Here is a 57219-nt window from a genome sequence, read left to right on the forward strand (position 1 = left end):
ATCACAATCAAACGCCGCGGGCCCCCATCCCTGCCTTCCCCCAGCGGGGKAAGGAGCAAATCCACCAGCGCCACGCTCTTGCACTCCCCCTCGCGGAGGAAGGACCATGGAAACCTAAATCGTGACCGTATGCGCCCAGGCCAGCGCCGCGAAATGCGCCTGGTTCACCCGGGTCGACGTCACAAACAGCGCATCAGCCAGTGCCGGGACACGGCCGTCCCTTTGCTCGCAGGCCTCCACCAGCGACAGGAAAGGCCCATACACCCCCTCGCGGCTCAGCAGCGCCTGCACCACGGGCTCGGGCAACAGCAGCTGGCTCACCACTTTTTCAAGCGGAATGCCCAGCAACTGGTCCAGCAGGGAGAACATGCCCACAAAGAACAAATGCTCAGCCTCGCCGCGCGGCAATAAATCCTTGCCCAGCAGCTCCGCAAAACGCCCGCGCACAATCGCCGCTTGCAGCAGCGCATGCGAATACCCGGCCGTGTTGGTGGTGGCCAGCAGCACCGACAGCCAGCGGAACAGCGGCGTGTAGCCCAGCATGGTGACCGCATGGCGCAGCGACTCGATCTCGACCTCGATGCCGAAGCCCGGCGAATTGATATAGCGGAACAGCTTGTACGACAGCGCCGCATCGCGCTTGAGCACGCCCTCGACCAGGCGCACATCCACGTTCTCCTGCACCATCTGCATCAGCTGCAGGATGAAGATGGCCTGCGGGCTCAGGTCACCCGAATTGTTGAACGGCCGCGGCGTGGTGCACAGCGCCCCGAAAAATCCGCTCACGCCATGCGCGGCAGAGACGTCAAACTCACGCCAGCCCGGAAAATCCTGCACCACCACCGACAGCGGCGGCTCGGCATATTTGGCAAGGCTGCTGAGCGCCGCGTAGTCCGGATGGCCCAGCGGCAATTCAATGTGCGTAGCCAGCGGCACCAATGTCTCGGCATGCGCCTGCATGAACGCCAGGCTGGCGCCGCGCAAGGCCAGCTGAAAACCCTGCTCACGCATCGAAGCCATACCCGCCGCGCTGTCCTCAGCCAGGTCCGCACAGTCCAGCATCAACACCGTGCTGGGCGGCACAACGCCGGCAAAAAGACTGCCCGGCGGCACGCCACGTTCCGCATCGAGGAAGAGCAAGCCCAGCTCAGACTCCTCGCCCTGCGCGTGGCCCCGCTCACCCACAAACTCCAGCAGCTCCCGAACATCCTGCAACGCATCGGAGGAGGAAGCATCACCAGCACTCTGCCAGGCCAGCCTGTAGCCGACCACCTGTTGTTTGGGGTCCAGCAGCGGCGCGCGCACAAGGTATTTGTTGTCTGGCATAGGTTGATTTGTTTTTTGGCCTGGCGGCCGGCCGGCGGAGATGGGCTTTTAGCGGACTGTAAGGAAAAAGGTCGCAATTGATTGCGGTAAATAAGAAGGGGTTTATGAGTCTGTTTTCGGAATAGGGGTTTTGGGCCGGGTCTTGCTCCGGCTTAGCGCGCCTCCCCTTCTCTACCCTCTCCTCCCTCTGTCTTTCTGCTCTCTCTGCTGGGGCTTGCTGGCCGGGGGTTGCCCGGCGGCAACTCACTTTTCTTTTGCTTCGCCAAAAGAAAAGTAAGCAAAAGAAAAGGCGACCCTGGTGTCTGCGTCCCCTACGCTTCGCTACGGGGCAGCCTGTGGTGCTCGGTCCAGACGGGGTCAAAAACAACTCGCTTCGCTCAAACACGTTTTTGCCCTGATCCGTCTGGACCTGCGCTCCTCGGCGCATACACAAGGGGCCCGAGATACCAAACAGCCAAAGACAAGAAGCCGAATACCTGAAACCACAAGGACACGCCATGGCGTGTCCTTGTTTGTCTTGGTTTGTTCTTTAGTATTTATCTTCTGTCCCCGATCCCGATTGCCCCGTCCTGGCTGGGCCGAGGAGCGCAGAGACAAGCGGATCAGGGCAAAAACGTGTTTGAGCGTAGCGAGTTGTTTTTGACCCCGCTTGGCTTGAGCACCACAGGTTGCCCGAAGCGAAGCGTAGGGACCCAGACTGCGGGTCGCCTTTTCTTTGCTTACTTTCTTTTGGCGAAGCAAAAGAAAGTAAGTCGCCCGCCGGGGCGAGACCCGGCCAACTGAACTAAGAAGAGGGCGCTGCGCCGGAGCAAGAACCGGCAGCGCTACAACCCGTCCGGCAACACCGCTACCAAAGCCTCCCTCATCCACCGAACAATCAACTGCTGCCTCGCCCGAGGCATCCGCTCCATCGTCGAAGCCACACTGATAGCAGCAGCAGGCAACCCATCCCGCCCCGCCACGGCCATGCCAACGGCCAACACCCCCTCGGTGGCGTGGTTGCCAATCACAGCCCACCCCCGCTCCCGCGTGGCACGCACCAGAATCCCCATCCGCTCCGGCGTCATGCCGCCATAACGCGCGAGGCTGGGCGCGTTGGCGGCAATGACTGCCGCCGCGTCTTCCTCGGGCAGCGCGGCCAGCAAAGCCAGGCCCGCTGCCCCTACCCCCAGGGGCTGGCGCGTGCCGACCTGGATCACCAGCATCTGCACCGGGTGCGTCCCCACCTGGCGTGCGATGCAGTGGGAGGCGGCGCCTTCGCGCACGATGGCAAAGGCCGCGTCGCCGCAGGCCTTGCTCACGCGGGCCAGCACCGGTTGCAAGCGGGCCGCGAAGTCCGAGGGTGAGGGCGGCGGGGTCTGCAGCTGGGCCAGGCGCGGCCCGGCCACATAACGGAAGCGGCCGCGCGGCGCGACATAACCCGCCTCCAGCAGCGTGGCCAGCAGGCGGTACACCGTGGCACGCTCCAGACCGGCGGTGCGGCACAGGTCGACCACACGCAAACCTTCGCGGCCGCTTTGCAGCACGGCGTCCAGCAGCTGCAGGCCGCGCCGCAGGGTACGGCTGCCGCCGTCGTCGGCGGGTTCCGTCGGTTCGGCAACAGGCATGGAAGGTTTTGAAGAAGAGGAACGCGGGGCCATGGCATCGGACTATAAAACGTCCGCTGGCCGGACGTTTGAATTTGTGGACTGGCAAGCCCTGGTCAAGAATTTCCCCCTGTCGCCGCTACCGCTACCCAGCCCGGCACACGCACCGCATACCGACAACAGAGACAACAGGAGACACTTCCCCATGAGTTTGTTCAAGACCCCATCGCGCCGGGCGGCCCTGGCCGCGCTGTTCACAGTCCTCGCCGGCACCACCACCCTGCCCGCTCACGCCCAGCCCGCCGCGTGGCCGACCAAGCCCATCAAGCTGGTGGTCGGTTATGCGGCCGGCGGTGCCACCGATGTGATCGCGCGCATTGTCGCGGTCGAGCTTGGCAAGCAGCTGGGCCAGCCGGTGCTGGTGGACAACCGCGCGGGCGCTAACAGCAATGTGGGCGCCGAGATCGTCGCGCGCGCGCCGGCCGACGGCTACACGCTGTATGTCTATACCATCGCCAACACCATCAATGCCTCGCTCTATGACAAGCTGGGCTACGACCCGCTCAAAGACTTCGAGCCCATGGGCCTGATCGCCAAGGTGCCCAACATCCTGGTGGTGAACCCGCAGCTGCCCGTCAAGACCCTGGCCGAGTACGTGAACTTCGCCAAGACATCGCCCAACGGCATCACCTTTGCCTCGTCGGGCAGCGGCTCGTCGATCCACCTTTCGGGCGAGATCTTCAAGATGGCGGCCAAGGCGCCCATGCTGCATGTGCCCTACCGTGGCAGCGCGCCGGCCGTGACCGACCTGCTGGGCGGCCAGGTGCAGTCCATGTTTGACAACGCGCCCTCGGTCCTGCCGCATGTGCGTGGCGGCAAGCTGCATGCGGTCGCCATCACGAGTGCCCAGCGCTCGCCGCTGCTGCCCGATGTGCCCACGGTGGCCGAGTCGGGTTTTCCGGGTTTTGACGTGCAGTCCTGGTTCGGCATCGCCGGGCCGGCCGGCACGCCGCAGGCCGTGGTGCAGCGCGTGAACACTGAGCTCGTCAAGCTGCTGGCCCTGCCCGAGGTGCGCCAGCGCCTGCTCAACCTCGCGGCCACGCCCGAGCCCGGCACGCCCGCGCAGATGCGCAGCTGGACGCTGTCCGAAGCCAAACGCTGGCGCGAGGTGGTCAAGCAGTCCGGCGCGCGCGCTGAATAAAAACCGAGGAAAAGAGAGAACCACCGCATGAACCCGATTGATTTTTTCTGGCGCGCCGCCCAGCGCTGGCCCGAGCGCATCGCGATTGACGCGCCCGAAGGCACGCTGCGCTACGACGCGCTGGCCACCTGGGTATCCGCCTTTGCCGCCGCGCTGATGGAGATAGACCCGGAACCGCAAAGCCGCGTCGCCATCTGCGCCGGCAACAGCAGCGAACACATTGCCGCGCTGCTGGCCGTGCTGGCCTGCGGCAAGACCTGGGTGCCGCTCAACCCCAAAAGCACCGCCCCTGAAATCCGCCGCATCATTGACGCGACCGAACCCACCATCCTGATCCTGGACGCCGACTGCGCGAACCTGCTGGCAGGCGCGCCCGGCCGGCGCATCTATTGCGGTGTGGCCGGCAATGACGGCGCGCCCAGCATGGCGGCCCTGAGCGCGCGGCACGCGGGCGCGGCGCGCCCCAACTTCACGCTGCCGCCCGAGGCGACGCAGGCCATCAAGTTCACCGGCGGCACCACGGGCCTGCCCAAAGGCGTGATGCAGACCTACCGCGCCTGGATGGCCAATATCAGCAACCAGATCCATGCCTGGGGTTTTGACGAGCAGGAGCGTTATGTGGTGGCCGCGCCCATCACCCACGGCACATCGACTTATTTGCTGCCCATACTGGCCCAGGGCGGCTGCCATGTGCTGCTGGCCGGCGCGGGCGCCGAGGCCGTGCGCGCGGCCTTCCAGCACAAGGGCGGCACCGTGAGTTTTATGCCGCCCACGCTGGTCTACATGCTGATGGCTTTGCCCGGCGCCTCGCGCGCGGACTTCCCCAACTTGCGCCGCCTGATCTACGGCGGCGCCCCCATGCCGCCCGAAAAAATCCGCGAGGTGCGCAGCTTCTTCGGCCCGGTGCTGGGCACCACCTACGGCCAGACCGAAGCGCCGCAAATCCTGACGGTGATGCGGCCCGAGGATTTTGAGGACGAACGCAACTGGGCCGCCGTGGGCCGCGCCACCTGGTTCAGCGACGTGGCCATCATGGCGGGCGGCCAGCTGCTGCCGCCGGGCGAGGTCGGCGAAGTCGTGGCGCGCGGCGACTTGCTGATGTCGGGCTACTGGCGCCTGCCCGGCATGACGGCCGAAACCATTGTCGAAGGCTGGCTGCACACCGGCGACCGCGGCCTGATCGACGAACGCGGTTACCTCTACCTCAAGGACAGGCTCAAGGACCTGGTCATCACCGGCGGCTTTAATGTCTACCCCGTCGACGTCGAGAACGCTTTGGGCCAGCACCCGGCCGTGCATGAATGCGCGGTCTTCGGCATCCCAGACGACAAATGGGGCGAAGCCGTGCAGGCCGCGGTGCAATTACGCCCCGGTTGGCAGGCCACCCAGGCCGAGCTGATCGCCTTTGTGCGCGAACGCCTGGGCCCGGTGCAGACGCCAAAAATCATCCACTTCCACGACAGCCTGCCGCGCTCGCCGGTCGGCAAGGTGCTGAAAAGCGCCGTGCGCGCGCAAGCCCTGGCCGCTGCTGATGCCGCAACCGCTTCATGATGAAAGGCTTACTCCCATGAGCAGCACCAAACCAACCGCCAAGCCCGTCACCAGCCTGTGCACCCACACCCTCACCAGCCTGCATTACCGCAATGCCGACCTGGTGCAAGACCTGATGGGTAAAAAGACCTTTACCGAAGTGATGCTCATGCAAATCCTGAACCGCGCACCCCGCGGCGTGGACCTGCGCATCACCGACGCGGTACTGATCGTGTTGATGGAACACGGCCTCACGCCCAGCGCCATCTCCACCCGCCTGGTCTATATGAGCGCCCCCGAAAACCTGCAAGGCGCAGTCGCCGCCGGCCTGCTGGCCGTGGGCAGCTCGTTTGTAGGCACCATGGAAAACTGCTCAGGCCTGCTGGACCGTATCGCGGCAGCGGCAGACCCCGAAGCCGAAGCCCTGCTCATCGCCCAACACTACAAAACCCTCAAAAGCCCCATCCCCGGCTTCGGCCACCATTTACACAAACCGGTAGACCCGCGCGCCTACAAGCTTCTGGACCTGGCCCGCGCCGAACCCGAACTGGCCGGCAACAAGATTCGCGCACTCGAACAACTCGCAGCCGCCGTCGATGAAACGGCAGGCCGGCCCATCACCATCAACGCCACCGGCGCCGTCGCGGCACTGCTCGGAGAAATCGGCGTGCCCACCGCCGTGATGCGCGGCTTCGCCGTGATCTCACGCGCGGCCGGGCTGGTGGCGCACATCGTCGAGGAACAGAACAGCCCCTCGGGGCGGTTTATTTGGGAGACGGTGGAGGGGGCTGTGCCGTTTGTGGGGGTGGCGGGCTAATCAGGGGCTTGACGGCGTTCCACTATCAGCACGTTGGAGAGTACGGAAAATTTTCCGGCAAGCGCCCTCCAGCGCATGTTATTGTTCCGAAAAGGGAGGCGTCGCTATGGCGGTTTGGCTCGTTCGTGCCGGGAAATATGGACAGTTCGAAGAAAAGTTCATTGAGGGCAGCAACATATATGTCACATGGGACGCGTTGAACTGCAATCTCTCAAAGTTGCCCGATAGAGCTGCTTTAGTGGATGAGATGATCGAGCGGTACGCAGATGCAAAGCCCAAAACGATTTTGAACTGGGCGTCTCAAGTCTGGCCTTTTGCACACGCGATGCAAAAGGGTGACCTGATCATCATGCCCCTTAAATCCCAGCCGGCAATTCAAATTGGCGAGATAACTGGCGATTACGTCTTCGAGAAAAAAGGCCCAGATCCTTTTTTTCACTCGAGAAAAGTTCGGTGGATCGGAGAGGCCATCCCACGCACCAATTTTGGCCAGGACCTGCTGTATACCTTTGGCGCGTTCCTGACAATATGCCGCGTCAGGCGAAACAATGCAGAGCAGCGAATCAACGCCATGCGAGAAAACGGATGGCGTCCTGAAAAAATAGTCGATGCAATCAAAGCGATACCGGCCGAAGCAGATGACTCCGCCGGTGATACCGATATCGGCGCATTGGCGCAGGATCAAATTGGCCGACTCATCGCCGCTCGCTTCAAGGGGCACGATCTGACCCGCCTCATCGATGCCATTTTGAAGGCTCAGGGGTATACAACTTACTTGAGCCCCGAGGGTCCGGATGGAGGAGTCGATATTCTTGCGGGCGCTGGCCCACTGGGATTTGATCGACCGAGATTGTGTGTCGAAGTCAAGTCGCTGAGCGGTCCCGTAGATCGCCCTACCGTAGACAAGCTTTTAGGGGCTGTCTCAAAGTTCCAAGCAGACCAAGGCCTATTCGTTTCTTGGAGCGGCTTTAAGAGCAATGTGCAGAAAGAGCTGGCTTCGAGTTTTTTCAAAGTTCGTCTGTGGGGCCAGAAGGAAATACTTGATTACCTTTTTGCACACTACGATCACCTTGACGATGACATCAAAGCAGAGCTACCTTTGAAGCGAATATGGACTGTCGCTGCGCAAGATACTGAGTCCGCGCAATAGTGCCTCGCCTTGGTAGGCGGTATTCAGATTTCGACGAAACTCAACACAGAGTCGATTGCTGGCCCGCAGGCCCACGTGCATTTCCTTAGTCCCTCGCAACCACGGTGTCATACAACCGTAGTGAGTAAGACCATCGTGGCTTTCGATACCGGTGTAACGCAGTGAAGCATCTTCATAACGGTGAAATGCACTGGCAGCCCGAATCTCATCAGCCGTCGCCAGCAAAGCCTCAGACAGCGCCTCCATGCGCGCCTTGGTCAAGCGCACCAGCGGCCCCGCAATCGTGACCGCGTCAATCGCGGCTGAAGCAGGCGCCGTTAAATACCCAAAGGAAGTTGCCGCGCATCAAAACCCATGGATTGCATTTCCCGCCGGAAATGGGTCATGGCCAAGGGGAAGGCTTGTGCAACGAGAACGTATTGGTAGGGCTCAGGCTCCATCAAGGCAACGGCTTCGGCCTCTGTGACGGCGGATGGGTAGTCGAACTTGGCCTCGTACTCCGCATTGAAGCTCGCTTTTTTATCCTGCTTTCCATCGTTGGCAGCCTCGGCGCTCAAGGCCATTTTTACAACCGCCTGGAGCGTGCCGCCCGCCACGGTGGGAACGGCCAAACCCACCTCGATGTTTTGGGTCAGCTGTATCGTCCAGCTTTCCGCACCGCTGGCGTGGCCTTTGTTCTCGCCATGGAAAGCCAGCGCCCTGAACGAAACGAGTCTGGGGCGTTTTTCTACGAGTTCCATTTTCTTGTCTCGCTTGGATATGGCCGGAGCGTCGTCTTGTCGGGCCCGCGTTGTGGGGTGCCGCGATAATCCGCCATCAGAAGAATCTTTGCAGTCTTTGTGCTGGAGGCCACAGGCTTTTCCTGCGTAAAGTCGGCCCGCATACCCTTCTCGTCAACCAGCTCCCAGAACGCGGCTTCGCTACGGCGAACCAGGCGCAACAGCGAATCCATGGACTCGGATTGCGATACGTCATCGTTTTCGTACTTGCTGAAGGCCACGGGACCGCCACCAAACAATCTGGCGGCTTGGTCTTGCGTCAGGCTGTAGTGCTTGCGAAGGGCAGTCACCTCAGCTCCCGTGAGCAAGCCGTCGACTGATTTGCGAAACGCCATGACGGCGCGCTTGTTCAGCTTGGCCTGCGCTGCACCCGCAAAGTCGGAATGGCAGGTATCGCACACCTGCATGTGCAAAGGCAGTATCGCCTTTTGCCCCTTGTATTCGCTCTCAACGTGCTCCACGTGAGACCTCACGTGACCTTCGCCGCAAATCGGGCAGAGTTCAGTGGTATTCATCTTTTTCTCCATAGTCAGGTGTGACAGGAAATCGTCAACACCATCGTGCCAAGCTTGTTGATTGCAAGCTTCACGAAGTACTCAATCAGCATGTTTTTATTGGCGGCTTCAATCCACTCCGACATCCTGGCGGTGTAGGCGTCGCAGGCGGCGTAAGCACCTTTGCCGTTCTCACACCACTCGGAATCAATGTAGTCATCCTTGCGCAAGTGCTGGATCAAGTCGATCACGTCGGAATAATCCCAGCCGAGTTCGGCGACATCTTTCACGCAGTCCTTGGTCCATAGCTGCAACCCCTTGCCGTCCTTGAGCAGCCCCTTGACCCTGTCCAGGTCATACAGCGGCCCGCCCGGAATCTTTTCGCCTCCGCCTTTGGCTGGCGAAGTCAAACTGTACTCTGAAATGATGACGAAAGTTACCACGATGGTAATTTTACTACGCTTAGCCGGGTTATCACTGTATGTTTAATCATGGTTTTACTTGTGGGCGCCGGCTCAATGACGGCCCTCTAAGCCCTTTCTTGGCCGGCCGCGCTACAAGACAGACAAGCGCACCGATAGGCCCGTTTCGGGTCCCAGAGCAGAGCGCAACAGGAATTTCCCGTGGGAATTGCCTCTTGTCCAATATTGGCACTTGTCCAGTATGAATGGACAGATTGCAGTTGTGGACAAATCAGGAAGCGTGTCGACCATACCGACACATTTTGGCCACCCAAATATGCAAAGGAAATGGCGATTTCCTATCTGGTGAATCCGAACATGTATAGAAATCAGCAATTTCTATACATGTCCCCTCAAACCACAGCCGGCAAGCGATCCAGCAACTTGTCAAGCGTGATGGGATAGTCCCTCACCCGAACCCCGGTGGCGTTGTAGACCGCGTTGGCAATCGCGGCAGCAATCCCACAAATCCCAAGCTCCCCCACCCCCTTGGCCTTCATGGGCGAAGACATGGGATCGGTTTCGTCCAGGAAGATCACATCCTGATGCGGAATGTCGGCATGCACAGGCACCTCGTAACCTGCGAGGTCGTGGTTGACGAAGAAGCCGTGGCGCTTGTCGACCGCGAGTGCCTCCATCAGCGCGGCGCCCACGCCCATGGTCATGGCGCCTATGACCTGGCTGCGCGCGGCCTTGGGATTCAGGATGCGGCCTGCGGCGCAGACGGCGAGCATGCGGCGCACGCGGATCTCGCCGGTGGCGGCGTCGACGCCGACTTCGACGAAATGCGCGCCGAAGGTGGATTGCTGGTATTTATTGCCCAGGTCGCCGTATTCCATAAAGTCTTCGGCGACCAGGCCCTTGTCGCCGGCCGCTTGGGCGACTTGCGCGAGCGGCACGGCGCGGTCGGCCACTCGGACCATGCCGTCTTCGAAAATGGCCTCGAGCGGCGTGAAGCCTGCGCGGGTGGCAATGGTTTCGCGCAGCTTCATGCAGGCCGCGTAAACACCGGAGGTGGAGCTGTTGCCACCCCACTGCCCGCCTGAGCCGCAGGAGACGGGGAAGTCCGAATCGCCCAGGCGCACCAGCACTTTGTTGAGCGGCAGGCCCATGACCTCGGCGACGGTCTGCGCGATGATGGTGTAAGTGCCCGTGCCTATGTCGGTCATGTCGGTTTCCACCGTGACCACGCCTTTGTTGTCGAGCCGCACCCGCGCGGCTGACTTCATGAGCAGGTTGTTGCGAAAGGCTGCGGCCACGCCCAAGCCGACCAGCCAGCGGCCGTCGCGCACCTGCGCGGGCTGGGCCTGGCGGCGACTCCAGCCGAATTGTTCGGCGCCCAGGCGCATGCATTCAATGAGCCGGCGCTGCGAAAAAGGCCGCCCGGCCTGTTCTGGGTCGACCTGGGTGTCGTTGCGCACGCGGAACTCGATCGGGTCCAGGCCGAGCTTTTCGGCCATCTCGTCCATCGCGATTTCAAGGGCCATCAAGCCGGGGGCCTCGCCGGGCGCGCGCATGGCGTTGCCTTCGGGCAGGTCCAGCACGGCCAGGCGTGTGGCGGTGAAGCGGTTCGCGCCGGCATACAGCAAACGGGTCTGGTTGGCCGAGGTTTCGGGCTGGCCTTCGGGCAGGTCGCCGGACCAGCATTCATGGCCTACGGCGGTGATCTTGCCGTCGCGGCCCGCGCCCAGGCGTATGCGCTGCAGGGTGGCCGGCCGGTGTGTGGTGTTGTTGATCATCAGCGGGCGCTGCAGCGCGACCTTGACGGGCCGCCCCGCCGCGCGCGCGCCCAAGGCGGCCAGCAGCGCATCGGCGCGCACCCAGAGCTTGCCGCCGAAACCGCCGCCGATAAAGGGCGAGACCAGGCGCACATTGGCTTTGGGGATGCCCAGCGTGGCGGCCATGTCGCCCACGCTCCAGTCGATCATCTGGTTGGCCGTCCAGAGCGTGAGCTTGTCGCCCTGCCAGGCGGCGGTGGTGGCGTGCGGCTCCATCATGGCGTGCGACTGGTCGGGTGTGCTGTAGCTGGCGTCCAGCTGCACGGGCGCGGCGGCAAAGGCGCCCGGGAAGTCGCCGACCTTGGTCTCGGACGGGCCGGCGAAGTCGGAAGGCTTGGCCAGCGGCGCGCTGTCTTTTTGCGCGGCGAGGTCGAACTTGCCCGGTGTGCGTTCGTATTCGATGCGCACCAGCTGCGCGGCGGCGCGCGCCTGTTCAAAAGTGGTGGCCACCACCAGCGCGAGCGCCTGGTGGTAGTGGTCTATCTCGGGCCCGCCCAGCAGTTTGGCGGTGTTGAACTTGCCCTTGCCGAGCTTGCCGGCGTTGCGCGCGGTGACGACGGCCAGCACGCCGGGCGCGGCGCGCGCGGCGTCCAGGTCCATGGAGGCGATGCGGCCCTTGGCGATGCCGGCGCCGACGATGTAGCCGTAGGCCGGGTCCTTCACCGCGTCATGGCGCTCATAGGCATAGGGCGCGGCGCCGCTGGTCTTGAGCGGGCCGTCGATTCGGTCGGTGGCTTTGCCTATGACCTTGAGTTGGTCGATCGGGTTGCTGGTGGCGGGGGTGTCGAATTTCATGCGGCGCTCCTGGCCTGGGCCAGCACGGCGGCGAGGGTACGCTCCACCAGTGGCAGTTTGAAGGCGTTGTCTTCGGTGGTGCGGGCGCCGGCGAGCAGGCGTGCGGCCGCGGCTTTTGCGCCCTGCGGCAAGGCGGCGTCAGCGGCCTCGTCGCGCCAGGGTTTGTGCGCCACGCCGCCCAGGGCGACACGGCCGGTGCCGTCACGCTGCACGACGGCCGCGACCGAGACCAGCGCGAAGGCGTAAGACGCGCGGTCGCGCACCTTGCGGTAGATGTGGGTGCCGCCAGTCGGCCTGGGCAGGCTGACCGAGGTGATGAGCTCGCCGGGCTGCAGCGCGGTCTCCACCTGCGGCGTGTCGCCGGGCAGGCGGTGGAAGTCGGCGATCGGGATGACGCGCCTGGCGCCGTCGGGCTTGACGGTTTCCACCGTGGCGTCGAGCACGCGCATGGCCACGGCCATGTCGCTGGGGTGGGTGGCGATGCAGGCCTGGCTGGCGCCTATGACGGCGTTCTGGCGCGTGTGGCCGCCGATGGCGCTGCAGCCGCTGCCGGGCTGGCGCTTGTTGCAGGCCTGGTCGGTGTCGTAAAAATAAGGGCAGCGCGTGCGCTGCAGCAGGTTGCCGGCCGTGGTGGCCTTGTTGCGCAACTGGGCCGAAGCGCCGGCCAGCAGGGCGCGCGCGAGCACGCCGTAGTCGCGCCGCACGCGTTCGTCGGCGGCAAGCGCAGTGTTGCGCACCAGCGCGCCTATGCGCAGGCCGCCCTCGGGCGTGGCTTCCACCTTGTCGAGCGCCAGGCCGTTGACGTCGACCAGGTGGGTGGGCGCCTCGATCTGCAGCTTCATCAAGTCCAGCAGGTTGGTGCCGCCCGCGATGAATTTGGCGCCGGGGTGGCGCATGACGGCGGCCGCGGCCTCGGCCGGGCTGCGGGCGCGCTCATAGGTGAAGGGTTTCATGCCGCCCTCCCTGCAACTTCGGTGATGGCCTCGACGATGTTGGAATAGGCGCCGCAGCGGCAGAGGTTGCCGCTCATGCGTTCGCGCAGTTCATCGGGCGACAGCAGCGGGCGGGTGTTGAGGTCGGCGCTGACGTGGCTGGGGATGCCGCGGCGCATTTCATCGAGCATGCCGACCGCCGAGCAGATTTGCCCCGGTGTGCAGTAGCCGCACTGGTAGCCGTCGTGTTTGACAAACGCGGCCTGCAGGGGGTGCAGGCTGCGCGGCGTGCCCAGGCCTTCAATGGTCGTGACTTTCGCGCCCTCGTGCATCACGGCCAGCGTGAGGCAGGAGTTGATGCGCTGGCCGTCCAGCAGCACGGTGCAGGCGCCGCACTGGCCGTGGTCGCAGCCTTTTTTGGTGCCGGTGAGGTGCAGGTGTTCACGCAGGGTGTCGAGCAGCGTGGTGCGGGTGTCCAGGTTCAGCGTGTGCGCCTGGCCGTTCACCTCGAGGGTGACGCGGGCCGTGGGCACGGCGCCTGCGGCAGGTTGGGGGGATACAGGTGCGGCCATGGTTTCAGTGTGTAGTGAGCCGGTAGCCGCCGAGGCGGCGCCAGCGATCAGCACACCTCGCCGGGATACGGTGAGGCGGTCGGGGTTGTTCATGGGAGGTCACCTTTGTGATTAAACCAGCAAAGCGAAGATCGAGCATCCGCGTGTGGCACAAGGCACCATGTAGGACGTCACCTGGCCAGCCCGTCGGCCCAGGCTTAGGGTCGGCTGACGCAATTTATGCACCCAGGGTCGCAGACTTTTTGTTTTCAATCTGCGTAAATCTGCGAAATCTGTGGATAGAAATTTATCCGCAGATTACGCAGATTTCCGCAGATAAGACCTTCGATGACATGCACACAACACGCCCTAAAGCTGCGAGTTCAACAGCGACGCCAGCTTTTCATTGAACTTCTCGCTGAGCGGACGGTTCGCCCATTCTTCGATCGTCACGCGCCGGGACTTTTTGATGTCCTGCTCGAACACCTCGGTCTGGCGCGCGGCAAAGGCGGCGTCGTAGATATTGAGGTTGGCCTCGTCGTTGAGGCGGAAAGAGCGGCTGTCGAAATTGGTGGAGCCTACCGACACCATCAAGCCGTCGACGATCATGACCTTGCAGTGGTACATGCTGGGCTGGAACTCATAAATCTCGGCGCCGGCCGCCAGCAGTGCGCCCCAGGTGGCGCGCGAGGCGGCGCGCACGGTTTCGGTGTCGGTGATCTCGCCGGGCGTGATCAGGCGTAGCTTCACGCCGCGCCGCATGGCGTCGAGCAGGATGCCCATGCTGATCTCATCGGGCACAAAGTAGGCCATGGAAAGGTCTATGGTTTTGCTGGCCGCCGTGAGGGCCAGGTGGTACATCAGCTCCACGTTTTCGCTGCCGCTGGTGGGCGAGCTGGAGAACATCTGGGCCGGCATGTCGCCCACGGGCTTGAGCTCGGGAAAGTAGGCCTGCCCGTGCAGCACCTGGCCGCTGGCCTTGAGCCAGTTGTCGAGGAAGGTGGACTGCATCTGCGCGACCACCGGCCCCTCCACGCGGTAGTGCGAGTCGCGCCAATGCTCAGGGTCCTGGCCGGCGCCCGTCCATTTCGGGGCGATGCCCACGCCGCCGGTGAAGCCCACCCGGCCGTCCACCACCAGCAGCTTGCGATGCGTGCGGTTGTTGAGTTTGGCGAAGTTGTACCAGGCGGGTTTGTGGAACTTGCGCACGTCGACGCCTGATTCCTTCATTTCGTTGAGCAGGGCTTCGTCCATCTTGGCGCTGCCCACCCAGTCGAGCAGGATGTGAACCTTGACGCCGGCCTTGGCGCGCTCGGACAAGGCGTCGGCAAACTGCTTGCCGATGGCGCCCGACCAATAGATATAGGTCTCGAAGTTGATGGTGGTTTTGGCGGCCTTGATGTCGCCCAGCATGGCGGGGAAGATCTGGTCGCCGTTGAGCAGCTCCACCGCCTGGTTGCCGCCCACAATGCCGGGGCCCAGCAGGCTGCCCATGGCGCGGTGGAACTGCGGGTCCGCCACGCTGTACTCGCGCACCAACTGCTGCCGGACTTTCTTCTCACCGGCGGAAAAATTAAGGGCCAGCAGGACGGCGGCCAGCGCCGCTACAAAGGCCACGAGGCCCGTGAGCCAGGGGGAAAAACGTGTTCGCATGGCCTGGCATTCTGGAGGGGTCCATCCGCCGGCCGGGTAGGAGCGGACGCCAAAAGCGTGAGGCCGGGAAGCTTTTTTGCGCCGTCGCAAGTCAATTCATATCCGCAGATTTCGCAGATTTACGCAGATAAAGACAAAGCGTGATGCGGGAATCGGGAGAAATCTCTTCTCTTCAATCTGCGTAAATCTGCGAAATCTGCGGATAGCTCTTTATTGCGGCCCTCTTCATAGCTCCAGCACTAGTCGATCAACACCGAGCCTTCATGAAAAGGGAAAGGGCCTTCGTACTGGCCGCTCGCAACGGTATGGCTGACCAGGCGCCCGCCCTCGGACAGCACATGCAAACCAAAGCCGGGCGGCTCCAGCATCCAGGCCGAGGCGGCGTCGGGCGCGAGGTCCAGCCGCACCTGGTGGGCCGGTGAAGGCACGGTGGCCGCGATAGTGCCGCCAAAGCGCACCTGGATGGCGCGGTGCAAATGGCCGCAGAGGATGCGCTCCACATTCGGGTAGCGGCTGACCAGCGCTTCAAGCTCGGCCGCGCCGCTGAGCAGGCCTATGTCGTCCATATGGCCGATGAGGGTCTGAAAGGGCGGGTGGTGCATGGCAATCACCACGGGCCGGCCGCGATGCTTTTCGAGCTCGCGGGCCAGCCAGGCCAGCCTGTGTTCGCAGAGGCTGCCCTCGCTGGCGCCGGGCACCACGGTGTCCAAGGCGATCAGCTGCAGGCCGCCAATCGGGACGCTGTATTGCACAAAGCCATCACGGCCGAGGTAGGCGTGATCGGGAAAACTCAAGCGCAGCTGCGCGCGCTCGTCATGGTTGCCGGGCATCAGGTAAACCGGCATGGCCAGGGGCGCGAGCAGTTCGCGCAGGTGGGCGTATTCGGCCGCGCGGCCGAAGTCGGTGAGGTCGCCGGTGATGACGACGGCATCGGGCTGTTGTGGCAGCGCAAGGATGGAGGCGACGGCCTGCGCGAGGTAGGGCGCGGTGTTGATGCGGCCGTAGGCCAGGCGGCCTGGTTCGCGGATATGCAGGTCTGAGAGTTGCAGCAGTGAGGTGGTCATGGGGATGTAGGTGAGAGTTCGCTGCCGGGCATGAGGTGCTGCGGCTGTATGCGTATGCCGACGGCGTCGCCCATGCAGGCGGGGTGGTCGCGCCCGACTTCGGCATTGACGCAGGTCTGGTCGGCCAGCAAGAGCTTGAGCTGGATGCGATCGCCCAGGAAGACGCGCTGCGACACCACGGCATCGCCCCAGCCGGCCGCGATTTCGCCGACCTCGATGTCCTCGGGCCGCACCAGCACGCTGTCTTGTGCCTGCCAGGCGGGCGGGCAGGCGATGTCCATGTCGCCCAACCTGACGACGTGGGCGGCGCGCGCGGCCTCATCGCGCGCCAGCCGATTCACGCGGCCCAGGAAGCTCGCGACAAAAGGATGTTCGGGCGTGCGGTACAGCGTCTCGCCACGGCCGACCTGCACGATGCGGCCAGCCTGCATCACGGCCAACCTGTCGGCAATCGCGAGCGCTTCCTGCTGGTCGTGGGTGACATGGATGGCGGTGATGTGCAGGCGCCGCAGCAGCTCGGCGAGTTCGTCGCGCACCGATTCCTTGAGCTTGGCGTCGAGCGCGGTCAGCGGTTCGTCGAGCAGCAGCACGCGCGGGCGCACGGCCACGGCGCGGGCCAGGGCGACGCGCTGGCGCTGGCCGCCCGAGAGTTCGGCCGGGCGTTTTTTCTCAAGGCCGTTCAGGCGCACCAGGTCTATGAGTTCGCCGACCACGCGGCGCTTTTCGGCCTCGTCCACACCGCGCACGCGCAGGCCGTAGGCGATGTTGGCCTCCACCGTCATCTGCGGGAACAGCGCGTAGTGCTGGAACACCATGCCTATGCCGCGCCGCTCCACCGGCAGGTGGGTGACTTCGGTGTCGCCAAACAGGATGCGGCTGCCGGCGTCGGGCACCTCCAACCCGGCGACCAGACGCAACAGCGTGGTCTTGCCGCAGCCCGAGGGGCCCAGCAGGGCCAGCACCTCGCCGGGCTCCACCGAGAGCGAGGTGGGCTGCAGGCCGCGCGTGCCGTCAGCATAGGTTTTGGCGCAGTGGGTGATGTCCACGCGTGTGCGTTCAACGTCCATGGTGTTTTTCAATCAGGGTACCGGCGGCCTGCAGGCCCCACAGCACGGGGAGGATGACAAGGAGAAAGACGAGGGTGTAGGCGGAGCCGATTTCCAGCCGCATGGAGGCATAGCTGTCGGCCAGGCCCACGGGCAGGGTGCGCGTGAGCGGCGTGTGCAGCATCCAGGTGAGGTTGAACTCGCCGACCGAGAGCGTGAACACCATCAGGCAGCCGGCCACGATGGCGGGCAGCACGGCGGGCAACAGCACACCCATAAAGCGCTGCGCGAAACCGGCGCCCAGCGTGCGCGCGGCCTCTTCGAGCGCATACAGCTCAGGCCGCTGGAAGGCCGAGGACACGGTGCGCACCATAAAGGGCAAGGTGAACACCATGTGGCCCACCAGGACGAAACCATAACTTTGCCGGAAGCCGCTGATCTGCCCATAGGCCAGGATCAGCGCCAGCGCGGTGGCCAGGCCGGGCACGGCCACCGGAAGCGTGAGCAACTCTTCAAACACCCTGGCCACGCGCGAACGGCTGCGCGCCAGCGCATAGGCGCAGGGAATGCCGATCAGCAAATTGCCCAGCACGCACAGCAAGGCCAGCAGCAGCGAAGCGGCGACGGTGCCGCCGTAAAGCTCCCACACTTCAGCGAGCCAGCGCAGCGTGAGCCCGCTTTTGAGGCCGGCGCTGTAGTTGTTGACCAGCCCGGCGAGCACGGAGAGCACGATGGGCGCGACCATGAACACGGCGACCAGCGCCGTCAGCAGCACAAGCGGCAGGGAAACCTGGCGAGGGGTTTTCATGGCATCAGGCCCCCGCCGCGGCCGGGCCTGCGGCACGGCGCGAAAGAAACAGCACCAGCCAGGTGATCAGGCCCAGCGTGATGGACAGGCTGGCGGCCAGCGCGAAGTTGGCGTAGTTGGTGAACTCGTTGTAGATCGTGATGGGCAGCACCTCGAACTTGCTGGCCAGCGTGAAGGCCGTGCCGAAGGCGCCCATGGCGGTGGCGAACACAATCGCGCCGCAGGCCAGGGTGGTGGGCGCAAGCTCGGGCAGCCAGACGTCGCGCACCACGCGCCAGCGCGAGGCGCCCAGCGAGCGCGCGGCCTCTTCGAGCGGGAAGTCCATGGCGGCGGCCGCGGCCGTGTAACTGACGATGGCGCGCGGCAGCGAGAAATACAGGTAGCCCAGGAACAGCCCGGCCAGGCCGTAGGCAAACGTGACGCGGCCCAGGCCCAGCGCATCAGCAAGGTCGGCCACCAGGCCCTGGCGCCCGCCCAGCAGGATGATGAAGAAACCGATGATGACGCCCGGGAAGGACAGCGGCAAGGCCAGCAGCGAAAGCAGCAGCTTGCGCCCCGCAAAACGCGCCCTTGCCAGCGTGATGCCCACCAGCCCACCCAGCACCAGGGTGGCCGCCGTCACTGCCAGCGACAGGCCCAGGGTTTGCAACAGGCTTTGCAGGTAGCGGGTGTTTGTCAGCACCACAAAATACGTTCCCCACCCCAGCTTGCCGGGCAAGGCCAGCAGTTGCACCGCCGGCAGCAGCCAGAAGGCCGCGAAGAAAGCAACTGCCGGCGCCGCGCAGGCCAGCAGCAGGCGCGGGGGCGTGAAGGTGGAAGAACTCATGGGTGCTCTCACTACCAGGCTGGTTTACTGAGCTTCTTTTACTGGGCTTCTTTCAGGTAACGGTCGGAAAAGCCTTTTTGCACGGCGGCCATGCGCGCGTAGTCCACGCTCTTGGCGCGCGCGTATTCGCTGGCCGGCAGGAAGCGCGACTGGGCTTCCTTGGAGATGGCGCTGGCGCGCACCGGGCGCAGGTAGGCGTTGGCCCAGATGGCCTGGCCTTCATCGGACAGCACAAAGTCCAGCACCTTCTTGCCGTTGTCGGCATTGGGCGCCTTGGCCACCAGGCTCATGACGTAGGGGACGACGATGGTGCCTTCGGCCGGGATCACGAACTCGACGTTGGCCTTGTCCTTGTACTTGGCACGGTAGGCGTTGAAGTCGTAGTCGAGCAGGATGGCAATTTCACCGGACAGCATGCGCGCATACGAGGTCTGCTTGGGAACGATAGGCTCATTTTTCTGCAGCGCCTTGAAGTACTCGATGCCGGGCGTGAAGTTGTCCAGCGTGCCGCCGCGCGCCTGGTTGACGGCGACCGCGCCCACATAACCGACAAAGGCCGAAGCCGGGTCGAGGTAGCCGACCAGGCCTTTGTACTCGGGCTTGAGCAGGTCGGCCCAGGAACGCGGCACGGGCTTGCCCTTGAGCGCGTCGACGTTGACCATAAAGCCCAGGGTACCGGAGTGGATGGTGAACCAGTGGCCTTGCGGGTCCTTGAGGCCGTCGGGAATCTCGTTCCAGGCGGCGGGTTTGTAAGTGCCGACCACGCCGTCCTTCTGCGCCTGGATGGCGAAGGTCACGCCGAGGTAGGTCACGTCGGCCACGGGGTTGGCTTTTTCGGCAATCATCTGCGCGAGCGACTGGCCGGAGTTCTTGTTGTCGGGCGGCACGGTGACGCCCGTCTTGGCCTTGATGGCCTTGAGCTGCGTGCCCCAGTCGGCCCATTCGGGCGGGCAGTTGTAGCAGATGGCGGTCTGGGCCAGGGCATTGGCGCCGGCGGCCAGGCCAAGGGCCAGCACGGCGGCGTGGGCGAGTCGTTGCAAAGATGTTTTCATAAGAGCTCCGTTGTGGATGAAATGAAGGTGAGGGGACTAGGGGTTGATTGAGGGCGCGGCGCAGGATTCGCCTTCGCGAAAACCATGGGGCAGCGAGAGGCTGCTGTTGGAAGTCAGCACAGCCCCGCTGGCCAGTGCCTGCACCAGCAGCTCGACACTGCAGCGGCCTATGTCGGCATTGGGCTGGGTGATGGTGCTCAGCATGGGCCGCAGGTCTTCGCCGAGCGCGATGCCGTCAAAGCCCACCACGCTCAGGTCGCGCGGCACCGAAAGCCCGGCCAGGTGCGCCGCGCGCAGGCTGCGTATGGCCAGCAAATCGTTGGAGCAGACCAGCGCGCTGGGCCGCGGCTCGCGCAGCAGCAGGGCCGTGATGTCGCTGATGGCGGTTTCCACAAAAGGCACTTCCAGCACCCGCGGATTCGCCAGACCGGCCGCCGCCATGCCTTGCAGAAAACCGCGGCGGCGTTGCTGGGCGCGGTCCGATGCGCTGAGCTGGCCGCTGACCATGGCGATGCGGCTGTGGCCCATGGCCGCGAGCCGCGCCACCAGCGCCGCGACCGCCTGCTCGCTGTCCACCGACACGCAGGGATGGCCGGGGTGACGGTTGTAGGCCAACACATAAGGCAGTTGCGCGGCGCCAAGCCGCTGCAGGGCCACGGAAGTTTCCGGGCTGGAGACCACCAGAATCATGGCATCGACGCTGCCGGCCAGCAGCAGGTTGACGGCTTGTTCTTCCTCTTCAAGCCGGTAGTTGGTGGTCAGCGGCAGGATGGCATAGCCGGCGCGCGTGGCCGAGCGCGCGATGCCTTCCAGGCATTCGGCGAACACCGGATTGAGCAAGGTGGGCAGCACCACACCGAGCACGCGGCTGCGCTGGGTGCGCAAGGAGCGCGCGCTGGCATTGGGCAGGTAGCCACGTTCACGCGCGGCCTTCTCGACCAGTGCACGGGTTTCGGGGCTGACTTTGCCGGGCGAATTGAAGACCCGCGACACCGTTGCCACCGATACACCCGCCTGTTCCGCCACTGCCTGAATGCTCACTCGCGCTCCTCATGTAATCGTTTACATTGGAGCCGCCAAAAATGACCGCCTTATGACATGAAGCCGGATGGCCCCGGACTCGCGCCCTGGCTTGGTGTGGCTGTCACTGAACCGTCATGAAGGGGCTACACACTGTGGGACCTCTTTCTGAACCTGAGCCCCGAGCTCCCCTGCCCTACTGCCGGCTTCACGCCCCTCCCTGAATGGACATCACTTACGGCGCCGACAAGACCGGCCTGCTCTGCGGTTACCGCTTTGAAAACGGCGCGCCCGGCGTGCCTGTGGACCTGATGGAGGCGGCGGCCTGGCTCAACAATGGCGAGCCCAAGGGCAAGTCGGATTTTGTCTGGCTGCACTTCAACCTCAGCGATGCCGCGGCCGAGGCCAGCATACGCAAGCACCTGAACCCGGTGCCGGAGTTTTTCGAGGCACTGCACGAGGGTTCGCGCTCCACGCGCATCGAGGACGCCCACGACACCTTGATCGCCGTGGTCAACGACGTGGCTTACGAATTCGCCTTCGACCCGGCCGAGATGGCCAGCCTGTGGCTCAACGTGGGGCCGCACATGGCGCTGAGCGCGCGCTCGCACCCGCTGCGCTCCATAGACCGGCTGCGCGACGCGGTGAAGAACGGCAAGAAGCCGCTGGCGTCTTCGGTGTCCTTCCTCAACCACTTGCTGCGCGAGCAGGGCGACGTGCTGGTGCGCATCGTGCGCGATGCGACGGTGCAGGTCGACGTGGTGGAAGACAAATTCCTGGTGGGCCGGCTGCACAACCGCCGCGCCGACCTGGGTAAGCTGCGCCGCGTGCTGGTGCGGCTGCAGCGCCTGCTGGCACCGGAGCCCGGTGCCCTCTTCCGTTTGCTGCGCCTGCCGCCGCCCTGGATGAGCGAGGGCGACCTGGAGGAGCTGCGCCAGGCCACCGAAGAGTTCTCGCTCACCATACGCGACCTGTCGGAGCTCAAGGAACGCATCAAGCTGCTGCAGGAAGAGATCGCCGCGCAGGTGAGCGAGGAAACCAACCGCAGTGTCTTTACCCTGACCATGGTGACGGTGCTGGCGCTGCCGATCAACATCGTGGCCGGCCTGCTGGGCATGAATGTGGGCGGCATTCCGCTGGCCCAGCACCCGCATGGCTTCATGGTGATCGTGGCGATCATCGGCGTGTTCACCGCCTTTGCGGCCTGGTACGTTTACCGGCAGAAGCAGTAGGCGGACCCACAAAACGCCTGGGGGACGAAGCGCTTATGAGAGCAGTGCGGCCTCAAAGCGCGCCAGTTCTTCCTCGACAGTGCCGCGGCTCGCGAAATTTTGCCTGGCCCGGCCGTACCAGTAAGCGGCGTTGTCCAGGTCGCCTTCCTGGATGTGCAGGATGCCGTGCAGCCAGGCGGCGGTTTGCGATTCATCGCTTTGCACCAGGGTGTGCGCCTCATCCCTGCGCCCCGCGCGCGCGCAAAGCAGGGCCTCGCGAAGTATGTCCATGTAGAGCTCCTTGAATAATATTGAATGCGGTAGCGCTATGTGCGCTTTCCCTTGGGACGCGTGCGCAAGTCTGGCGCCGCCCGTTTGCCGCCGCCGCGCGGACCAGCGACTGGCGCGTGCTGCGCCATCAGCCCGGCGACCCACTCGATGAACACCCGCAGCTTGGCGCTGACATGGCGCTTGGGCGCATAGGCCAGGTAAAGCGGCATGGGGTCAAGGCGCCAATCCTCAAACAGCGGCACCAGCTCGCCGCGGCTCACGTGCGCCTTGGCCATGTAGTCCGGTAGCCAGATGACGCCCAGGCCCGCCAGGCCGGCGGCGAGGTAGGCATTGCCGTCGTCGAAGGCGAACATGTGGCGGCCTTGCACTTTGAGGCTCTCATCGCCGCGCTGCATGGCATAGGAAAAGGCCTTGCCGGTGCGCGCCCACAGAAACCCCACAACCTGGTGCTCAGCGCCTTCCAGCTCCTGCGGATGCGAGGGCGTGCCGGCTCGCGCAAGATAAGCCGGTGCGGCATACACCCCCAACTGCAGGTCCGCCACGCGGCGGGCCGCCAGCGACTGGTCGGTCAGCTCGCCGCCGCGCACCACACAGTCCACGTTGTCGCCGATCACGTCGACCATGCGGTCGCTCACGCCCATGTCGATCTGGATCTCGGGGTAGCGCGCATGAAAGTCCGGCAAGGCCGGCACCAGGATCATGCGGGCCAGCGGGCTGGGCACATCGACCCGCAGCCGGCCCCGGGGTGAGGCCGACGCGCTGGACAGGCTGGTCTCGGCATCGTCCACGTCGGCCAGCACGCGCAGCACGCGCTCGTAATACGCCGCACCGTCGGCCGTGACCTTGACCTGGCGCGTGGTCCGGTTGAGCAGCTTCACGCGCAGCCGCGCCTCCAGCTGCTGCACCAGCTGCGTCACGCTGGTCTTGCTCATGTGAAGCGTGCCGGCGGCTTTGGTGAAGCTGCCCGCCTCCACCACGCGCGCGAACGCCTGCATTGCGTCGAAACGGTCCATCTGCTGCTCCAACATCACCAGCCAGGGTGCTGATTGTTTGGATTTTACGAACAGTGATGGGTGGGCTTGCCTGTTTATCCGGAAGGCACTGTCTTCTACAGTGTCTTCATAACCCACCACGGGCAGGCGCCGCTTGAGGCCCGGCCCAATTCAACCAAGGACATGTATGACACAGCGTGAAGTCGTTTTCCCGCCCGGGCGCCGGGCTCTCTATGACCGCAACCGCTATTCGCCGGCGGTGAAAGCCAACGGTTTGCTGTTTGTCTCGGGGCAGGTCGGCAGCCGCGAGGACGGCTCCCCCGAACCCGACCTGAAGGCGCAGGTGCGCGCCGCGTTCGAGAACCTGAATGCCATCCTGAAGGCGGCGGGCTGCAGCTTCGACGACGTGGTGGACGTGACCGTCTTCATGGTCAACCCGGAATCGATCTTCGAGACCGTCTGGGAAGTCGTGCCGGAGTACTGGGGCGAGGCGCCCCACCCCTCGCTGACGGCCGTCGGCGTGACCTGGCTCTATGGGTTTCAGTTTGAGATCAAGGTGGTTGCGAAACTGCCGGAAGGCCGGTGACGCAGCCGGTCTTGCGCCGCTAGCCTGGAACCCTGCCGCTTCCCAACGCGCGCTGCGCATCATTCTCCAGTGCGATGGCCTCGTCGAAGTGGCGAAGGCCGATCTCGTTGAGGACGCGCTTGAAGCTGGCGGCGACGTCCGGCGAAAGCGCTGCCAGCCTGGCGCCTGCCTGCCGCGAAGCCGATTCGAGTTCAGCATCGGCGACGACTTTCCAGACCAGCCCCCAGGCCTGCGCCTCTGCCGGAGAGAACTCCTCGCCCAGCAGCATCAGTGCCTTGGCGCGCGCAAGACCCGCGTAGGCGGGCAGCGTTGCCGTTAATCCACCGGTGACAAACACGCCCAGGGACGCCTCTGGGAGCTTGAAGCGGGCGCTTTCGGCCGCCAGGACGATGTCCGCATTGAGCATCCATTCGAAGCCGGCGCCTACGGTCCAGCCATGCACCGAGGCAAGCACGGGCTTGGGCAAACGCACCAGCGCCTGGGATACGGCCTGCACCAGCACCAGGTCTTCTTCCGTGGGCTGGGCGCTGACGTCCCTGCCCGCGCAAAATGCCCGGCCGTTGCCGCGCAGCAGCAGAACCCGGACGGCATCGTCGCGCGCGGCCTGCTCAACCGCGGCAAGCAGCGCGCGCGCCAGCTCGTTGTCGATGGCATTGAGTTTGTCGGTACGGTTCAAGGAGACGGCCATGATGCCGTCCGCGAACTCAATGAGTAGTTTGGGCGTTGTCATGGCTGTGATTTTGAACCATGACGTCACCTGCGTGGTGCTCGGTGCCCCACCTGGCACTGAGCAGGCGCCAAGCGCAAAAGCATCACGCCAGCCGGTGAAAGTAACCGCATCGTGGAAATGGTCATCCATACCCGGCGTGGTCTCTTGAACCGCTTTTATTCGATCGCAAACACCGCTTATTCAACCAGGTGTTGATCCAGGACAAGCCCGCGCGGCGCGCCGCCCGCACAGTCAGAACTGCCGAATCGGCACAAAAGACCAAGGAAAAGCCATATGAAACGGACCCTCTCTCCCGGTGCCATCGCCGCCGCCATCTGCATCCTCGGCGCGGCTTTGTCGGTGCAGGCGCAGCCCGCTGCGCACCCGGCGCATACCGCTGCAGCTCCCGCCGGCACTTCCAGCGCAGCCACACCCGCCGGAACCAGGCGCTACGAACTGCACACCAACATCGTCAACGGCAAAATGGTGTTCATCGATGCCAAGGGGCAGGTGAACCCGACCCTCACCGCCAACGCGGACGACACGGTAGAGATCGTGCTGGAAAGCGGGGAAGGCGCGGAGCACGACCTGGTGATCCCCGAGCTGAACGTCGCATCGTCCAAATTCAGCCCCGGCACCGGCAAGACCACGCTGCGCTTCAAGGTCCCGCGCTCCGGCACCTTCACCTACTACTGCTCCATCCCCGGCCACCGGCAGATCGGCATGGAAGGCCGGCTGCAGGTCAGCGGCTCCGCCAGCGCCAAAGCCGCCGCGCCGGCCGTCAGCGACTCCGGCCAGGCCGCGCTGGCGCTTTACACCCCGGCCCCGGTGCCGCAGCGCGCGGCCGACCCGAACGCTGTCAGCGTGGCCGCCAACCCGGCCGCAGTGCCGGCCGCGGTGGGGACCCGGGCGCCCACGACCCTGAAGTACCGCATGGAAACGGTCGAGTTGCCCGGCAAGCTCGACGACGGCACGAGCTTTACCTACTGGACTTTCAACCGCCAGGTGCCCGGCCCCATGCTGCGCGCCCGCGTCGGCGACACCATAGAGCTGACGCTGGCCAACGCCCGCGACAGCAAGATGATCCATTCGATAGACCTGCATGCGGTGACGGGCGGCCATGGCGGCGGCGAACACACGCAGGTCGCTCCGGGCCAGGAGAAAACCATCACCTTCAAGGCGCTCAACCCGGGCCTGTACGTGTACCACTGCGCCACGCCTTTGGTGCCGCAGCACATCGCGGCCGGCATGTACGGAATGATCCTGGTCGAGCCCGAGGGTGGCTTGCCCAAGGTGGACCGCGAGTACTACGTGATGCAGGGCGAGATGTACACCGGCCGCCCGCACGGCGCCAAGGGGCACCAGGAGGCCGATCTCGAGAAAATGGCCAATGAGCTGCCCGACTACTACGTTTTCAACGGCGAAGTCGGTGCGCTGAACAAGACCCACAAGCTGCAGGCCAAGGTGGGGGAAACCGTGCGCATCTACTTCGGCGTCGGCGGCCCCAACAAGATCTCGTCTTTCCACGTCATCGGCGAGATCTTCGACAACGTGTACAGCGAAGGCTCCTTCACCGGCCTCAAGCATGACGTACAGACCACGCTGGTGGCGCCCGGCGGCGCGACCATCGTCGAGATCAAGGTCCAGCACCCCGGAAACTACCTGCTGGTGGACCATGCCTTGTCGCGCGCCGGCAAGGGCGCGGTGGGCCTGCTCGAGGTCACCGGCGAAGCGGTGCCCGGCGTCTACAAAGCCGGCGTGCTGTAAGCCAAGGAGAATCCCATGGGCCCCTACAAAAAACTCTGGTTCACGCTGATCGGCGTGCTGATCGTCACCTTCTCGCTGCTGGGCTACTACGGCACCGAGGTCTACCGCCAGGCGCCGCCGATTCCATCGCAGGTGACCGCCCCGGACGGCAAAGTCCTGTTCGACCGCGAGGGCATCCTCGACGGCCAGACGGCCTGGCAGTCGGTGGGCGGCATGCAGCTGGGCTCCATCTGGGGCCACGGGGCCTACCAGGCACCGGACTGGACCGCCGACTGGCTGCACCGCGAACTGACAGCCTGGCTGGAGCTCGCCGCGCAGCAGTTGCACGGCAAGGCCTACGCCGCGCTCGACGGGCCGACGCAAGCCGCGCTGCGCGAGCAGCTCAAGGCCGAGTACCGCGGCAACCGTGTCGACCAGGCGGATGTGCTGAAACTGTCGGAACGCCGCGTCCAGGCTATTGCCCAGACGGCCGGGTACTACGACAAGCTGTTCTCCGACGCGCCCTCGCTCCAGAAAAGCCGCGAGCACTTCGCGATGAAGGAAAACACGCTGCCGAGCGCCGAGCGGCGCCGGCAGATGACGCAGTTTTTCTTCTGGACCGCCTGGGCCGCCGCCACCGAGCGCCCCGGCCAGAAAGTCACTTACACCAACAACTGGCCGCATGAGCCGCTGATCGGCAATCGGCCCAGCAGCGAGAACATTGTCTGGTCCATCGCCAGCATCGTGGTGCTGCTGGCCGGCGTGGGCTTCCTGGTCTGGGCCTGGGCCTTCCTGCGCAAGCATGACGAGCCGCTGCCGGAGCCCGCCGCGCGCGACCCCTTGACCACCTTTGCGCTCACGCCCTCGCAGCGAGGTTTGGGCAAGTACCTGTTCCTGGTCGTGGCCCTGTTCATCTTCCAGGTCTTCATCGGCGGATTCACCGCGCACTACACCGTCGAAGGGCAGCAGTTCTACGGCCTCGATGTCTCGCGCTGGTTTCCATATGCGCTGACCCGCACCTGGCACATCCAGGCCGCCCTGTTCTGGATCGCCACCGGCTTCCTCGCCGCGGGCCTGTTCCTCGCGCCGCTGATCAACGGCGGCAAGGACCCGAAGTTCCAGAAGGCCGGTGTGGATGTGCTGTTCTGGGCGCTGGTCGTCGTCGTTGTCGGTTCCTTCACCGGCAACTACCTCGCTATCGCGCAGCTGATGCCGCCCGAATGGAATTTCTGGCTCGGGCACCAGGGCTACGAGTACGTGGACCTGGGGCGCCTGTGGCAGATCGGCAAGTTCACCGGCATCCTGCTATGGCTGGTGCTGATGCTGCGCGGTGTCGTCCCGGCGCTGCTGACGAAAGGCGGCGACAAGAACCTGCTCGCGCTGCTCACCGCCTCGGTGGGCGCCATCGGTCTGTTCTACGGCGCCGGCCTTTTCTACGGCGAGCGCACCCACCTGTCGGTCATGGAATACTGGCGCTGGTGGGTGGTCCATCTCTGGGTGGAAGGCTTCTTCGAAGTCTTCGCCACCACGGCGCTGGCCTTCATCTTCTCCACGCTAGGCCTGGTCTCGCTGCGCATGGCCACGGCCGCGAGCCTTGCATCGGCGTCCCTGTTCATGCTGGGCGGCATTCCCGGAACCTTTCACCACATGTACTTTGCCGGCACCACCACGCCGGTGATGGCGGTCGGCGCGAGCTTCAGCGCCCTCGAGGTGGTGCCGCTGATCGTGCTGGGCCATGAAGCCTGGGAGAACTGGCGGCTCAAGGCGCGCGCCGCCTGGATGGAAAACCTCAAATGGCCGATGATGTTCTTCGTCGCCGTCGCCTTCTGGAACATGCTGGGCGCCGGTGTCTTCGGCTTCATGATCAACCCGCCGATGTCGCTGTACTACATCCAGGGGCTGAACACCACGCCGGTGCACGCGCATGCCGCGCTGTTCGGGGTTTACGGATTCCTGGCGCTGGGCTTCACGCTGTTGGTGCTGCGCTACCTGCGCCCGGACTATCGCTTCAGCGCGCCCTTGATGAAAACCGCGTTCTGGGGCCTCAACGCCGGCCTGGTGCTGATGATCTTCACCAGCCTGCTGCCTATCGGGATCATCCAGTTCCACGCCAGCGTCAGCGAAGGACTGTGGTACGCGCGCAGCGAGGAATTCATGCAACAGCCCCTGCTGCAAAACCTGCGCTGGGTGCGCACCTTCGGCGACGTCGTGTTCATCGTCGGCGCGACGGCGATGGCACTGCAGGTGGTGCTGGGCTTGACGAACAAGGTGCTTGCGATGGCGTGGATGAAAACTGCTACGCCATCAGCACCGAGCGCAAGGTGAAGCACGTCGTGGTCCAGCACTTGCTGGCCCGGCGTTGACCATTCGCTAATCGGCGCCCTTACGGTGGGCGACGATCGGCACACCGGCGTCAGTGACTCAGCTCAGGTTTGGCGCAAGAACCCGTCCACTGTCGCGATTTCGGCTGCGCATAGCGCTGCACCGACAGGTCGTCGGCGCGGATTTCGGGTGCGCGGCCGCTCATGACATCGGCCAGCAGGCGCGCGGAGCCGCAGGCCATGGTCCAGCCCAGCGTGCCGTGGCCGGTGTTCAGGTACAGGTTGGACAGCGGCGTGCGCCCCACCAGCGGCGTGCCGTCGGGCGTCATGGGGCGCAGGCCGGTCCAGAAGCTGCCGGCGGCGGTGTCGCCGGCGCCGGGGAACAAGTCGTTCAGGCACAGCTCCAGCGTTTCGCGGCGCCGCGGGTTCAGGCGCATGTCAAAACCACGCAACTCCGCCATGCCGCCCACGCGGATGCGGCGGTCAAAACGCGTGATGGCGATCTTGTAGCTCTCGTCCAGCACGGTGGACACCGGCGCGCGGCCTTCGTCGGCAATGGGCACGGTGATCGAATAACCCTTGACCGGATAGACGGGGATGGGGAGCAGGCCCGACAGCAGGGCGGTGGAATACGAGCCCAGCGCCATCACATAGGCATCGGCCTTCAGCAGGCTGCGGCCCTGCCGCACGCCGGCCACGCGGCCTGCGCAGACCTCCACGCGGTCCAGGGTCTCGCCGAAAGAAAAGCGCACGCCCATGGACTGCGCCAGGTGGCCTATGCCGGTGGTAAACAAATGGCAGTCGCCGGTTTCATCGCCGGGCAGGCGCAGCCCGCCGACCAGCGGCCCGGTGGCGATGGCCGGTTCGGCGCGCAGCAGGTCTTCGGGGCCCAGCAGTTCATAGGGCACGCCCGCGGCGCGCAGCACGGCCACGTCCTTGCCGACAGCGTCGAGTTGCGCCTGGGTGCGAAATACCTGCAGCGTGCCGCCCTCGCGGCCCTCGTAGCGCAGGCCGGTGTCTTCGCGCAGCTGCGCCAGGCAGTCGCGGCTGTATTCGGCCAGCCGCACCATGCGCTCCTTGTTGACTGCATAGCGCCGCGGGCTGCAGTTGCGCAGCATCTGCCACATCCAGCGCAACTGATCCATGCTGCCGTCAAGCCCTATGGCCAGGGGCGCATGCTTCTGGAACATCCAGCGCAAGGCCTTGAGCGGCACGCCGGGCGCGGCCCAGGGTGCGGCATAACCCGGCGACACCTGGCCGGCGTTGGCGAAACTCGTTTCCCGCGCGGGGCCGGGCTGGCGGTCGACCACCGTGACCTCATGGCCCGCCCGGGCCAGGTAGTAGGCCGTGGTGGTGCCGATCACGCCGGCGCCTAGCACCAGGACTTTCATGCGAGATTGCCTTGACAAAGGTACTTGGTGTGCAGGTAATCGTCCAGGCCCCAGTGCGAGCCTTCACGGCCGTAACCCGATTCCTTCACACCGCCGAAGGGCGCGGCCTGCGCGGCGATGGCGCCTTCGTTGATGCCGACCATGCCGGTCTCCAGCGCCGAGGCCACGCGCCAGATGCGCTTGACGTCGTTCGAATAGAAGTAACCGGCCAGGCCGTAAGGCGTGTCGTTGGCCAGTGCGACAACTTCCTCTTCGGTCGCGAAGGGGAAGATGGCGGCCACGGGGCCGAAGGTTTCCTCGCAGGACAGGGCCATCTCTTTGGTGGCACCGGTCAGCACCGTGGGCGCGTAGTAGTTGGGCCCGGTGGCGACGTCGTTGCGCACGCGGCAACCGCCCACCACCGCCTTGGCGCCCTTGGCCACGGCGTCGTTCACATGGCGCTCTATCTTGTCCAGCGCACGGGCATTGATCATGGGGCCGATTTCGGCCTGCGGCCAGGTTGCGGGACCGACCTTCAGCGCGCCCACGCGGGCCGCCAGCTTGTCGACAAAACGGTCGTGCACCGTCTGGTGGACGTACACGCGGTTGGGGCTCACGCAGGTCTGGCCGCCGTTGCGGAATTTCGAGGCCATCAGGCCTTCGACGGCCGCGTTGATGTCGGCATCTTCGAACACGATGAAGGGCGCGTTGCCGCCCAGCTCCAGCGACAGCTTCTTGAGCGTGGTGGCGGACTCGCGCGCCAGCAGCTTGCCCACCGGCGTGCTGCCGGTGAAGCTGATCTTGCGCACGCGCCCGTCGGCCAGCCATTCGCCGACGACTTCCGGCGTGCGATCGCGCGAGGCGGGCACGATGTTGAGCACGCCCGGGGGCACACCGGCTTCCTCGGCCAGCTTCACCAGCGCCAGCGATGTCAGCGGCGTGTCTTCGGCGGGTTTGGCGACCACGGTGCAGCCGGCGGCGAGCGCGGGCGCAATCTTGCGCGCGATCATCGCGGCCGGGAAATTCCAGGGCGTGACAACGGCCACGACGCCAACGGCTTCCCGCAGCACGATGTAGCGCTTGGAGGTGACGGGCGCGGCGATGACTTCACCGTGGGCGCGAACACCCTCTTCCGCGAACCATTCCACATAGCCCGCGGCATAGGCGATCTCGCCGCGCGATTCGGCCAGCGGCTTGCCCTGCTCGCGCGAGATCAGCGCGGCCAGCGGCTCCACGTCGCGCTCTATCAGCGCCTGCCATTTCTTGAGGATGAGGCAACGCTCGCGCGGCGGACGCGCCTTCCAGGCGTGCAGCGCCTGGGCCGCAGCATCGGCGGCCAGGCGCGCATCGGCGGCGCCGCCATCGGCGATGGTGGCGATCAGGCTGTCGTCGGCCGGGTTGCGCACCTCGAATTGGCGGGCGTCCTGGGCCGCTTGCCAGCGGCCTTCAATGAAGTTCAGTGTTTCCATGTCGGTTCGGTTCAGTTCGGTTCGGTTCAGGGCAATTCAATTCGGATGAAACGGCCGCGGCTCAGGCCGTGCATTCCTGCGGCTGCACCTTGGTTTTCTGCAGCTGCAGCAGTTCGTCGGCGCTGCGGTGGCAAAAGACCTCCACCCCACCTTCAAGCTCGCGCCGCGGCGGCGTCTTGCTGTCGCACAGGCCGGCCACACGCAAGGGACAGCGGTCCAGAAAGCTGCAGATGCCCGCGCGGTCGATAGGCGCCTGCACCAGCGGCAGGGCCGCGCGCTGCGCCGCCCCGACTTCTTCCAGCCAGCCCTGGCGCAATTCCGGAACGGAGTTCGCCAGCAGATGGAAGTAGGGATGGCGCGGCGCGTGCGCGAAGGCCGAACGCGTGAGCGACTCCACCTTCTGGCCGGCGTAGAGCACCACAATCTCGTCGCACACGGCACGCACGGTGTTCATGTCGTGGCTGATGAACATATAGGACACGCCGAGCTCCTTGCGCAGCTGCGCCAGCAGGTCGAGGATGGCGGCGCCCACCACGGTGTCCAGCGCCGAGGTCACTTCATCGCACAGAATCAGGTCGGGGTCGGCAGCCAGCGCGCGCGCCAGGTTGACGCGCTGCTTCTGCCCGCCGGACAGCCCGACGGGCAAGCGCCGTGCGCAAGCCTGCGGCAGTTGCACGAGGTCGAGCAGCTGCGCGATGCGCTTGTCCAGTGCCTCGCCCTTCAGGCCACGGTACAGCTGCAGCGGCCTGGCGAGGATGTCGGCGATGGTGTGCGAAGGATTGAGCGCCGTGTCCGCCATCTGGAACACGATCTGGATGCGGCGCAGTTCCTCGGGCGTTCGCTGCGATACCAGGCGCGGCAGCGGTTTGCCGTCGAACATGATCTGGCCGCCGGCGGGGCCTATCAGCCCGGCCACCACACGCGCCAGCGTGGTCTTGCCTGAGCCCGATTCGCCGATCACGCCGATGGCCTGGCCGCGGTACAGGCGCAGGCTTACGTCGTCGAGCACGGGCGAAGCGGGCCGGCCGTGCTTGTCCAGGGGGCCGTAGCCGGCGACCAGGTTGCGCACTTCCAGCAGCGGCGTGGCGCCCTCGGCATGCGCCTCACCGGTGCGCGCCTTGGGGTTGGCGGCGGCGATCAGGCTGCGTGTGTAGTCGTCTTTCGGTGTGGTGATGATCTGCTGCGTGGTGCCGATCTCGCGCTCGGCGCCGTCGCGCAGCACCAGGATGCGGCCGGCCATCTGGGCCACCACCGCCAGGTCGTGCGTGACATAGACCGCCGTGGTCTTGCGCTCGCGCACCACGCGCCGGAAGGCGTGCAGCACCTCGATCTGGGTGGTGACGTCCAGGGCCGTGGTGGGCTCGTCGAAGATCACCAGGTCCGGGTCGCTCATCAGCGCCATCGCGGCCATCAGCCGCTGCAGCTGCCCGCCCGAAACCTGGTGCGGGTAGCGCTGGCCTATGGTGTCGGGTTGCGGCAAGGCCAGTTCACGGAACAGCGTCACGGCTTTTTTCTCGGCCTCGGCGCGCGACATCAGCGAGTGGATGTGCGCGGTCTCGACCACCTGGTCCATGATGGTGCGGGACGGGTTGAACGAAGCGGCAGCGCTCTGCGCGATGTACGAAACGCGGCGGCCGCGCAGCCGGCGGCGTTCGGATTCGGTGAGCGCCAGCACGTCGGTGTCGCCGATGCGCACGCTGCCCCCGGCGATGCGGCAGCCGCTGCGCGCGTAGCCCATGAGGGCCAGGCCTATGGTGGTCTTGCCGGAGCCGGACTCACCGATCAGCGCCAGCACCTCACCGGGCTCGATGCGGAAGGACACGCCTTTGACAATTTCCGTTTCGCCGCCGGCGGCCTGCGCTACAACGCGCAGTTCATTCACAAGAACAGTAGCACCCATATCAGTTATCCATGCTGCGGAACACCCGCGATGTATGAAGGCCGAAGATTCGTGCGAGGGCACTCGCGGAACCGGCTTTGCCGGGCCGCAGGGTGCGCCCCCGGAGGGGGAGGCGCCGAAGGCGCTTCGGGGGAGTCACTTCGTCTCCCGATCGGCGTCGGTGTGGCCCGGCAAGTTGTCAATCACAAGGTTGACAGCGATCGTCAGCACGGCGATCGCAAGGGCGGGGGCAAGCACCGAGACGCCGCCCACCGGCAAGGCGCCCAGGTTCTCGCGCACCAGCGAGCCCCAGTCGGCCATGGGCGGCTGCACGCCCAGGCCCAGGAAGCTCAGGCTCGCCAGCAGACGCAGGGCGTAGACGAAACGCAGCCCCATGTCGGCCAGCAGCGGGCCGGTGATGTTGGGCAGGATTTCGCGGCGCATGATGTAGGCGTGGCGTTCGCCGCGGGCGCGGGCCACCAGCACGTAGTCCATGGCGTTGATGTTCACGGCCAGCGAGCGGATGATGCGGTAGGCGCCCGGCATGTAGACGATGGCCGTCACCGCAATGAGCAGCGGGACCGAGGAGCCGAAGCCGGCAATGATCACCAGCGCGAACATCTTGCTCGGGATGGAGACCAGGGTGTCGAGCACGCGGCTGAGCGCCGCGTCGACCGCGCCGCCCGTCACGGCGGCCAGCAGGCCGAGCACCGCCCCTACGCCGCAGGCGATCAGCGTCGCGATGAAAGCCACGCCTATGGTGTAGGGCGTGCCCGCAACAATGCGCAGGAGCATGTCGCGGCCCAGGTAGTCGGTGCCCAGCCAGTGTTGCGCGCTCATGCCCTGGAAGACGCCGGCATCGGACATCTCGCCGAGCGCGTTGTCAGGCACGAAGCAGGCGTAGATCGCCACGGCCACCCAGAAGGCCAGCACGGCCAGGCCGAACTTGCCGGCACGGGACCAGCCCGAGAGCCAGGCGCGGCGCTTGGTGACCGCCGCCGAAGGTACAAGGGTTGCAACGTTCATTGGTGCCTCAATCGTGGGTTGGCGACGATGCCGCACACGTCGGCAAGCATCACCAGGATCAGGTAAGCGGCGCAGAAGATCATGGCGCAGGCCTGTACCAGGGGCATGTCCCGTTGGGAGACGGCGTCCACCATGAGCTTGGCGATGCCCGGGTAATTGAAGATCACCTCAACGATGATCACACCGCCCAACAGGTACGAGAGGCTCAGCGCCACCGCGTTGGCGATGGGGCCGATGGCATTGGGCAGCGCGTGGAACAGCACGGTGCGCGCGGCACTCGCGCCTTTGAGCCGCACCATCTCGATATAGGCCGCCGCCATCTGGTCGATGACGGCCGCGCGCGTCATGCGCAGCATCTGCGCCACGATCACGCTGCCCAGGCTGAGCACCGGCAAGGCGAAGGAGCGCAGCATTTCGCCCGGCGAGGAAATGTTGACATCGTAGGAGAGCGCGGGCAGCCATTTGAGCTGCACCGCGAACACCAGCACGGCCAGCGTGGCCACCAGGAATTCCGGTACCGACACCACAGCCACCGTCGCCATGCTGATGAAGCGATCGAAAGCCGAACCGCGCCGCAAGGCGCACAGGATGCCCAGGCCCAAGGCCAGCGGCACGGAAAATGCCGTCGTCACCGCGGCCAGCAGCAGCGAGGCGGGCAGGCGGCTGTTAACGGCCTCACCCACCGGCATGCCGGTGACCACCGACTTGCCGGCATCGCCCTTGGCCATGCCGCCCAGCCAGTCGAAGTAGCGCAGCACCGCACTGCGGTCCAGGCCCATCTCCTTGCGCAGCGCCGCCACCGCTTCAGGCGTGGCGTCCTGCCCCAGCTTCTCTTCGGCCGCATCGCCCGGCAGCACGGCGGTGATGGCAAACACCACCGCCGACACCGCCAGCAGCGAAGCCAGGCCGGCAACAATCCGGTTGGCAACCAGTTTCAAAATCGTGAAGTTCATACAAGGCTCTTCCGTTCAAGTGCCATCGCGGAACCGGCTTCGCCGGGCCGCAGGTGGCGCCCCCTTGAGGGGGGAGCGCCAAAGGCGCTTCGGGGGTGTTTCAAGTGTCCAACCACACGTGTTCCGCGAAACTCGAACCCATCATCCCGCCCAGCGGGATCGCCTGCAAGCCCTTGAGCTTCTTGCTGTGGCCGTCCAGGCTGGAGAGGAACATCGGAATGCCGATACCGCCTTCGTTGTGGATCAGGACCTGCATGTCGGCGTACATCTGGGTGCGCTTGGCCTGGTCGGTTTCGCCGCGCGCGGCCACCAGCAACTGGTCGAACTTCTCGTTCTTCCAGCCGGACTCGTTGGTGGGAGAGTCGGACTTGAAGAACAGGGTCAGCGCCAGGTCGGCCGTGGGGCGCGTGTTGATGTTGCCGAAATTGACCGGGTGCTTCATCCAGTGCTGCGACCAGTAGCCGTCGGCCGGCATGTTGCGCACGTCCAGGTTCAGGCCGGCCTGCCGCGCCGCATGCTGCAGCACCAGGGCCATCTCCACCGAGCTGGTGGCGGCCGTTGAGGCCACCACGGGGATGGCGGCGCTGCCCAGATTGGCCTTTTGCAAGTGCCACTTCGCCTTCTCGGGATCGTAGGGGCGCTGCTTCAGGCCCTTGAAGAAGAAGCGGTCGCCCGGATTGATGGGCTGGTCGTTCGCCACGACGCCACGGCCCAGCTGGATGGACTTGAGCATCTGCTCGCGGTTGAACAGCAGCTTCATGGCCATCACGAAGTCCGGGTTGGCGCCTGGGCCGCTGTCGCGCCGCATGATCAGGTCGGTGTACGAAACGCCCTTGGTTTCGAAGATGACGGCCTTGCCGCTGGCGTTGACGCGGTCGATGGAGCGCGGGTTGACCCGGGCGATCAGATCAAGTTCGCCCGCCAGCAGCGCGTTCACGCGCGCCGTTTCGTCGCTGATGCCCACGTGCTCGATCTCGTCCAGGTAAGGCCGGTTGGGCTTCCAGTAGTTCTCGTTGCGCACGGCGATCGCGCGCACGCCGGGCTTGAACTCCTTGACCTTGTAGGGCCCCGTGCCAATGCCTGCGTTGAAATCGGTCGTGCCGTCCTTGACGATGTGGAAGTGGTAGGTGCCCAGGATGGCCGGCAGGTCGGCATTGGGCGCCACCAGGCGGATGGTGACTTCATTGGGGCCGGTGGCCGTCACGTCTTCGATCTGGTCTGCCAGCACCTTGGCCTTGGAGCCGATGGCCGGGTTTTTGTGTCGCATCAGCGAGAACACAACGTCGGCCGGCGCCAGCGGCTTGCCGTCGTGGAAGGTGACGCCCTTGCGCAGCTTGAATATCCAGGTCTTGGCGTCCTTGGTGCTAAACGCCTCGGCCAGCTGGGGCTGCGGTGTCAGGCTCCCGTCCAGGTAGGTCAATCCGTTGTAGAACATGAAGCCGCGGGAATAGTCGGTCGCGTTGCCTTGCTTGGCCGGATCCAGGGTGTCGCTCACCCCGGAACTGGCTTCGGCCACCCTGAGGCGACCGCCCTTGCGCGGCGTTTGCGCATGCGCGCTGGTAGCAACGCCCGCGATGCCGCCGGCCAGCGTGGCCTGCATGCCGCCGGCCATCAGCATGGCCAGCACGTCGCGGCGGTTTGCACCGCGCTGCAGCGCACCAAGAATGCGCGTGCTCTCTTCAGGGCCGATCAGGCCGCTTAGTTGCTTCTTATCTGCCATGGTGTTCTCCTGGTTTCTCGTGGGGGGTAAAGGCATTGGAGCACCGCGCGACCGGGGATATGCCTTGATCGTACGGGGGTGCGTGGTTAAAACTGCGGTTTTGCGGATGGCCGGCGGCATGGTGTGCGGCGGGCCTGCGGCGGCTTGCGGCCCACGCCCCGCGGGTGTCGCAGGCCGGTGCGCCGGGGCGGTCGGAGCCGCTGGACTTGGGACAAAAGCGCATGAAAACGTCCTCCTGCAAGGGTGGTGCAAAGCCTGGGCGACGTCGCCGGCGCCTTCCAATGAATGCTATTGAAGAGCCGCCGCAGATGCTGCGGTTGTGCGCCGCTTGTGCACTGTTCATGCCGAATGCCCGCGCCTAAACGGCAGATCAATTCCGGGGCAGGGGCGTACCATGACTTCGATTCTTTTTGAGAGGCAATCATGGGAAATGGCGATGCAACGCGCCTGGTAGAGCAACTCACAAGCAGCGGCCTGCTGGATCGCCTTTACATAGGCGGCGAATGGGTGCTGCCCATGGGGCACGACCGAACCAGCGTCATCGACCCATCGACGGAGGATGCCATCGCGGAGATCGCCCTGGGCAATGCGCAGGACGTGGACGAGGCGGTGATCGCGGCGCGATCCGCCTTCAAGACCTGGTCCGTCAGTTCGCCGCAAAGCCGGGCTGCGCTTCTTGGCCGCGTGCACAGCCTGATCCTTGAGCGGGCGGAGCTGTTCGCCCAGGCGATCTCGCTCGAGATGGGCGCTGCGATCAGTACGGCGCGCAGCGCGCAGGTTCCCATGGCGGCAGAGCACATCCGCGTGGCCCGTGACAACGCGGGCAGCTATCCCTTCCTCATCCATCGCGAGGGCGTGGCCATCATGCGCGAGGCCATCGGCGTCTGCGCGCTGATCACGCCCTGGAACTGGCCGCTGTACCAGATCACCGCCAAGGTCGGCCCCGCCCTGGCGGCAGGCTGCACCGTGGTGCTCAAGCCCAGCGAGCTGTCGCCGCTGAGCGCCCTGCTCTTTGCCCAGGTGCTGCACGACGCCGGCATCCCCGCCGGTGTGTTCAACCTCGTAAACGGCAGCGGGCTGGAAGTCGGCGCCGCGCTGTCGGCGCATCCCGACGTGGACATGATCTCGATCACCGGCTCGAACCGGGCCGGCATCCTGGTGGCGCAGGCGGCCGCACCCACCGTCAAGCGCGTGGCCCAGGAGCTGGGCGGCAAATCGCCCAACCTTATCCTGCCGGATGCGGATTTCCCGCGTGCCGTGGCGGCCGGCGTGGCGGCGGGCTTTCGCAACGTGGGCCAGTCCTGCAGCGCCCCGACGCGCATGATCGTACCGCGCGAGCGCCTGGCGGAGGTCGAGCGCATCGCCTGCGAGGCGGCCGCCACCCTGGTGGTGGGCGACCCGCGCTCGCCGCAGACCACGCACGGCCCGGTGGCCAACCGCGCACAGTTCAACCGTGTGCAGGAAATGATTGACGCGGGCATCGCCGAAGGCGCGCGGCTTGTCTGCGGCGGCCCCGGCCGGCCGCAGGGCCTGGAGCGCGGCTTTTACGCGCGCCCGACGATTTTTTCCGACGTGCATACGCGCATGCGCATCGCGCAGGAAGAGATCTTCGGGCCGGTGCTGGCCATCATTCCCTATGACAGCGTGGACGAAGCCGTGGAGATCGCCAACGACACCGTCTACGGCCTGGGCGCGCACGTGCAGGGCCGGGACCTGGCCGCGGCGCGCGCGGTCGCGGCGCGGATTCGTTCCGGCCAGGTGCACATCAACAACCCGCCCTGGAACCCGCATGCCCCGTTCGGCGGCTACAAGCACTCGGGCAATGGGCGCGAGTATGGGGTCGAGGGGCTGCAGGAGTACCTGGAGACCAAGTCCATCCTGGGCTGGCAGGGCGAGCCCGGCTGAAAACAATATTCGAAAGTGAAAAGCAAGATGCGCAACTACCCGACCCTTCAGGACATCCGGGAAGCCCGGGAACGGCTGAAGCCGCACATCAGGCATACGCCCTTGTTGCGGGCAGAGAAGATCGAGCCAGCCGTTGGCTGCCAGCTTTATCTCAAGCCTGAAACCCTGCAGATCACGGGCGCCTTCAAGATTCGGGGCGCGCTGAACAAGGCACTGTCGCTCCCGAGAGAGCAAATCGCCAACGGCCTTATTGCCACCTCTTCAGGCAACCATGCCCAGGGCATCGCCTATGCCGCCAGGATGCTGGGCGTCAAGGCGATCATTGTGGTTCCGGTGACGACGCCCAGGATCAAGATCGAGAACACCCAGGCCCTGGGAGCGGAAGTCATTCTTTTCGACGGGGACACGGCCGCCCGCTGGAAAAGGGTGTGCGAGATCGCCGAAGAGAACCAGTACGCGGCAATTCACGGCTTTGAGGACCCGATGGTCATGGCCGGCCAGGGAACCATAGGCTGCGAGATCCTGGAGGACCTGGAGGATGTGGACACCGTCATCGTTCCCCTGGGCGGCGGCGGCCTGCTGTCGGGAATCGCCACCGCCATCAAGGAAATCAAGCCGTCGGTGCGCGTCATAGGCGCGGAGCCCGCCTTGACGCCCAAGTACTACCAAAGCCGGATCAACAAGCAACGCACCTCGCTTCCGCTGAAGAACACCATCGCGGACGGGGTGCGCATCAGCGTTCCGGGCCAGAACCCGTTTCCCATCATCGAAAAGTACGTGGACGAGATCGTCCTCGTGGAAGACGAGCACATCATCGCGGGCATGCGTGTGCTGGCCAAGGATGCCAAGCTGATCGCCGAGCCCGCTGCTTCCATCGGCATCGGGGCCTTGCTGGCCGGCGCTGTCAAGGTGAGGCCCGATGAGAAGGTCTGCGCGGTCTTGAGCGGCGGGAACTGGAACCTGTCCGACCTGGCCGAGATCTACAAAGACGCTGAATAAGCGCAATTCGAGCAAACACTCGGAGCAAACACTCGGAGCAAATACCCGGAGCAAACATTTGGCGCCATAAAAAAAAGCCGCTGAGCGGCTTTTTTTTGCGCCGGTGAAACCTTATTCGAGGAACTCGAAGAAGGCGCCGACCTTGTTCTCGATGGCGTTGCGGTAAATCTTCGCCGCCGTCGTGTTGTCCTGAATGGCCATGCCGGTGGAGTCGAAGATGGTGACCTCGTCGTCATTCGCGCGCCCCGGCTTCCTGCCCAGCAGGATCTCGCCGATCTCCGCATGGATATCGCCCTGCGCCATGATCTTCTGCTTCAAAGGGTGCTGAGTTTCGCCTTTCTCGATGCACTGGGCGATGGAGTCGACGACGACTTTCGCACCCCGGAAAATCTGCGGATCGAACTCCTGCTTGCCCGGCGCATCCGTGCCGATCGCGACGATGTGCGTGCCGGGCTTGATCCACTGGGCTTCCACCAGCGAGCCTTTCCCGCGGGTGGTGGTGATCAGGATGTCGGCGTTGGCTACGGCCTCTTGCTTCGAATTGGCCATGACCACGGGGATGTCGAACTCGCTTTCAATGTCCGCCTTGTACCTGGCCAGTGTCTCGGGATGGTGGTCCCAGGCGTGGATTTCTTCGATCTTCATCACCTCCCTGATGGCGCGTATCTGCATCCTGGCCTGGTTGCCGTTGCCGATCGAGGTGATCCTGCTCGCGTTCTTTCTTGCCAGCGCCTTGACCGAGACGGCGCCGCACGCGCCGGTCCTGAGGCCTGTGAGCAGGCTTCCGTCCATCACGCAGACCAGGGCGCCGCTCATGCCGTCAAACAGCAGCACGGTCCCCATGCCGTTGGGTACCCCGTATTGCTCCGGGTTGCCGGTAAATCCGCCCGAGGACGCCTTCATGGAGATCATTTCGTTGCCCTGGTTGTAGCCCAGCTTGAAGTCAATCTCCCCGCGGTGTGAAGGCAGGTCGATGCCGATGTAGGGGGGTTGTATCACCTGGCCGCTGTTGAAGGCCTTGTAGGCCTCCTCCACCGTGCCGATGACTTCCTTCATGCGGATCAATCCGCGGACTTCTTCTTTCTTGAGCAGCAGTGTTTTCACGGGTGGTCTCTCTCTGGTCGTTCTGTATTCCTGCATGTACAAGTACAACACGAAGGGCCTGCACAAAATCCTGTTTTCACACGGCCGCCGCACAGAAACCCCGGTATTCAGGGCGCCGCGCGGCACAGGCAGCCGGCAGGGCCGGCCGGGCTTTGCAGGGCTGCGGCATGGCGCGCCGGCCCTGGAGCAGAATCTCCTTCCCATCCACCGAGAACAGCATTGTTCGTTGCAAGAAGGCCGCAATCCGGCAGCACCGGTTGCCCGCCAGCACCTACCATGGCAGCATGAACCCACCGCTGACCATGCAACGCGCCCAGGGCGCGGCAACGACGATGCCACCTACCCTGCCGCAACCCCTGCGCCTCCTGGAAACTTCGCCCACCCCGCCGGCCAGCGCCGACGTCGTCGTGATCGGCGGCGGCATCATCGGTGTGTTTACCGCCTACTACCTGGCCAAACGCGGGCTTTCGGTCGCCCTGATCGAAAAAGGCCGCATAGGCGCCGAGCAATCGAGCCGCAACTGGGGCTGGTGCCGCCAGCAGAACCGCGATGCGCGCGAGCTGCCCATGGCCACCCGCAGCCTGGAGCTCTGGGACCAGTTTGCCGCCGACAGCGGCGAAGACACGGGCTTCAAGCGCTGCGGCCTGCTCTACCTCAGCGATGACGAAGCCCAGATCGCGGGTTGGGCCAAGTGGCGCGAGTTCGCGATCACCGCCGGTGTGACCACCCACATGCTCAGCGGCAGCGAAGCCTCCGAACGCGGGCGGGCCACCGGCCGCGCGTGGAAGGGCGGCGTCTTCTCGCCCAGCGACGGCACGGCCGACCCGGCCAAGGCGGCGCCGGCTGTTGCGGCCGCACTCATCAAGCTGGGCGGCACCGTCCACCAGAACTGCGCCGCGCGCGGCATCGAGATGGAAGGCGGCCGCCTCAGCGGCGTCGTCACCGAAGCCGGGACCATCAAGACCCGCGCCGCCGTTCTCGCGGGCGGTGCGTGGGCATCGTCCTTCTGCAACCAGCTTGACGTGCGGTTTCCGCTGGCCACGATACGCCAGTCCATCGTGCGTGTGTCACCGCCGGCGCAGCAACTGCCGGCCGCGCTGGCCGGCCCCAACGTCGCCGTCACCCGGCGCCCCGACGGCCATTACGTGCTGGCCATCAGCGGCCGCGGACGCGCCGACCCCACGCCGCAGCTGCTGCGCTTTGCGCCGCAGTTCATCCCCATGTTCGCCAAGCGCTGGCGCAATGTGTTCCCCGGCGGCCTGGAAGGCATGCGCTGGGGCCACGAAACCCGCGCGCGCTGGAAGCTGGACGACATCACGCCCATGGAACGGGCGCGCATCCTCAACCCCAGGCCCGACGCCGCGGGTGTCCGCGAAACCCACCGCCGTGCCGTCAAGCTGTTGCCCGCGCTGCGTGAAGCCCGCATCGCCAACACCTGGGCGGGCTATATCGACAGCACGCCCGACGGCGTGCCGGGCATCGGCGAACTGCCGCAGGTGCCCGGGCTGATCCTGGCCGCGGGTTTTTCAGGCCACGGTTTCGGCATAGGCCCCGGCGCGGGCCACCTGATCGCCGACATCGTGTCCGGGGCCGAGCCGATCTTTGACCCCAAGCCTTTCGACCCGGCCCGGTTCAACACATCGGCTTGGGGCAAGGTGGCGGATTTCTAGGCTTGCGCGTTTTGCCTTACCCCAGCCCGCCCTGGCACAGGTACTTGGTGTGCAAATACTCGTCAAGGCCCCAATGCGAGCCTTCACGGCCGTACCCCGACTCCTTCACGCCACCAAAGGGCGCGGCCTGCGCGGCGATGGCGCCTTCGTTGATGCCGACCATGCCGGTTTCCAGGGCCGAAGCCACGCGCCAGATGCGCTTGACGTCGTTTGAATAGAAGTAACCGGCCAACCCGTAGGGCGTGTCGTTGGCCTGCTCCATCACCTCGGCTTCATTCGCGAAGCGGAAGACCGGCACCACCGGGCCAAAGGTTTCCTCGCACGACAGTTCCATCTCCCGCGTGGCGTTGATGAGCACCGTGGGCGCGTAGTAATTCGGGCCGTGCGCCGTTTCATTGCGCACCCGTCGGCCGCCCACGACGACCTTGGCACCCTTTGCTACGGCATCGTTCACGTGGCGCTCGATCTTGTCCACCGCACGGGCGTTGATCATCGGGCCGATCTCGGCCGCTGGCCAGTCCGCCGGCCCAAGCTTCAGGGCGCCCACACGCGCGGCCAACTTATCGATGAAACGATCGTGCACGGTGGCGTGGACGTAGACGCGGTTCGGGCTCACGCAGGTCTGCCCGCCGTTGCGAAACTTGGCCGCCATCAGTCCTTCGACGGCGGCGTCCAGGTCCGCATCCTCGAACACGATGAAAGGCGCGTTGCCGCCCAGCTCCAGCGACAGCTTCTTCAGCGTCGCGGCGGAATCGCGCGCCAGCAGCTTGCCCACCGGGGTGCTGCCCGTGAAGCTGATTTTTCGCACCCGCGGGTCGGCAAGCCACTCGCCCACGACCTGCGGGGTACGTTCGCGCGAAGCCGACACGATATTGAGCACGCCCGGCGGCACACCGGCCTCCTCGGCCAGCTTGACCAGGGCCAGCGCCGTGAGCGGCGTGTCCTCGGCCGGCTTGGCCAGCACCGTGCAGCCGGCGGCCAGCGCGGGCGCGATCTTGCGCGCGATCATCGCGGCCGGGAAGTTCCACGGCGTGACCACCGCCACGACGCCTACGGCTTCCTTCAGCACGATGAAACGCTTGGAGGTGACGGGCGCGGCGATCACTTCGCCGTTGGCGCGCACGCCCTCCTCGGCGAACCATTCCACGTAGCCGGCGGCGTAGGCGATCTCGCCGCGCGCCTCGGCCAGCGGCTTGCCCTGTTCGCGCGAAATCAGTTGGGCGAGCGGCTCCACGTCACGTTCGATCAGCGCCTGCCATTTCCTGAGGATCAGGCAGCGCTCACGCGGCGGGCGCGCCTTCCAGGCCGGCAGCGCCAAGGCGGCGGCATCCGCGGCCAGCCGCGCGTCGGCAGCGCCGCCTTCGCTCACTTGTGCAACCAGGCTGTCGTCGGCCGGATTGCGGACCTCGAAGCGGCGCTCGTCCTGGGCAGGCTGCCAGCGGCCCGAGATGTAGTGTTGTGTGTTCATATTTGATCCTTTCTCAATAGAGCCAATGCCGTCGGCATCACGCAATCACGGTGGAGCGCGGCTTCACCCTGCCGGACAAGTTCTTCAACATGTCGCGCACGGTCGCCGCAAGGTCGTACCTCGGAGCCCAACCCCAATCGCGCCGCGCGCAGCTGTCGTCGATCGAATCGGGCCACCCGCTGGCGATCGCCTGACGGAAATCGGGCTGGTACACGATCTCGAAGTCCGGCAGGTGCCTTCGTATTTCCTGCGCGATCTCGCGGGGCGTGAAGCTCACACCGGCGAGGTTGTAGCTGCCGCGTTCGGTGATAGCTGAACTGGGGGCTTCCATCAACTCCAGGGTCCCGCGCACCGCATCGTCCATGTAGAGCATGGGCAGGGGCTCATCCTCGGCCAGGAAGCAGGTGTAGCGTTCCCCTTTGAGAGCCGCGTGGAAAATGTCGATCGCATAGTCGGTTGTTCCACCGCCGGGGCTCGCCTTGTAGGAAATGAGTCCCGGATAACGCAGGCCGCGAACATCCACGCCATGGTTCTCGAAGTACCAGCGGCACCAGCCCTCGCCGGCCAGCTTCGAAATGCCGTAGACCGTACTGGGCTCCATGACCGTCCGTTGAGGCGTGGCATCGGCGGGTGTCGTCGGACCGAAGGCAGCGATAGAGCTCGGCCAGAACACCTTGTCCAGCTTGTGTTGCCGCGCAACCTCCAGGACGTTCAACAGGCTGCCCATGTTGAGTTTCCACGCCCATTCCGGGGCGGTCTCGCCCGTCGCCGACAAGGCTGCCGCCAGATGGTAGATCTGGGTAATGCGATGCTTCTCAACCACCTGTTTGAGTTGGCCGCCGTCCGTGGCATCCAGCATCTCATACCGCAGATCGGCGTGTCGGCCCACTTCCAGACGGTCGCTGCCCACAACGTTGTCCGCGCCATAACGCTCCGCCAGAGCTGCCGAGAGCTCTGTACCCAACTGGCCGTTGGCGCCAATGACGAGAATGCGAGGTAATTCAGTCATGCGAGCACCCCCAGCTCTTTACCGGCCTGTGCGAAGGCGCTCAATGCAGCGTCAAGCTGGGCACGGGTGTGCTGTGCACTGATCTGGACGCGGATGCGGGCTTGGCCCTTGGGAACGACGGGGTAGAAGAATCCGGTCACGTAAACCCCGAGTTCCAGCAGCCGACGCGCTAATTTCTGGGACAGCTCCGCGTCATGGAGCATCACCGGGATGATCGGGTGTTCGCCGGGTTTCAGCTCGAAACCGCGTGCCGCGAGTCCTGTGCGGAAGTGCCGCGTGTTGTCCTCCAGGCCGTCGCGCAGCTCTGTGCCGGCTTCCAGCAGGTCGAGCACCTTCAAGGTCGCGCCGACGATCACCGGCGCCAGGCTGTTCGAGAACAGATAGGGTCGCGAGCGCTGGCGCAGCAATTGAACGACTTCCGCTCGGGCGCTCGTGAACCCCCCGGATGCACCGCCAAGCGCCTTGCCGAGGGTGCCCGTGATGATGTCGACCTTGCCAAAGACACCTCGGTATTCGTGGGTGCCGCGCCCGCGCTTGCCGAGAAAGCCGGTGGCGTGCGAGTCGTCAACGCCCAGCAATGCTCCGAACTCATCGCAGACGGCCCGGATTTCATCGAGGCGGGCGATGGTCCCGTCCATCGAGAAAACCCCGTCGGTGAACACCAACTTGTACCGGGCCCCGGCTTCATCCGCCGATTTCAGTTGTTCGCGCAAATGCATGAGGTCGTTGTGCCGGTAGCGATAACGCCTGGCCTTGCACAAACGAATGCCATCGATGATGGATGCGTGATTGAGTTCGTCGCTGATCACCGCATCGTCGGGCCCGAGCAATGTCTCGAACAGCCCGCCATTGGCATCAAATGCCGATCCGTACAGGATGGTGTCTTCCGTTCCGACAAACTGCGAGAGCCGCGCTTCGAGCGTTTTATGGACGTCCTGCGTGCCGCAGATGAAGCGGACGGAACTCAGGCCGAATCCGCGCGCAGCGAGCGCGGCGTGTGCGGCCGCTATGACCTCGGGGTGAGATGACAGGCCCAGATAGTTGTTCGCGCAAAGGTTGATCACTTCCCGCCCGTCGGCGGTTGCGATCCGGCTTCCTTGCGGGGACTGGATCGGGCGTTCGTGCTTGAGCAGGCCTGCGACCTGCATATCCTCGAGTTCGTCTCTCAAGGAAGCGTAGAAATCAGTGGTGGTTCTCATGACGGGTGGTCAGGGCCGAGGTTGACCCAAAGTCCTTTCTGGAAGATAGAAAATTCCCGCGCCGGCGGCATCGCTTACGCGCTGGCGCAGAACACGCTCGAAGTGGCTGGGGTCATGAACCTTCAGGACGGCGGCTTCGCGGGGTATGTGGCAGTCCCAGAGCCGTGATATCCAGAAGCGCAAAGCCGCGGCCCGCTCAAGGGTCGGCAACAGACGCTGTTCTTCAGCCACGAGCGGACGCGCCGACTGGTAAGCGTTCAGGAATGCAGCCCTGCGCACGGCGTCGATGCGTCCGTTCCCCAGATCCACGCACCAGTCGTTGAGACAAACCCCAATGTCGAACAGAAAGGTGTCGCAACCCGCAAAGTAAAAATCGAGGACACCGCTCAGGCAACCGCTCTCGAACATCACGTTGTCGCGAAACAGGTCGGCGTGTACCGGGCCGCGTGGCAGTGCGGCATAGCCAGAGGAGGCAGCGACTTTCGTCTGGAAGTCCAGTTCGTCCAGCAGCAGCTTGCACTGGTCCTTCCCCACGTATGGCAGCAGAGCCGGCACGGTTTCAGTCCACCACGGCAGGCCGCGCAGGTTGGGCTGGTGGGGTGCATAGTCTTTGCCGGCCAGGTGCATTCGCGCCAGCATGTCGCCCACTGCGCCGCAGTGCCGGGCATCGGGCGACAGTTCACACCTTCCTTGCAACCTTCCCACCACTGTCGCCGGCTTGCCCTTGAGACGGTGCAGGATGCGGCCTTCCGCGTCCGGCGCCGGTTTGGGCACAGGAAGGCCGCGCCTGGCCAGGTGCTGCATCAGGTGGAGGTAGAACGGCAGTTGTTCCCACGCCAGGCGCTCGAACAGCGTCAACACGTACTCGCCGCGATCCGTGTCCACGAAGTAGTTGGTGTTCTCTATGCCGCCGCTGCAGACCGCCATGGCCCGCAGATTGCCGAGACCCACCCGCCGCAGGAAGGCGGCAGCCTCGTCGTAGGGCACTTCGGTGAAGACAGCCATGCTTCAATCAGGGCAGGTGTGCGGTGACGAAGGCCTTGACCTGCACCGCGTCGGCCGGGAGAACCGTCATGCGCTTGGGCAAGTCTTCGATGCCCTGGAATCGCGGGGGCCGGTCGGGCTCGTGACCCAAGGCTTCAACAATGGTTGCCGCGAACTTGATCGGCAGCGCCGTCTCCAGCACGACCATCGGCACACCGGGCTGCACGAAGTGGCGCGCTACTTTCAGGCCGTCGGCCGTGTGGGTGTCTATGGTCACGCCAAAGCGCCGGTGCGTGTCGCGTATCGTCGTCAGGCGGTCGGCGTGTGTGCTCTTGCCGCTGCGGAAGCCGTAGCGCGCAGCAGCCTGCGCGAAGGCTGGGTCGGCACCCAGGTCGAAGCGGCCGTTCTTCGCAAGCGCTTCGCCGAACAGGCGCTTGACCGTTTCCGCATCGCGGCCCAGCAGGTCGAAAACAAAGCGCTCGAAGTTACTGGCCTTGGAAATGTCCATCGACGGACTGGAAGTCTCGTAGGTGTCGGCGCCGCCACGCACGCGGTAGTTGCCGGTTCGGAAGAACTCGTCCAGCACGTCGTTCTCGTTGGTGGCGAGCACGAGCTTGTCGATGGGCAGCCCCATCATGCGCGCCACATGGCCAGCGCAGACGTTGCCGAAGTTGCCCGACGGCACGGCGAAGCTGACTCGCTTTGTCCCCTCCCCTTCCGGGGGAGGGTTAGGGTGAGGGCTCGTGGCCTGGAAATACCCCGCGAAGTAGTAGACCACCTGCGCCATGAGGCGCGCCCAGTTGATCGAGTTGACGGTGCCGATCTTGTATTTACGCTTGAACTCGAGGTCGTTGGACACGGCCTTGACGATGTCCTGGCAGTCGTCGAACACGCCCTCGATGGCGAGGTTGTGGATGTTGGCATCCTGCAGGCTGAACATCTGCGCCTGCTGGAAGGGGCTCATGCGGCCGTACGGCGAAGTCATGAAGACGCGCACCCCCTTCTTGCCCCGCATGGCGTACTCTGCGGCGCTACCGGTGTCACCGCTGGTAGCGCCCAGAATGTTGAGCTCCTGGCCGCGTCGGCCCAGCTCATACTCAAACAGGTTTCCCAGCAATTGCATGGCCATGTCTTTGAAGGCCAGCGTTGGGCCATTGGAAAGGGCTTGCAGGTACACGCCCTCCTCCAGCTGCTTGAGCGGAACGATCTCCTTTGTGCCGAAGACCTCTTCGGTGTACGTCTTGCGGCAGATTGCGCGCAGGTCCCCGGCCGGGATGTCGTCGATGTAGAGCGAAAGGACTTCAAAGGCGAGGTCCGCATACGGCAGGCCGCGCCACCTGGACAGTTGCTCAGGTGTGACCTGTGGGTATTGCTCCGGCAGGTACAAACCTCCGTCGGGCGCCAGGCCCTCCAGCAGGATTTCACAAAAGTGTTTGCGGTCGGGGTGGCCGCGAGTGGATAAATAGAGCATCGTAGGTCTCGTTGCTTGAAGTAGGGCCCGTTCAGCGCAGGGCCATTTGCGCGACGGCTGTGAACCAACGCACGCCGCAGGCCAGCACGTCGTCGTTGAAGTCGTACGCGGGGTGGTGCAGCGGGGCGGCATGGTTCGCGCCCCGCTGGCCGAGCCACAGGTAGGCCCCGGGCCGCTGCTGGAGCATGAATGCAAAGTCTTCAGACGTGAAAGCCGGCGTCTCCGCCACCTGAGCTTCCAGGCCGACGCTGCGCGCTGCCTCCAGTGCGAGTTGCGCCTGCTCAGGGCTGTTGATCGTCGCGGGGTAGTAGCGCGTGTACTCGACCTCTATCGCGGTAGCGCTTGCGCGCGCGACACCCGCCGCGACGTCGCGAACCGCCTGCTCGATCGTGTCCTGCACGGTGGAGTCGAAACTGCGCACGGTGCCGGTCAGCTCCACGGCCGCCGGCAGGACGTTGTGCGACTGGCCTCCGCTGATACGCGTCACCGACAAGACGGCGTTTTGCGTAGGAGGAATTCGCCGCGACACGATGGTGTGCATCTGTGCAACGAGCTGGCTTGCGGCAAGCACGACATCGGGTGTCCGATGCGGCTGCGCCGCGTGGCCGCCCTGGCCACGCACGACGATGTCGAAGCGATCCGCCGCGGCCATGATGGGCCCCGGCCTTGTCGCTACCGTGCCCGCGGGCAGGTCGGGCCAGTTGTGCAGGGCGAACACGGATTCGCACGGAAAGCGGTCGAACAAACCTTGCCGCACCATCTCGCGTGCGCCTGCGCGCCCTTCTTCGGCGGGCTGGAAGATAAAGGCAATGCTGCCATCGAAGCTACCGGCCCGCGCCAGCTGCTGGGCGGCTCCCAGCAGCATGGCCGTGTGGCCGTCGTGGCCGCAGCCGTGGTGAACGCCGGGGTGGCGGCTGACGTAAGGGCGCCCGGTGCCCTCCCGCATGGGAAGCGCGTCCATGTCGGCGCGCAGGCCCACCATGCGTGTCGAATCGCCCTTGCGCAGAACGCCCACCACGCCGGTCCCGCCGATTCCCTCATGAACTTCCAGGCCGCAACCGCGCAGCGCGGAGGCGACCACGCTGGAAGTGCGGCGCTCTTCGAACGCCAGCTCGGGGTGCGCGTGCAGGTCACGCCGCAGCGCGACCAGGGCCGGCAGCAAGTCTTCGATATCGTTGGTCATGGTTTTCAGTACCCCCGCGAACGGTCAACCAGTCCGATCAAGGGCTCGCCCGCCGCGTGCCGGCGGATATTGGCCAGCACCTGTTCCACGGCCGTCTCCGGCTGCGTCATGCTCGCGATGTGCGGCGTGAGCAGGATCTTCGGATGTGACCAGAAGGGGTGGCCCGCCGGCAACGGCTCCGGATCGGTGACATCAACAACCGCGCCCGACAGCCAGCCCGTCTCCAGCGCATCGAGCAGAGCGGGGTGGTCGAGGTGCGCCCCGCGGCCGACATGCACCAGCGACGCGCCGCGCGGCAGATATTGAAACAGGGTCGAGTCGAGAATGCCGCGCGTCTCCTGGGTAAGAGGCAGCAGGCACACGAGGATGTCGGTGGCGGCCAGCATCGCAGGCAGTTCCTCCTGGCCCGCGTAGCAGGCTACGCCGTCAATCTGGCGGCGCGTCCGGCTCCAGCCGGCGAGCTGGAAGCCGAGTGTGTGCAGCTGGCCCAGCACCGCACGTCCGAGCACGCCCAGGCCGAGGACGCTCACACGCCGCTTCGATGCGGGATAGACGCGGTGCGCGGCCCAAAGGCCCTCGCGCTGCTGCCGGATGTAGGCCGGCAGGTCGCGGTGAAGCGCGAGGACCGCCATCGTGGCGTACTCCACCATGCCCGCGACGACGCCGGGCTCCGCCATGCGCACCACCGGCAGTTCCGGCGGCAGCGCGGCAAGGTCAAACTGGTCGATCCCCGCGCCCGTGGAGAAGAAGAGTTCCAGCTTGGGAAACTGCCGCGCGATATCCGGCGGCGGCACCCACGCGGCAAGATAGCGCACGCGGTCCGCCTGCCCGATGTCGGGCCAGATATGAAACGGGATGCCGGGCGCCTTGGCGGCGAACAGGCGTGCCCATTCCGCCCCGCGGACGGGGTCTGCCTTGTACAGGAAGGACATACCGATTACCGGTAGACGACCCAGATCTTGCGGGTCGTTTCAATGCAACGCCACACGCCGGTGAAGTCGGGCTTCATCACGAACGCATCGCCGGCCCGTACCTTCACCGGCGGCTTTCCGTCTTCCGTGATTTCGGACAGGCCCGACAGGATGGAACAGAACTCCCAGGTGCCGCCCTTGATGGACCGGTAGGTGCCCGGCGTCGTCTCCCAGACGCCGGCGCGCACTTTTTCGTCGGGCGACTGGTCCACGTCCCAATTCTTGAATTTGGCGTTGCCTTCGATGACGCGTTCCGGAAGCGGACCGCCATCACGCGCGGTGCCGAGGTCGTCGTATTTGAAGAAAGTGAGATTGCTCATGGGAAGGGGTCCTTTTGAATAAAAATCAGGAAAGTCGGGTCGCGGCCGGGAGTCGTCAGAAAGCACCTACGGTGACCTTCGAGCCGTCGGTAAAGCGCGAGAAGCGAAAGGACGTCGGATCGACAGGTGGCTGCTCGCCTGTGACCAGGCTCGCGGCCAGCAGCCCCGCGGCTGGGCCGGTGCCGAAACCATGGCCGCTGAACCCGGCTGCGAGTACGAAGCCCTTGATGGCATCGACCGGCGAAATGACCGGCACGCCGTCCGGCGTGCTGTCGATGTAGGAAGCCCAGGCCTGGTCCACTGCCACGTCTTTCAAGGCGGGGTAGAGGTTCTGGAAGCAGCCGAGCAGGTTGCGGATCGCCCGCGGATCCGGCGCGGGATCGAGGACGCGGATCTGCTCGAACGGCGACACCTCGTCGAAGCGCCAGTTGCCCAGCGCTTCAGGGCCACGGAAGAAGGAGCGGCCAATGCCGAACTCCACGGCCTTGATGCGCTTCATGAACATCGGCATGAATTCGCGTGCGTAGCGCAGCCCCTGCGGCGTGATTTCGAGCTTCGCCTTGCCGCTGATCGCCAGGTGGTAGCCGCCTCCCAGGCGACGCGTCAGCGAGCACTCCGGCGCAGAGAGCGCCGCCGGCAGGCCCTCGATGGGACGGGTGCGCAGGACGCTCGCGCGCACGCTCGCCTGCGGGAAGGAGATGCCGTGCCGGCGGCAGAAGGCGGACGCCCAGGCGCCGCCGGAACACACGACGGCGCTGGTCTTGATCAGGCCGCGTTCCGTGAACACGCCAGTCACCGCGCCATTGGTGATGTCCAGGCCACGGGCCGCGCAATCCTGGTGGACGGTAGCGCCAAGCGCCCGTGCGCCTTCGGCAATGCCCGGAGCGGCAAGGGCGGGCTCCGCCGTGCCGTCATCCATCGAATGCACGCCTCCCAGCCACTGGCGGCTGCCGCTGCCTTTCATGATGCTCGCGGCCTCCGCCGCATTGAGCATGCGGGTGCGGACGCCGCCAGGCCATCCGACCTGCTGGCCCCACGCCTCCCAGGTGGAGAGTTGCTGCGGCTTGTCGGTGGCGTAGTACAGGCCGCAGCGCCGGAAACCGAGGTCCCGTCCGATGTCGCGCGAGAGTTCCTCCCAGAGGCGCAGCGCCAGCGTCGCGAGCGGCAGGTCGCGCGCGTCGCGGTTCTGCTGGCGGCACCAGCCCCAGTTGCGGCTGGACTGCTCCCCGCCGACGTAGCCTTTTTCGAGAAGCGCGACCGAAAGGCCGCGCCTGGCCAGGAAATACGCCGTGGAAACGCCGACAATGCCGCCGCCGATCACCACAGCGTCGGCTCGTTCGGGCAGCTTGTCGTCGCTGTGTATGCGAAGAATGGGTGGGGACATAAGTTTGCGTTAGATATCGTCCCGGATGCACGCGGTCGCATGATTCCGGTCGACGACTCTGAGTTCGGGAACCCCGGTCGCACATGCCGACTGGGCGTGTGGGCAGCGCGTACGGAACGCGCAGCCCGAGGGGGGAGACAAGGGGCTGGGAATGTCGCCCTTGAGCAATTCACGCGGGCGCCGCTGCCGCGGATCGAGATTCGGCACGGCGGCCATCAGGGCGCGCGTGTAAGGGTGCCGCGGATTTTTCAGCAACGATTCGGCGTCGGCGATCTCCACCAGGCGGCCCAGGTACATCACTGCGATGCGGTCCGAAATATGGCCCACCACCGCGAGGTCGTGGCTGATGAACAGCATCGTGAGGCCAAGGCGCTGCTTGAGTTCGAGCAGCAGGTTGATCACCTGGGCCTGCACGGACACATCGAGGGAAGACACCGGTTCGTCGGCCACCAGCAGTTGCGGATCGGTCATGAGCGCGCGGGCGATGCCGACCCGCTGGCGCTGCCCGCCCGAGAACTCGTGCGGATAGCGCGAACGGTGCGCCGGGTTCAGCCCGACCGTCTTCAGCACGGCATCGATGCGATCCCGGCGCTCCTGCAAGGTCAGCTCGGGCATGTGGATTTCCAGCGGCGCCGAGAGCAGTTCCTCGACCGTGTGTTTCGGGTTCAGGGACGAGTACGGGTCCTGGAACACCATCTGCATCGCGCGCCGCAGCGGCCGCATCTGGCGCCGCGTGAGGCCCACCAGGGGTTCCCCGTCGAAGTGCACCTCCCCAGCGGTAGGCGGGTCCAGGTTCAGGATGGCGCGGCCAACCGTGCTTTTGCCCGAGCCGCTTTCGCCCACCAGGCTCAGGACCTCGCCCCGGCGAATCTCGAAACTGACGCCGTCAACCGCCTTGACGTTCTGCGCCTGCTTGCCGAGCCAGCCGCCACCCAGCGGGTACCACTTGCGCAGTCCCTCGACTTGCAGCAGGGGGGGAGTAAGGAGCGTAAGGGGAGTAAGGGTTTTTTGCTGCATCACACGGCTCCTTCAATTTCCGGCCAACGGACGCATCGCACCAGATGGCCCGGCTGTGCGTTTTCCAGGACCGGCACCGCGGCATCGCAGCGGCCCGGTTCGAAATGGCCGCAGCGCGGCCCGAAAGTACAGCCGGGCGGGTGCGCGGCTGGATCGGGCACATTGCCCGGGATCGCGAACAGCGGGGTCTTGCGGGCGCGGTTCGAATGCAACCGCGGAACCGAGTGGATCAGGCCGCAGCTGTAGGGATGTCGCGGCTGCGTGAACAGCTCCACAACATCGGCCTGCTCGACGATGCGGCCCGCATACATCACCATCACACGGTCGGCAATCTCGGCGACGGTGCCGAGGTTGTGCGTGATGTAGATCATGGCCATTCGGGTCTCGGACTGCAGCTTTTCCAGCAACTCGAGGATTTGCGCCTGGATGGTCACGTCGAGCGCGGTGGTCGGCTCGTCCGCGATCAGCAGCGAAGGTTCACACGCAATCGCCATGGCGATCATCACGCGCTGCCGCATGCCGCCGGACAGTTCGTGCGGGTAGTTCGTCAGGCGGCGTTTCGGGTCCGAGATGCCGACCTGGTTCAAGAGTTCGGCGGCACGGTCTGTGGCGGAACGCGCGCTCATCCCAAGATGGATCCGCAAGCTCTCGCAGATTTGCGCGCCTACGGTATGCACCGGATTCAGCGACGTCATCGGTTCCTGGAAGATCACCGAGGCGACGCCTCCCCGCACCCGCCGCATCACGCGCTCGGGCGTTCCGACCAGTTCATACGCTTTGCCATCGCGAGCCGTCAGGCGCGCGGAACCGGTGATGCTGCAGTACGGCGCGGGCGGCGTGAGGCCGAGCAGGCCCAGGCAGGTCACGCTCTTGCCGGAACTGGTTTCCCCTACCAGCGCCAGCGTCTCGCCGCGGCGTACCGAGAAGCTGACGTCGCGCACGGCGTGCACCGTTCCGGCTGCCGTGCGGAAGGCGACGTTCAGGTCGCGTACGTCCAGGACGTTCTCCGCTTGCGCGCCGGCCTGGGCAGCAGGGGTGTGGATGGGTTCGTAAAGATTCATGTCCATCACCTCAACGATCCAGTTTGGCGTCCAGCGCGTCGCGCAGGCCGTCACCAATGAAATTGAAACTCGTGACCGTGAGCGTGATGGCCAGCCCCGGCACGATGGCGAGCCAGGGCGCGTTGGTCAGGTAGCTCTGCGCGTTCTCCAGCATGTTTCCCCAGCTCGGCGTCGGCGGCTGGATGCCGAAGCCCAGGAAGCTGATGTAGGACTCGGCCAGGATGGCGTGGGCGATGTTCAGCGTGGCCGCGACCACGATGGGCGCGACGGCATTGGGCAAAAGTTCACGGAACATGATGCGGCTGTCGCTGGCGCCCAGCGATTCGGCGGCCAGCGCGAAATCGCGTTCGCGCAGCGACCGGATCTGCCCCTCCACCACGCGCGCCACCTCCATCCAGCTCGCCAGGGCTATCAGCACCACGATGGAGGCGACCGAAGGCTCGATCAGGGCCGCGACCGCGAGCAGCAGAAAGATGGTCGGGAAGCAAAGCATGGCATCCACGAATCGCATCAGCGCAGCGCCAATCGCACCGCGGTAAAAGCCCGCCACCAGACCGACCAGCACGCCCACCACCACCGACAGCGCGGTGGCTGCAAAGCCGACTGACAGGGAGATGCGGCCGGCATACATCAGGCGGGCCAGAATGTCTCGGCCCAGCGGGTCGGTTCCAAGCACATGGGACCCTACAAACGGCTCCGTCAGCCGTGCCCGGATATCGGTGTCGGTGGCATTGAACGGGATCAGCCAAGGGCCCGCGAAGCTGGCGAGCGTCATGAACAACACGATGCCCAGGCCCAGAAGGGCCGGCCTGTGGCGCAGGAAGCGGCTCAGCGCCGGGTAGCGCTCGGCAAGCGCCCGGCGCGGCGGAGCCAGCGAAGCGGTGTGGGCGATGCTCATTTCGATGCTCCTTTGATGCGCGGATCCGCGACAGAGTAGAGAAGGTCCGCGATCAGGCTGCCCAGGAGAACCATACAGGCCGTGAACATCAGCATTCCCATCACCACGGGGTAGTCACGGTTGCTGACGCTGTCGAGGAACAGCCGGCCCATGCCCGGCCAGGTGAAGACGGTTTCCGTCACCAGCGCGCCGCTCAGCAGCGTCGATACGTGCAAGCCCGTGATCGTGATCATGGGCAGCAAGGCGTTGCGCAGCGCATGATGAAACAGTATCCGCATGGCCGGCACGCCCTTTGACCTGGCGGTACGGATGTAGTCCTGGTTCACCACGTCAAGCATCGAAGAGCGCATATAACGGCTCCACACTGCGGTGGAGACGAGCGCCAGCACGATGCAGGGAAGCACCAGGTGCCTCAGCCGGTCAAGGAAGGAGCCGTCACCGATGTTTTCGCGGTTGCCCGCCGGCAGCCAGCCGAGGTTCACCGAGAACACATAGATGATGGCCAGCCCGAACCAGAACGTGGGGATGGACAAGGCGACCATCGCCCCTATCGTTGCAAGGTGATCGAAGGACGAATGGCGGCGCACCGCCCCCAGGATGCCGATCAGGCCGCCGATGAACATCGCCAGCAAAGTCGAGGTCACCATGAGTTCCAGCGTCGGCCCGACGTGCATGCCGATCTTTTTCAACACCGGCAGCTGGTCCCGGTACGAGAGGCCCCAGTCACCGGTGGCGAGGTTCCCAGCCCAGTCCAGGTACTGGATCGGCAAGGGGCGATTCAGCCCGTACTGCTGCATCAGCCGATCAACATCTTCCTGCCCCATACTGCCGGTGGCGAGGAATTGCGACAGCGGCCCCCCCGGCGCGAGATGCAGGATCGCGAAGGCGATCATGGAGACCAGCGCAAGCAACAGCAGCGACTGCAGCAAACGGCGTAAGAGGTAGGACCCCATGATGCGTCAAGCCGTCCAGCGCCAGTTGGCCGTGTTCCAACTGTTCGCCCGCGCATTCACATTGTTCAGGTAGCCGTCCAATCCGGCCTTCGTCCCCTCGATATTCACCTCGTTGAAGAGCGGCAGGAATGGCAGGTCGTCGTTGATCAATTCCTGGACTTTGGCGTAGATTTCCTTGCGTTTGCCAATGTTGTATTCCTGGCGAGCCCGGGCGAGCAGCGCATCCACGCCGACGTTCTTGTACCGGGCCACGTTCGCGCCCGATCCGGTCTCCCTCGGAATGCTGCCGGAGCCGAAGCGGTTCGTGACGTCTGGGTCGGAGGCGATGGTGTAGGTTGTCGCGGTCATGAGGCTGTCGAATTCGGAGTTCTTCCAGAAATCGGCCCAGAGCACCGCCGCCACCAGGTTCTTGATCAGCATTTCCACGCCGATCTTCTTGAAATCATCCGCAATGAGCTGTTGGGTCTGCGCGCGCAGCTGG

The 57219-nt window shown here is 65.1% G+C and carries 50 protein-coding genes (1 of these 50 only partly in view); 11 read left to right on the top strand and 39 right to left on the bottom strand.

The genetic code is table 11. The features are described from left to right. Positions 1-114: 114 nt before the first annotated feature. Positions 115-1326 carry an EAL and HDOD domain-containing protein gene (locus AC1DXS_RS05635; RefSeq protein WP_477736580.1) on the bottom strand — a complete coding sequence of 404 codons (1212 nt, stop codon included), beginning with the start codon at positions 1324-1326 and terminating at the stop codon, positions 115-117. An 824-nt stretch (positions 1327-2150) separates the two neighbouring features. Further along, positions 2151-2933 (bottom strand): IclR family transcriptional regulator, encoded by a 783-nt coding sequence (locus tag AC1DXS_RS05640; protein ID WP_477736581.1) that lies wholly within the window; start codon positions 2931-2933, stop codon positions 2151-2153. A 184-nt stretch (positions 2934-3117) separates the two neighbouring features. On the opposite strand from AC1DXS_RS05640, the gene AC1DXS_RS05645 reads away from it, so the two are divergent. The 4 genes from AC1DXS_RS05645 (at position 3118) to AC1DXS_RS05660 (ending at position 7610) form a co-directional block, all read left to right on the top strand. Continuing rightward, complete coding sequence (locus tag AC1DXS_RS05645) at positions 3118-4113, top strand: tripartite tricarboxylate transporter substrate binding protein (protein ID WP_477736582.1); 996 nt, start codon at positions 3118-3120, stop codon at positions 4111-4113. A gap of 27 nt (positions 4114-4140) precedes the next feature. Continuing rightward, positions 4141-5664 (top strand): class I adenylate-forming enzyme family protein, encoded by a 1524-nt coding sequence (locus AC1DXS_RS05650; RefSeq protein ID WP_477736583.1) that lies wholly within the window; start codon positions 4141-4143, stop codon positions 5662-5664. A gap of 16 nt (positions 5665-5680) precedes the next feature. Beyond that, positions 5681-6460 carry a citryl-CoA lyase gene (locus AC1DXS_RS05655; protein ID WP_477736584.1) on the top strand — a complete coding sequence of 260 codons (780 nt, stop codon included), beginning with the start codon at positions 5681-5683 and terminating at the stop codon, positions 6458-6460. A 106-nt stretch (positions 6461-6566) separates the two neighbouring features. Further along, a complete protein-coding gene (locus tag AC1DXS_RS05660) occupies positions 6567-7610 on the top strand; it encodes a restriction endonuclease (RefSeq protein WP_477736585.1) in 1044 nt (347 codons plus the stop codon). Between the two features lie 317 nt (positions 7611-7927). Here the strand turns inward: AC1DXS_RS05660 and AC1DXS_RS05665 are convergent, their stop codons facing one another. The 13 genes from AC1DXS_RS05665 to AC1DXS_RS05725 all read right to left on the bottom strand — a co-directional run bounded on the left by AC1DXS_RS05665 (position 7928) and on the right by AC1DXS_RS05725 (position 20890). Further along, a complete protein-coding gene (locus tag AC1DXS_RS05665; RefSeq protein WP_477736586.1) occupies positions 7928-8350 on the bottom strand; it encodes a hypothetical protein in 423 nt (140 codons plus the stop codon). Continuing rightward, positions 8338-8904: a type II toxin-antitoxin system MqsA family antitoxin gene (locus tag AC1DXS_RS05670; protein WP_477736587.1), complete on the bottom strand. Its 567-nt coding sequence runs from the start codon at positions 8902-8904 to the stop codon at positions 8338-8340. Before AC1DXS_RS05670 ends, AC1DXS_RS05665 begins: the two co-directional genes overlap by 13 nt. 14 nt (positions 8905-8918) lie before the next feature. Beyond that, on the bottom strand, positions 8919-9326 hold the full coding sequence (locus tag AC1DXS_RS05675) for a hypothetical protein (protein ID WP_477736588.1): 408 nt from the start codon (positions 9324-9326) through the stop codon (positions 8919-8921). A 371-nt stretch (positions 9327-9697) separates the two neighbouring features. Beyond that, positions 9698-11917, bottom strand: a complete 2220-nt coding sequence (gene paoC / locus AC1DXS_RS05680) for an aldehyde oxidoreductase molybdenum-binding subunit PaoC (RefSeq protein ID WP_477736589.1) — start codon at positions 11915-11917, stop codon at positions 9698-9700. Next, positions 11914-12870 (bottom strand): FAD binding domain-containing protein, encoded by a 957-nt coding sequence (locus tag AC1DXS_RS05685; protein ID WP_477736590.1) that lies wholly within the window; start codon positions 12868-12870, stop codon positions 11914-11916. Before AC1DXS_RS05685 ends, paoC begins: the two co-directional genes overlap by 4 nt. After that, positions 12867-13514 (bottom strand): aldehyde dehydrogenase iron-sulfur subunit PaoA, encoded by a 648-nt coding sequence (paoA, locus tag AC1DXS_RS05690; RefSeq protein ID WP_477736591.1) that lies wholly within the window; start codon positions 13512-13514, stop codon positions 12867-12869. Before paoA ends, AC1DXS_RS05685 begins: the two co-directional genes overlap by 4 nt. A 255-nt stretch (positions 13515-13769) precedes the next feature. After that, positions 13770-15053, bottom strand: coding sequence for a phospholipase D-like domain-containing protein (locus tag AC1DXS_RS05695; RefSeq protein ID WP_477736592.1), 1284 nt, complete (start codon positions 15051-15053; stop codon positions 13770-13772). Positions 15054-15292: 239 nt separating this feature from the next. Further along, a complete protein-coding gene (locus AC1DXS_RS05700; RefSeq protein ID WP_477736593.1) occupies positions 15293-16117 on the bottom strand; it encodes a phosphodiesterase in 825 nt (274 codons plus the stop codon). Continuing rightward, on the bottom strand, positions 16114-17184 hold the full coding sequence (locus AC1DXS_RS05705) for an ABC transporter ATP-binding protein (protein WP_477736594.1): 1071 nt from the start codon (positions 17182-17184) through the stop codon (positions 16114-16116). The genes AC1DXS_RS05700 and AC1DXS_RS05705 overlap by 4 nt, the downstream gene beginning before the upstream one ends. Then, complete coding sequence (locus AC1DXS_RS05710; RefSeq protein ID WP_477736595.1) at positions 17174-17971, bottom strand: ABC transporter permease; 798 nt, start codon at positions 17969-17971, stop codon at positions 17174-17176. The genes AC1DXS_RS05705 and AC1DXS_RS05710 overlap by 11 nt, the downstream gene beginning before the upstream one ends. Positions 17972-17975: 4 nt before the next feature. Further along, complete coding sequence (locus tag AC1DXS_RS05715) at positions 17976-18797, bottom strand: ABC transporter permease (protein ID WP_477736596.1); 822 nt, start codon at positions 18795-18797, stop codon at positions 17976-17978. A gap of 38 nt (positions 18798-18835) precedes the next feature. After that, on the bottom strand, positions 18836-19849 hold the full coding sequence (locus AC1DXS_RS05720) for an ABC transporter substrate-binding protein (protein WP_477736597.1): 1014 nt from the start codon (positions 19847-19849) through the stop codon (positions 18836-18838). Positions 19850-19885: 36 nt separating this feature from the next. Further along, positions 19886-20890 (bottom strand): LacI family DNA-binding transcriptional regulator, encoded by a 1005-nt coding sequence (locus AC1DXS_RS05725; RefSeq protein ID WP_477736598.1) that lies wholly within the window; start codon positions 20888-20890, stop codon positions 19886-19888. 203 nt (positions 20891-21093) lie between these two features. On the opposite strand from AC1DXS_RS05725, the gene AC1DXS_RS05730 reads away from it, so the two are divergent. Then, a complete protein-coding gene (locus tag AC1DXS_RS05730) occupies positions 21094-22101 on the top strand; it encodes a transporter (protein WP_477736599.1) in 1008 nt (335 codons plus the stop codon). 33 nt (positions 22102-22134) lie between these two features. On the opposite strand, the gene AC1DXS_RS05735 is transcribed toward AC1DXS_RS05730, so the two are convergent. Both AC1DXS_RS05735 and AC1DXS_RS05740 read right to left on the bottom strand, forming a co-directional pair. Beyond that, on the bottom strand, positions 22135-22371 hold the full coding sequence (locus AC1DXS_RS05735) for a hypothetical protein (RefSeq protein WP_477736600.1): 237 nt from the start codon (positions 22369-22371) through the stop codon (positions 22135-22137). A gap of 35 nt (positions 22372-22406) precedes the next feature. Further along, positions 22407-23384 carry a LysR family transcriptional regulator gene (locus AC1DXS_RS05740; protein WP_477736601.1) on the bottom strand — a complete coding sequence of 326 codons (978 nt, stop codon included), beginning with the start codon at positions 23382-23384 and terminating at the stop codon, positions 22407-22409. A 166-nt stretch (positions 23385-23550) separates the two neighbouring features. On the opposite strand from AC1DXS_RS05740, the gene AC1DXS_RS05745 reads away from it, so the two are divergent. Then, entirely contained in the window at positions 23551-23949 is a 399-nt protein-coding gene (locus tag AC1DXS_RS05745) for a RidA family protein (RefSeq protein WP_477736602.1), read from the top strand. A 19-nt stretch (positions 23950-23968) separates the two neighbouring features. Here the strand turns inward: AC1DXS_RS05745 and AC1DXS_RS05750 are convergent, their stop codons facing one another. Further along, positions 23969-24679 (bottom strand): enoyl-CoA hydratase/isomerase family protein, encoded by a 711-nt coding sequence (locus AC1DXS_RS05750; RefSeq protein ID WP_477736603.1) that lies wholly within the window; start codon positions 24677-24679, stop codon positions 23969-23971. Positions 24680-24952: 273 nt separating this feature from the next. On the opposite strand from AC1DXS_RS05750, the gene nirK reads away from it, so the two are divergent. Continuing rightward, the gene (gene nirK / locus AC1DXS_RS05755; RefSeq protein ID WP_477736604.1) at positions 24953-26425 is read left to right on the top strand and encodes a copper-containing nitrite reductase; all 1473 of its coding nucleotides are present in this window, start codon (positions 24953-24955) and stop codon (positions 26423-26425) included. A gap of 15 nt (positions 26426-26440) precedes the next feature. Continuing rightward, positions 26441-28729 carry a nitric-oxide reductase large subunit gene (locus AC1DXS_RS05760; RefSeq protein WP_477736605.1) on the top strand — a complete coding sequence of 763 codons (2289 nt, stop codon included), beginning with the start codon at positions 26441-26443 and terminating at the stop codon, positions 28727-28729. 88 nt (positions 28730-28817) lie between these two features. Here the strand turns inward: AC1DXS_RS05760 and AC1DXS_RS05765 are convergent, their stop codons facing one another. The 6 genes from AC1DXS_RS05765 to AC1DXS_RS05790 all read right to left on the bottom strand — a co-directional run bounded on the left by AC1DXS_RS05765 (position 28818) and on the right by AC1DXS_RS05790 (position 37142). Continuing rightward, positions 28818-30116 carry a D-amino acid dehydrogenase gene (locus AC1DXS_RS05765; RefSeq protein WP_477736606.1) on the bottom strand — a complete coding sequence of 433 codons (1299 nt, stop codon included), beginning with the start codon at positions 30114-30116 and terminating at the stop codon, positions 28818-28820. Then, positions 30113-31564 carry an NAD-dependent succinate-semialdehyde dehydrogenase gene (locus tag AC1DXS_RS05770; protein WP_477736607.1) on the bottom strand — a complete coding sequence of 484 codons (1452 nt, stop codon included), beginning with the start codon at positions 31562-31564 and terminating at the stop codon, positions 30113-30115. Before AC1DXS_RS05770 ends, AC1DXS_RS05765 begins: the two co-directional genes overlap by 4 nt. A gap of 61 nt (positions 31565-31625) precedes the next feature. Next, positions 31626-33464, bottom strand: a complete 1839-nt coding sequence (locus AC1DXS_RS05775) for an ABC transporter ATP-binding protein (protein ID WP_477736608.1) — start codon at positions 33462-33464, stop codon at positions 31626-31628. Between the two features lie 135 nt (positions 33465-33599). Then, positions 33600-34469 (bottom strand): ABC transporter permease, encoded by an 870-nt coding sequence (locus AC1DXS_RS05780; RefSeq protein WP_477736609.1) that lies wholly within the window; start codon positions 34467-34469, stop codon positions 33600-33602. Next, positions 34466-35422: an ABC transporter permease gene (locus AC1DXS_RS05785; protein WP_477736610.1), complete on the bottom strand. Its 957-nt coding sequence runs from the start codon at positions 35420-35422 to the stop codon at positions 34466-34468. The genes AC1DXS_RS05780 and AC1DXS_RS05785 overlap by 4 nt, the downstream gene beginning before the upstream one ends. Before the next feature lie 100 nt (positions 35423-35522). After that, positions 35523-37142, bottom strand: a complete 1620-nt coding sequence (locus AC1DXS_RS05790; protein WP_477736611.1) for an ABC transporter substrate-binding protein — start codon at positions 37140-37142, stop codon at positions 35523-35525. Positions 37143-37565: 423 nt separating this feature from the next. Between AC1DXS_RS05790 and AC1DXS_RS05795 the strand changes: the two genes are divergently transcribed. Then, positions 37566-39047, top strand: a complete 1482-nt coding sequence (locus AC1DXS_RS05795; protein ID WP_477736612.1) for an aldehyde dehydrogenase family protein — start codon at positions 37566-37568, stop codon at positions 39045-39047. 15 nt (positions 39048-39062) lie between these two features. Beyond that, positions 39063-40046 (top strand): threonine/serine dehydratase, encoded by a 984-nt coding sequence (locus AC1DXS_RS05800; RefSeq protein WP_477736613.1) that lies wholly within the window; start codon positions 39063-39065, stop codon positions 40044-40046. 111 nt (positions 40047-40157) lie between these two features. Here AC1DXS_RS05800 and AC1DXS_RS05805 read toward each other — a convergent pair whose 3' ends face one another. Next, a complete protein-coding gene (locus AC1DXS_RS05805) occupies positions 40158-41150 on the bottom strand; it encodes an ornithine cyclodeaminase family protein (RefSeq protein WP_477736614.1) in 993 nt (330 codons plus the stop codon). A 344-nt stretch (positions 41151-41494) separates the two neighbouring features. Here AC1DXS_RS05805 and AC1DXS_RS05810 point away from each other — a divergent pair, with 344 nt between their 5' ends. After that, positions 41495-42820, top strand: a complete 1326-nt coding sequence (locus AC1DXS_RS05810; RefSeq protein WP_477736689.1) for an NAD(P)/FAD-dependent oxidoreductase — start codon at positions 41495-41497, stop codon at positions 42818-42820. A 16-nt stretch (positions 42821-42836) separates the two neighbouring features. Here AC1DXS_RS05810 and AC1DXS_RS05815 read toward each other — a convergent pair whose 3' ends face one another. The 14 genes in view from AC1DXS_RS05815 to AC1DXS_RS05880 are tightly spaced (at most 55 nt apart) and all read right to left on the bottom strand, a layout consistent with a single transcriptional unit that may run on beyond the window. After that, on the bottom strand, positions 42837-44288 hold the full coding sequence (locus AC1DXS_RS05815) for an NAD-dependent succinate-semialdehyde dehydrogenase (RefSeq protein ID WP_477736615.1): 1452 nt from the start codon (positions 44286-44288) through the stop codon (positions 42837-42839). Between the two features lie 37 nt (positions 44289-44325). Then, positions 44326-45297: an NAD-dependent epimerase/dehydratase family protein gene (locus tag AC1DXS_RS05820; RefSeq protein WP_477736616.1), complete on the bottom strand. Its 972-nt coding sequence runs from the start codon at positions 45295-45297 to the stop codon at positions 44326-44328. Continuing rightward, positions 45294-46496: a glycine C-acetyltransferase gene (gene kbl, locus AC1DXS_RS05825; RefSeq protein WP_477736617.1), complete on the bottom strand. Its 1203-nt coding sequence runs from the start codon at positions 46494-46496 to the stop codon at positions 45294-45296. The genes AC1DXS_RS05820 and kbl overlap by 4 nt, the downstream gene beginning before the upstream one ends. Positions 46497-46505: 9 nt before the next feature. Continuing rightward, complete coding sequence (locus AC1DXS_RS05830; protein WP_477736618.1) at positions 46506-47501, bottom strand: homoserine kinase; 996 nt, start codon at positions 47499-47501, stop codon at positions 46506-46508. Between the two features lie 7 nt (positions 47502-47508). Then, positions 47509-48951, bottom strand: a complete 1443-nt coding sequence (thrC, locus tag AC1DXS_RS05835; RefSeq protein ID WP_477736619.1) for a threonine synthase — start codon at positions 48949-48951, stop codon at positions 47509-47511. A 31-nt stretch (positions 48952-48982) separates the two neighbouring features. Next, a complete protein-coding gene (locus AC1DXS_RS05840; RefSeq protein WP_477736620.1) occupies positions 48983-50134 on the bottom strand; it encodes a M20 aminoacylase family protein in 1152 nt (383 codons plus the stop codon). Positions 50135-50139: 5 nt separating this feature from the next. Further along, a complete protein-coding gene (locus AC1DXS_RS05845) occupies positions 50140-51066 on the bottom strand; it encodes a 2-hydroxyacid dehydrogenase (RefSeq protein ID WP_477736621.1) in 927 nt (308 codons plus the stop codon). Between the two features lie 5 nt (positions 51067-51071). After that, on the bottom strand, positions 51072-51425 hold the full coding sequence (locus AC1DXS_RS05850; protein ID WP_477736622.1) for a cupin domain-containing protein: 354 nt from the start codon (positions 51423-51425) through the stop codon (positions 51072-51074). Between the two features lie 55 nt (positions 51426-51480). Then, entirely contained in the window at positions 51481-52809 is a 1329-nt protein-coding gene (locus AC1DXS_RS05855) for an NAD(P)/FAD-dependent oxidoreductase (RefSeq protein WP_477736623.1), read from the bottom strand. 9 nt (positions 52810-52818) lie between these two features. Then, the gene (locus AC1DXS_RS05860) at positions 52819-53826 is read right to left on the bottom strand and encodes an ABC transporter ATP-binding protein (protein WP_477736624.1); all 1008 of its coding nucleotides are present in this window, start codon (positions 53824-53826) and stop codon (positions 52819-52821) included. Continuing rightward, positions 53826-54887 carry an ABC transporter ATP-binding protein gene (locus AC1DXS_RS05865; RefSeq protein WP_477736625.1) on the bottom strand — a complete coding sequence of 354 codons (1062 nt, stop codon included), beginning with the start codon at positions 54885-54887 and terminating at the stop codon, positions 53826-53828. The genes AC1DXS_RS05860 and AC1DXS_RS05865 overlap by 1 nt, the downstream gene beginning before the upstream one ends. A gap of 10 nt (positions 54888-54897) precedes the next feature. After that, positions 54898-55785 (bottom strand): ABC transporter permease, encoded by an 888-nt coding sequence (locus AC1DXS_RS05870; RefSeq protein WP_477736626.1) that lies wholly within the window; start codon positions 55783-55785, stop codon positions 54898-54900. Next, on the bottom strand, positions 55782-56738 hold the full coding sequence (locus AC1DXS_RS05875; RefSeq protein WP_477736627.1) for an ABC transporter permease: 957 nt from the start codon (positions 56736-56738) through the stop codon (positions 55782-55784). Before AC1DXS_RS05875 ends, AC1DXS_RS05870 begins: the two co-directional genes overlap by 4 nt. 6 nt (positions 56739-56744) lie before the next feature. After that, on the bottom strand, positions 56745-57219 hold the end of the coding sequence (locus AC1DXS_RS05880) for a peptide ABC transporter substrate-binding protein (RefSeq protein ID WP_477736628.1). Its footprint extends 1232 nt past the window's final position; the window shows 475 of its 1707 coding nt (coding positions 1233-1707); its start codon lies off the right edge, out of view; its stop codon occupies positions 56745-56747.

This window comes from Polaromonas sp. P3_B1, assembly GCF_056402935.1.

Bases quoted from the DNA above. Each gene is read 5' to 3' on its own strand.
- thrC (WP_477736619.1), bottom strand. From the start codon at position 48,951: ATGCTCTATTTATCCACTCGCGGCCACCCCGACCGCAAACACTTTTGT.
- AC1DXS_RS05695 (WP_477736592.1), bottom strand. From the start codon at position 15,053: ATGCGAACACGTTTTTCCCCCTGGCTCACGGGCCTCGTGGCCTTTGTA.
- AC1DXS_RS05875 (WP_477736627.1), bottom strand. From the start codon at position 56,738: ATGGGGTCCTACCTCTTACGCCGTTTGCTGCAGTCGCTGCTGTTGCTT.
- AC1DXS_RS05840 (WP_477736620.1), bottom strand. From the start codon at position 50,134: ATGACCAACGATATCGAAGACTTGCTGCCGGCCCTGGTCGCGCTGCGG.
- AC1DXS_RS05705 (WP_477736594.1), bottom strand. From the start codon at position 17,184: ATGGACGTTGAACGCACACGCGTGGACATCACCCACTGCGCCAAAACC.
- AC1DXS_RS05845 (WP_477736621.1), bottom strand. From the start codon at position 51,066: ATGTCCTTCCTGTACAAGGCAGACCCCGTCCGCGGGGCGGAATGGGCA.
- AC1DXS_RS05650 (WP_477736583.1), top strand. From the start codon at position 4,141: ATGAACCCGATTGATTTTTTCTGGCGCGCCGCCCAGCGCTGGCCCGAG.
- AC1DXS_RS05660 (WP_477736585.1), top strand. From the start codon at position 6,567: ATGGCGGTTTGGCTCGTTCGTGCCGGGAAATATGGACAGTTCGAAGAA.
- AC1DXS_RS05745 (WP_477736602.1), top strand. From the start codon at position 23,551: ATGACACAGCGTGAAGTCGTTTTCCCGCCCGGGCGCCGGGCTCTCTAT.
- AC1DXS_RS05860 (WP_477736624.1), bottom strand. From the start codon at position 53,826: ATGCAGCAAAAAACCCTTACTCCCCTTACGCTCCTTACTCCCCCCCTG.
- AC1DXS_RS05780 (WP_477736609.1), bottom strand. From the start codon at position 34,469: ATGAACGTTGCAACCCTTGTACCTTCGGCGGCGGTCACCAAGCGCCGC.
- AC1DXS_RS05635 (WP_477736580.1), bottom strand. From the start codon at position 1,326: ATGCCAGACAACAAATACCTTGTGCGCGCGCCGCTGCTGGACCCCAAA.
- nirK (WP_477736604.1), top strand. From the start codon at position 24,953: ATGAAACGGACCCTCTCTCCCGGTGCCATCGCCGCCGCCATCTGCATC.
- AC1DXS_RS05855 (WP_477736623.1), bottom strand. From the start codon at position 52,809: ATGTCCCCACCCATTCTTCGCATACACAGCGACGACAAGCTGCCCGAA.
- AC1DXS_RS05850 (WP_477736622.1), bottom strand. From the start codon at position 51,425: ATGAGCAATCTCACTTTCTTCAAATACGACGACCTCGGCACCGCGCGT.
- AC1DXS_RS05790 (WP_477736611.1), bottom strand. From the start codon at position 37,142: ATGGCAGATAAGAAGCAACTAAGCGGCCTGATCGGCCCTGAAGAGAGC.
- AC1DXS_RS05765 (WP_477736606.1), bottom strand. From the start codon at position 30,116: ATGAAAGTCCTGGTGCTAGGCGCCGGCGTGATCGGCACCACCACGGCC.
- AC1DXS_RS05645 (WP_477736582.1), top strand. From the start codon at position 3,118: ATGAGTTTGTTCAAGACCCCATCGCGCCGGGCGGCCCTGGCCGCGCTG.
- kbl (WP_477736617.1), bottom strand. From the start codon at position 46,496: ATGAGAACCACCACTGATTTCTACGCTTCCTTGAGAGACGAACTCGAG.
- AC1DXS_RS05655 (WP_477736584.1), top strand. From the start codon at position 5,681: ATGAGCAGCACCAAACCAACCGCCAAGCCCGTCACCAGCCTGTGCACC.
- AC1DXS_RS05665 (WP_477736586.1), bottom strand. From the start codon at position 8,350: ATGGAACTCGTAGAAAAACGCCCCAGACTCGTTTCGTTCAGGGCGCTG.
- AC1DXS_RS05730 (WP_477736599.1), top strand. From the start codon at position 21,094: ATGGACATCACTTACGGCGCCGACAAGACCGGCCTGCTCTGCGGTTAC.
- AC1DXS_RS05815 (WP_477736615.1), bottom strand. From the start codon at position 44,288: ATGAACACACAACACTACATCTCGGGCCGCTGGCAGCCTGCCCAGGAC.
- AC1DXS_RS05720 (WP_477736597.1), bottom strand. From the start codon at position 19,849: ATGAAAACATCTTTGCAACGACTCGCCCACGCCGCCGTGCTGGCCCTT.
- AC1DXS_RS05785 (WP_477736610.1), bottom strand. From the start codon at position 35,422: ATGAACTTCACGATTTTGAAACTGGTTGCCAACCGGATTGTTGCCGGC.
- AC1DXS_RS05670 (WP_477736587.1), bottom strand. From the start codon at position 8,904: ATGAATACCACTGAACTCTGCCCGATTTGCGGCGAAGGTCACGTGAGG.
- AC1DXS_RS05685 (WP_477736590.1), bottom strand. From the start codon at position 12,870: ATGAAACCCTTCACCTATGAGCGCGCCCGCAGCCCGGCCGAGGCCGCG.
- AC1DXS_RS05795 (WP_477736612.1), top strand. From the start codon at position 37,566: ATGGGAAATGGCGATGCAACGCGCCTGGTAGAGCAACTCACAAGCAGC.
- AC1DXS_RS05865 (WP_477736625.1), bottom strand. From the start codon at position 54,887: ATGAATCTTTACGAACCCATCCACACCCCTGCTGCCCAGGCCGGCGCG.
- AC1DXS_RS05735 (WP_477736600.1), bottom strand. From the start codon at position 22,371: ATGGACATACTTCGCGAGGCCCTGCTTTGCGCGCGCGCGGGGCGCAGG.
- AC1DXS_RS05760 (WP_477736605.1), top strand. From the start codon at position 26,441: ATGGGCCCCTACAAAAAACTCTGGTTCACGCTGATCGGCGTGCTGATC.
- AC1DXS_RS05830 (WP_477736618.1), bottom strand. From the start codon at position 47,501: ATGGCTGTCTTCACCGAAGTGCCCTACGACGAGGCTGCCGCCTTCCTG.
- AC1DXS_RS05715 (WP_477736596.1), bottom strand. From the start codon at position 18,797: ATGAGTTCTTCCACCTTCACGCCCCCGCGCCTGCTGCTGGCCTGCGCG.
- paoA (WP_477736591.1), bottom strand. From the start codon at position 13,514: ATGAACAACCCCGACCGCCTCACCGTATCCCGGCGAGGTGTGCTGATC.
- AC1DXS_RS05870 (WP_477736626.1), bottom strand. From the start codon at position 55,785: ATGAGCATCGCCCACACCGCTTCGCTGGCTCCGCCGCGCCGGGCGCTT.
- AC1DXS_RS05820 (WP_477736616.1), bottom strand. From the start codon at position 45,297: ATGACTGAATTACCTCGCATTCTCGTCATTGGCGCCAACGGCCAGTTG.
- AC1DXS_RS05740 (WP_477736601.1), bottom strand. From the start codon at position 23,384: ATGGACCGTTTCGACGCAATGCAGGCGTTCGCGCGCGTGGTGGAGGCG.
- AC1DXS_RS05770 (WP_477736607.1), bottom strand. From the start codon at position 31,564: ATGGAAACACTGAACTTCATTGAAGGCCGCTGGCAAGCGGCCCAGGAC.
- AC1DXS_RS05640 (WP_477736581.1), bottom strand. From the start codon at position 2,933: ATGCCTGTTGCCGAACCGACGGAACCCGCCGACGACGGCGGCAGCCGT.
- paoC (WP_477736589.1), bottom strand. From the start codon at position 11,917: ATGAAATTCGACACCCCCGCCACCAGCAACCCGATCGACCAACTCAAG.
- AC1DXS_RS05775 (WP_477736608.1), bottom strand. From the start codon at position 33,464: ATGGGTGCTACTGTTCTTGTGAATGAACTGCGCGTTGTAGCGCAGGCC.
- AC1DXS_RS05710 (WP_477736595.1), bottom strand. From the start codon at position 17,971: ATGAAAACCCCTCGCCAGGTTTCCCTGCCGCTTGTGCTGCTGACGGCG.
- AC1DXS_RS05750 (WP_477736603.1), bottom strand. From the start codon at position 24,679: ATGACAACGCCCAAACTACTCATTGAGTTCGCGGACGGCATCATGGCC.
- AC1DXS_RS05700 (WP_477736593.1), bottom strand. From the start codon at position 16,117: ATGACCACCTCACTGCTGCAACTCTCAGACCTGCATATCCGCGAACCA.